At 64.9% G+C, this 53,488-nt stretch carries 43 protein-coding genes and 1 tRNA gene (1 of these 44 running past the window's edge); 27 read left to right on the forward strand and 17 right to left on the reverse strand.

The features are described from left to right. The 3 genes from AR323_RS13095 to AR323_RS13105 form a co-directional block, all read right to left on the reverse strand. Window positions 1-1,016, reverse strand: the 5' portion of a protein-coding gene (locus tag AR323_RS13095) for a PrnB family protein (RefSeq protein WP_057884420.1). The gene continues 148 nt to the left of window position 1, outside the view; the window shows 1,016 of its 1,164 coding nt (coding positions 1-1,016); it begins with the start codon at window positions 1,014-1,016; its stop codon lies beyond the left edge, outside the window. Window positions 1,017-1,149: 133 nt separating this feature from the next. Continuing rightward, window positions 1,150-1,494 (reverse strand): vgr related protein, encoded by a 345-nt coding sequence (locus AR323_RS13100; protein ID WP_321164552.1) that lies wholly within the window; start codon window positions 1,492-1,494, stop codon window positions 1,150-1,152. 182 nt (window positions 1,495-1,676) lie between these two features. Then, the gene (locus AR323_RS13105) at window positions 1,677-2,156 is read right to left on the reverse strand and encodes a copper chaperone PCu(A)C (protein WP_057884422.1); all 480 of its coding nucleotides are present in this window, start codon (window positions 2,154-2,156) and stop codon (window positions 1,677-1,679) included. Between the two features lie 170 nt (window positions 2,157-2,326). Here AR323_RS13105 and dnaK point away from each other — a divergent pair, with 170 nt between their 5' ends. The 3 genes from dnaK (at window position 2,327) to AR323_RS13120 (ending at window position 5,920) form a co-directional block, all read left to right on the forward strand. After that, complete coding sequence (gene dnaK, locus AR323_RS13110; protein WP_057884423.1) at window positions 2,327-4,255, forward strand: molecular chaperone DnaK; 1,929 nt, start codon at window positions 2,327-2,329, stop codon at window positions 4,253-4,255. A gap of 73 nt (window positions 4,256-4,328) precedes the next feature. Further along, entirely contained in the window at window positions 4,329-5,450 is a 1,122-nt protein-coding gene (gene dnaJ, locus AR323_RS13115; RefSeq protein ID WP_057884424.1) for a molecular chaperone DnaJ, read from the forward strand. Next, the gene (locus AR323_RS13120; RefSeq protein WP_057884425.1) at window positions 5,447-5,920 is read left to right on the forward strand and encodes a low molecular weight protein-tyrosine-phosphatase; all 474 of its coding nucleotides are present in this window, start codon (window positions 5,447-5,449) and stop codon (window positions 5,918-5,920) included. The genes dnaJ and AR323_RS13120 overlap by 4 nt, the downstream gene beginning before the upstream one ends. Here the strand turns inward: AR323_RS13120 and AR323_RS13125 are convergent, their stop codons facing one another. After that, window positions 5,921-8,239, reverse strand: coding sequence for a patatin-like protein (locus tag AR323_RS13125; RefSeq protein ID WP_057884426.1), 2,319 nt, complete (start codon window positions 8,237-8,239; stop codon window positions 5,921-5,923). It lies immediately after the preceding gene. A 71-nt stretch (window positions 8,240-8,310) separates the two neighbouring features. Between AR323_RS13125 and radA the strand changes: the two genes are divergently transcribed. The 9 genes from radA (at window position 8,311) to AR323_RS13170 (ending at window position 19,429) form a co-directional block, all read left to right on the forward strand. Next, the gene (radA, locus tag AR323_RS13130) at window positions 8,311-9,678 is read left to right on the forward strand and encodes a DNA repair protein RadA (RefSeq protein WP_057884427.1); all 1,368 of its coding nucleotides are present in this window, start codon (window positions 8,311-8,313) and stop codon (window positions 9,676-9,678) included. A 17-nt stretch (window positions 9,679-9,695) separates the two neighbouring features. Next, window positions 9,696-10,229: a CvpA family protein gene (locus AR323_RS13135; RefSeq protein ID WP_057884428.1), complete on the forward strand. Its 534-nt coding sequence runs from the start codon at window positions 9,696-9,698 to the stop codon at window positions 10,227-10,229. Next, a complete protein-coding gene (locus tag AR323_RS13140; RefSeq protein ID WP_057884429.1) occupies window positions 10,226-10,681 on the forward strand; it encodes an iron-sulfur cluster assembly scaffold protein in 456 nt (151 codons plus the stop codon). Before AR323_RS13135 ends, AR323_RS13140 begins: the two co-directional genes overlap by 4 nt. Before the next feature lie 37 nt (window positions 10,682-10,718). Next, window positions 10,719-12,377, forward strand: coding sequence for an MFS transporter (locus tag AR323_RS13145; protein ID WP_057884430.1), 1,659 nt, complete (start codon window positions 10,719-10,721; stop codon window positions 12,375-12,377). After that, a complete protein-coding gene (alr, locus tag AR323_RS13150) occupies window positions 12,374-13,417 on the forward strand; it encodes an alanine racemase (RefSeq protein ID WP_057884431.1) in 1,044 nt (347 codons plus the stop codon). The genes AR323_RS13145 and alr overlap by 4 nt, the downstream gene beginning before the upstream one ends. An 85-nt stretch (window positions 13,418-13,502) precedes the next feature. Further along, window positions 13,503-14,072 carry a polyhydroxyalkanoate synthesis repressor PhaR gene (gene phaR, locus AR323_RS13155; protein ID WP_057884432.1) on the forward strand — a complete coding sequence of 190 codons (570 nt, stop codon included), beginning with the start codon at window positions 13,503-13,505 and terminating at the stop codon, window positions 14,070-14,072. 64 nt (window positions 14,073-14,136) lie between these two features. Then, entirely contained in the window at window positions 14,137-15,678 is a 1,542-nt protein-coding gene (gene proS / locus AR323_RS13160) for a proline--tRNA ligase (RefSeq protein ID WP_200956716.1), read from the forward strand. A 57-nt stretch (window positions 15,679-15,735) separates the two neighbouring features. Then, entirely contained in the window at window positions 15,736-17,124 is a 1,389-nt protein-coding gene (locus AR323_RS13165; RefSeq protein ID WP_057884433.1) for a M20/M25/M40 family metallo-hydrolase, read from the forward strand. Window positions 17,125-17,170: 46 nt separating this feature from the next. Further along, the gene (locus tag AR323_RS13170; RefSeq protein WP_407701078.1) at window positions 17,171-19,429 is read left to right on the forward strand and encodes a ribonuclease R family protein; all 2,259 of its coding nucleotides are present in this window, start codon (window positions 17,171-17,173) and stop codon (window positions 19,427-19,429) included. A gap of 21 nt (window positions 19,430-19,450) precedes the next feature. Here the strand turns inward: AR323_RS13170 and AR323_RS13175 are convergent, their stop codons facing one another. Beyond that, window positions 19,451-19,903 carry a universal stress protein gene (locus AR323_RS13175; RefSeq protein WP_057884435.1) on the reverse strand — a complete coding sequence of 151 codons (453 nt, stop codon included), beginning with the start codon at window positions 19,901-19,903 and terminating at the stop codon, window positions 19,451-19,453. Window positions 19,904-20,023: 120 nt separating this feature from the next. Between AR323_RS13175 and AR323_RS13180 the strand changes: the two genes are divergently transcribed. From AR323_RS13180 to AR323_RS14880, 5 genes are all read left to right on the forward strand, one after another. Beyond that, a complete protein-coding gene (locus AR323_RS13180) occupies window positions 20,024-21,340 on the forward strand; it encodes a pyruvate dehydrogenase complex dihydrolipoamide acetyltransferase (protein ID WP_057884436.1) in 1,317 nt (438 codons plus the stop codon). 4 nt (window positions 21,341-21,344) lie between these two features. Further along, window positions 21,345-21,605, forward strand: coding sequence for a hypothetical protein (locus AR323_RS13185; protein ID WP_161808761.1), 261 nt, complete (start codon window positions 21,345-21,347; stop codon window positions 21,603-21,605). 29 nt (window positions 21,606-21,634) lie between these two features. Continuing rightward, window positions 21,635-21,991, forward strand: coding sequence for an acyl-CoA thioesterase (locus tag AR323_RS13190; protein ID WP_057884474.1), 357 nt, complete (start codon window positions 21,635-21,637; stop codon window positions 21,989-21,991). 231 nt (window positions 21,992-22,222) lie between these two features. Continuing rightward, the gene (lpdA, locus tag AR323_RS13195; RefSeq protein WP_057884438.1) at window positions 22,223-23,638 is read left to right on the forward strand and encodes a dihydrolipoyl dehydrogenase; all 1,416 of its coding nucleotides are present in this window, start codon (window positions 22,223-22,225) and stop codon (window positions 23,636-23,638) included. A gap of 95 nt (window positions 23,639-23,733) precedes the next feature. Then, window positions 23,734-23,898, forward strand: coding sequence for a hypothetical protein (locus AR323_RS14880; protein WP_161808762.1), 165 nt, complete (start codon window positions 23,734-23,736; stop codon window positions 23,896-23,898). On the opposite strand, the gene AR323_RS13200 is transcribed toward AR323_RS14880, so the two are convergent. Then, window positions 23,895-25,094: a CaiB/BaiF CoA transferase family protein gene (locus tag AR323_RS13200; RefSeq protein WP_057884439.1), complete on the reverse strand. Its 1,200-nt coding sequence runs from the start codon at window positions 25,092-25,094 to the stop codon at window positions 23,895-23,897. The genes AR323_RS14880 and AR323_RS13200 overlap by 4 nt on opposite strands. Window positions 25,095-25,104: 10 nt before the next feature. Beyond that, window positions 25,105-25,905: a crotonase/enoyl-CoA hydratase family protein gene (locus AR323_RS13205; RefSeq protein ID WP_057884440.1), complete on the reverse strand. Its 801-nt coding sequence runs from the start codon at window positions 25,903-25,905 to the stop codon at window positions 25,105-25,107. Between the two features lie 81 nt (window positions 25,906-25,986). Here AR323_RS13205 and AR323_RS13210 point away from each other — a divergent pair, with 81 nt between their 5' ends. Together AR323_RS13210 and AR323_RS13215 are read left to right on the forward strand one after the other, a co-directional pair. After that, window positions 25,987-27,138, forward strand: a complete 1,152-nt coding sequence (locus tag AR323_RS13210; RefSeq protein WP_057884441.1) for an acyl-CoA dehydrogenase family protein — start codon at window positions 25,987-25,989, stop codon at window positions 27,136-27,138. Further along, on the forward strand, window positions 27,135-27,848 hold the full coding sequence (locus tag AR323_RS13215; RefSeq protein ID WP_057884442.1) for an acyl-CoA dehydrogenase family protein: 714 nt from the start codon (window positions 27,135-27,137) through the stop codon (window positions 27,846-27,848). The genes AR323_RS13210 and AR323_RS13215 overlap by 4 nt, the downstream gene beginning before the upstream one ends. A gap of 19 nt (window positions 27,849-27,867) precedes the next feature. Here the strand turns inward: AR323_RS13215 and AR323_RS13220 are convergent, their stop codons facing one another. From AR323_RS13220 to AR323_RS13230, 3 genes are all read right to left on the reverse strand, one after another. Further along, on the reverse strand, window positions 27,868-29,286 hold the full coding sequence (locus AR323_RS13220) for an alpha-amylase family glycosyl hydrolase (protein ID WP_057884443.1): 1,419 nt from the start codon (window positions 29,284-29,286) through the stop codon (window positions 27,868-27,870). A gap of 4 nt (window positions 29,287-29,290) precedes the next feature. Continuing rightward, window positions 29,291-30,799 (reverse strand): MFS transporter, encoded by a 1,509-nt coding sequence (locus tag AR323_RS13225; RefSeq protein WP_057884475.1) that lies wholly within the window; start codon window positions 30,797-30,799, stop codon window positions 29,291-29,293. Window positions 30,800-30,917: 118 nt separating this feature from the next. Next, window positions 30,918-31,955: a LacI family DNA-binding transcriptional regulator gene (locus tag AR323_RS13230; RefSeq protein WP_057884444.1), complete on the reverse strand. Its 1,038-nt coding sequence runs from the start codon at window positions 31,953-31,955 to the stop codon at window positions 30,918-30,920. A gap of 211 nt (window positions 31,956-32,166) precedes the next feature. Between AR323_RS13230 and AR323_RS13235 the strand changes: the two genes are divergently transcribed. The 7 genes from AR323_RS13235 to AR323_RS15185 all read left to right on the forward strand — a co-directional run bounded on the left by AR323_RS13235 (window position 32,167) and on the right by AR323_RS15185 (window position 44,259). Beyond that, window positions 32,167-34,950 carry a TonB-dependent receptor gene (locus AR323_RS13235; RefSeq protein WP_057884445.1) on the forward strand — a complete coding sequence of 928 codons (2,784 nt, stop codon included), beginning with the start codon at window positions 32,167-32,169 and terminating at the stop codon, window positions 34,948-34,950. Window positions 34,951-35,143: 193 nt separating this feature from the next. Continuing rightward, window positions 35,144-36,601, forward strand: coding sequence for a tryptophan halogenase family protein (locus AR323_RS13240; protein WP_057884476.1), 1,458 nt, complete (start codon window positions 35,144-35,146; stop codon window positions 36,599-36,601). Then, the gene (locus AR323_RS13245) at window positions 36,598-38,445 is read left to right on the forward strand and encodes an alpha-amylase family glycosyl hydrolase (RefSeq protein WP_083495438.1); all 1,848 of its coding nucleotides are present in this window, start codon (window positions 36,598-36,600) and stop codon (window positions 38,443-38,445) included. The genes AR323_RS13240 and AR323_RS13245 overlap by 4 nt, the downstream gene beginning before the upstream one ends. Then, on the forward strand, window positions 38,442-40,070 hold the full coding sequence (locus AR323_RS13250; protein WP_235510633.1) for an alpha-amylase family glycosyl hydrolase: 1,629 nt from the start codon (window positions 38,442-38,444) through the stop codon (window positions 40,068-40,070). Before AR323_RS13245 ends, AR323_RS13250 begins: the two co-directional genes overlap by 4 nt. Beyond that, window positions 40,067-42,121: a glycoside hydrolase family 97 protein gene (locus AR323_RS13255; protein WP_057884446.1), complete on the forward strand. Its 2,055-nt coding sequence runs from the start codon at window positions 40,067-40,069 to the stop codon at window positions 42,119-42,121. Before AR323_RS13250 ends, AR323_RS13255 begins: the two co-directional genes overlap by 4 nt. Next, on the forward strand, window positions 42,118-43,614 hold the full coding sequence (locus AR323_RS13260; RefSeq protein ID WP_057884447.1) for a tryptophan halogenase family protein: 1,497 nt from the start codon (window positions 42,118-42,120) through the stop codon (window positions 43,612-43,614). The genes AR323_RS13255 and AR323_RS13260 overlap by 4 nt, the downstream gene beginning before the upstream one ends. Window positions 43,615-43,719: 105 nt before the next feature. Continuing rightward, window positions 43,720-44,259, forward strand: a complete 540-nt coding sequence (locus AR323_RS15185; RefSeq protein ID WP_235510635.1) for a Flp family type IVb pilin — start codon at window positions 43,720-43,722, stop codon at window positions 44,257-44,259. Between the two features lie 63 nt (window positions 44,260-44,322). On the opposite strand, the gene AR323_RS13265 is transcribed toward AR323_RS15185, so the two are convergent. The 6 genes from AR323_RS13265 to AR323_RS13290 form a co-directional block, all read right to left on the reverse strand. Continuing rightward, window positions 44,323-44,398 (reverse strand) — tRNA-Lys (locus AR323_RS13265). A gap of 98 nt (window positions 44,399-44,496) precedes the next feature. Beyond that, window positions 44,497-45,612 (reverse strand): rod shape-determining protein RodA, encoded by a 1,116-nt coding sequence (gene rodA, locus AR323_RS13270; protein ID WP_057884448.1) that lies wholly within the window; start codon window positions 45,610-45,612, stop codon window positions 44,497-44,499. Further along, window positions 45,609-47,723 carry a penicillin-binding protein 2 gene (gene mrdA / locus AR323_RS13275; protein WP_057884449.1) on the reverse strand — a complete coding sequence of 705 codons (2,115 nt, stop codon included), beginning with the start codon at window positions 47,721-47,723 and terminating at the stop codon, window positions 45,609-45,611. The genes rodA and mrdA overlap by 4 nt, the downstream gene beginning before the upstream one ends. Continuing rightward, entirely contained in the window at window positions 47,723-48,280 is a 558-nt protein-coding gene (gene mreD / locus AR323_RS13280) for a rod shape-determining protein MreD (RefSeq protein WP_057884450.1), read from the reverse strand. Before mreD ends, mrdA begins: the two co-directional genes overlap by 1 nt. Beyond that, window positions 48,277-49,167: a rod shape-determining protein MreC gene (mreC, locus tag AR323_RS13285; protein ID WP_057884451.1), complete on the reverse strand. Its 891-nt coding sequence runs from the start codon at window positions 49,165-49,167 to the stop codon at window positions 48,277-48,279. Before mreC ends, mreD begins: the two co-directional genes overlap by 4 nt. Before the next feature lie 13 nt (window positions 49,168-49,180). After that, window positions 49,181-50,224 carry a rod shape-determining protein gene (locus tag AR323_RS13290; RefSeq protein WP_057884452.1) on the reverse strand — a complete coding sequence of 348 codons (1,044 nt, stop codon included), beginning with the start codon at window positions 50,222-50,224 and terminating at the stop codon, window positions 49,181-49,183. A gap of 192 nt (window positions 50,225-50,416) precedes the next feature. Here AR323_RS13290 and mutL point away from each other — a divergent pair, with 192 nt between their 5' ends. After that, window positions 50,417-52,231 carry a DNA mismatch repair endonuclease MutL gene (gene mutL, locus AR323_RS13295; RefSeq protein ID WP_057884453.1) on the forward strand — a complete coding sequence of 605 codons (1,815 nt, stop codon included), beginning with the start codon at window positions 50,417-50,419 and terminating at the stop codon, window positions 52,229-52,231. A 123-nt stretch (window positions 52,232-52,354) separates the two neighbouring features. On the opposite strand, the gene AR323_RS13300 is transcribed toward mutL, so the two are convergent. Beyond that, window positions 52,355-53,308, reverse strand: a complete 954-nt coding sequence (locus tag AR323_RS13300; RefSeq protein WP_057882603.1) for a VOC family protein — start codon at window positions 53,306-53,308, stop codon at window positions 52,355-52,357. Window positions 53,309-53,488 lie beyond the last annotated feature (180 nt).

Below are 53,488 nucleotides of genomic sequence, written 5' to 3' on the forward strand. Positions count from 1 at the left end.
CGGAAGCGGGCGCTCTGGTTGAGGCACGCGTTGAAGGCATCCTTCAGGCTTTGCGAGCCTGATGCGCGCACGAAATCACGCAAGGTCGACTGTGCCGCGAGGTCTTCGATGAAGCGGCGGTGCGGAACCGGGCGATACTGGTGCAGCTCGTCGAGGAACTGGCGCAGCGGATCGTCCGAGTGGCCGACCTGGAACAGCGCGTCCATCGCGGGAACGATGCTCGACTGGCTGCCCGTCTGCCCGCGATAGGCCTGCGGCTTCATCTCGAAGCGATCGACGCCCTCGTAGACCAGGCCTCCGCCATCGAGCGCGGGATTGTTGGCCCATCCGTGGATGTAGGGCCGAACGCGGTGGAAGTAGATGTAGGGATCGCACCGCTCGGGCATCCGCGCGAAGTGGCCGTATATGCGCTCCCACGCCTGATCCATCTCGACCAGCAGGCGCTCGGCCTCGGCGGCATCACCGGCTTTCGCCACGGTCACGAGCCGTGCGGCGTTGTCCAGCAGCACGCCGGCCTCGGCCTCGATCGCGACGTGGATCATCACGAACCAGTTCTCGTCGTCACCGCCCAGGAAATTCTGGACCATGTAGATGTTCTCGAGCGCAATCGGGCCCGACTTGTCGAGCCGCGCCCAGTTGTCGAGCACATAGGCCGAATAGGGGAGCAGCGGGGCCTGGCCGAGCCGGTCCGCGATCGCGACCATCGGGCGCGACAGGTTCGCGGGCAAATGCTGCGGCGGGGTCGGCTCGCCCCAGACGTAGGCTTGCACCAGGAAGCTGTAATGCACCATCGCGGTGCGGACCTCTTCCTCGGCGGCCTCTCGCGCCCAGTCCTCGAGCCCGGGGTCGGCGAGCTGGTCCAGCCAGTGGCGCACGCGCCCGGTGGACATCAGGCCCGAAAGATTGCCGGCCGCTGCTTTCACCTCGTCGAACAGGGCGGGCAGGGCGATCTCGTCAATCTCGTAATGCGAAAGGAAGCCGCGTTCCCGCGACATGCCGTAGTCTTTAAGCTCCATTGGGGTGCACCGTGGGCCGGGCGCGGGTTGGGCCGCCCGGATCGATGGTCAAGGAAGTATCAAGCGAAACCGGATCGCTCAAGGTCGGCGCGGAAATTATCGGGGATGACGTAACGTCCGCGTTCGGATGCGGTCAGGCAGCTCCCGGAAACCGCACGAGGATGTCGTAAGCGGACGCGTCGCCGACCCCGGCGAGCCGGATGCCGTTTCGCAGCAGGAAGGCGTGGCGCACGATCTCGGCCTGCTGTTCGATCCCGTACTTCTCCAGCGCCCATCCGGGGCGCAGGCTGTACTCGTACCGCTCCCACGGCATCCGGTTGAGCACGAGCCACCACTTGCCCTTGGCCTGAACCTGCCAGACGTGGGTCATTTCATGGATGAAATGCGCCTTGCGCCAGATGTCGGCGGTGGCGAAATCTTCGCAGTAATTGTCGCTCGTCGGGTGGAAATGAAGGTGCCCGCGCGGCGCCATCGTCACCGTGCGCGGCTGGAAGGGAAACCACTTGCGGCGCCGGATCGTGACTTGCGAATAATCGATCGCGTCGCCGAAAATGCTGCGGGCGAGCGCGATCTCGCCAGTCGTCAGTGCGCGCTCGCCGCCGATGGGGCAGGCCGGGGGTTGGCCTTGCGCATCTATGTCAATGTGGTCGAGGCCTTCGCTCAGCGCTCATCCCCCGCGGCGCGGATTTCCACCGGGAAGGTGTGGCGCTTCCCGCCGGAAACGATGATCGTGGCCTCGGTCGTGCCGCCGGCTTTTAGCGCGGGGTCGACGTCCATCGCCATCAGGTGCTTGCCGCCCGGCTCGAAGGTGACGGTGTCGCCTTTCTTCAACGGGACGGGCAGCATTTCCATCATCTGGACCTTGAAATCGTACTCGCCGTAATCGTGAAACATCGCGCTCTTGGCGCCCTTCACTTCGGCCCGGTTGAGCGCAACGCCGCGGTCGCCTTCATAGGCGAGATCGAAATAGATCGCCGCCGGATTGCCCGCCACCGGTGCCAAAACCATCCGCGCGTTCGAAATCTTCATGCCCGGGATGCCGGTTTCGGCACCCGGCGCCTCGGTCGGCGTCTCTCCGCAGGCGGCGAGCGAAAGTGTGCCGGTAGCCAGCGCCAAGGCCATGAACGAACGTCGGAACATCGATTTCCCCCTATGGAACAGGCGGCTCAGGTAGCCTCCCCAATCTCTTGTGCCAAGAAATTCCGCTCCTATATCGCCCGCGCAACCCGAGCTGCCGAAAGGCCCTTGCCGCGAATGCGGGAGGTCCGAATGGCGGTGTCCAACAACGTATCAGAACGAATAGGGAAACCATGGCCAAAGTTATCGGTATCGACCTCGGCACCACGAACTCGTGCGTCGCCGTAATGGACGGCGGCAAGCCCAAGGTTATCGAAAATTCCGAGGGCGCTCGCACCACGCCATCGATCGTCGCGTTCACCAAGGATGGCGAGCGACTGATCGGCCAGCCGGCCAAGCGCCAGGCAGTCACCAACGGCGACAACACGATTTTCGCGGTGAAGCGCCTTATCGGCCGCCGCTTCGACGATCCGGTGACCAAGAAGGACACCGAGCTGGTCCCCTACACCATCGTCAAGGGCAAGAACGGCGACGCCTGGGTTCAGGCCGGCGGCGAGGACTATTCGCCCAGCCAGATCAGCGCGTTCATCCTCCAGAAGATGAAGGAAACCGCCGAGAGCTATCTTGGCGAGACCGTCACCCAGGCGGTCCTCACCGTGCCCGCATACTTCAACGACGCGCAGCGCCAGGCGACCAAGGACGCCGGGCAGATCGCAGGTCTCGAAGTGCTCCGCATCATCAACGAGCCGACCGCGGCCGCGCTCGCCTATGGTCTCGAGAAGAACGACGGCAAGACGATCGCGGTCTATGACCTTGGCGGCGGCACCTTCGACGTGTCGATCCTCGAGATCGGCGACGGCGTGTTCGAGGTGAAGTCGACCAACGGCGATACGTTCCTGGGCGGCGAAGACTTCGACGCCGCGATCGTCGAGCACCTCGCGGACAAGTTCAAGTCGAAGGAGAACATGGATCTCCGCACCGACAAGCTCGCCCTGCAGCGGCTCAAGGAAGCGGCCGAGAAGGCCAAGATCGAGCTCTCGAGCGCGCAGACGACCGAGATCAACCTGCCCTTCATCACCGCGCGCATGGAAGGTGGCAGCACCACTCCGCTCCACCTCGTGGAAACGATCAGCCGTTCGGACCTCGAAAAGATGGTCGCCGGCCTGATCGAGCGCACCAAGGAGCCGATGAAGAAGGCGCTGGCCGATGCCGGCCTCAAGGCTTCCGAGATCGACGACGTCGTGCTCGTCGGCGGCATGACCCGCATGCCCCGCGTGCGCGAAGTCGTGAAGGAGTTCTTCGGCAAGGAACCGCACACCGGCGTGAACCCCGACGAGGTGGTTGCGATGGGTGCCGCGATCCAGGCGGGCGTGCTCCAGGGCGACGTCAAGGACGTGCTGCTGCTCGACGTGACCCCGCTTTCGCTGGGCATCGAGACGCTGGGCGGCATCATGACCAAGATGATCGACCGCAACACGACCATCCCGACCAAGAAGAGCCAGACCTACTCGACCGCCGAGGACAACCAGCAGGCGGTGACGATCCGCGTGTTCCAGGGCGAGCGCGAGATGGCGCAGGACAACAAGCTGCTGGGCCAGTTCGATCTCGTCGGAATCCCTTCCGCGCCGCGCGGCGTGCCGCAGATCGAGGTCACGTTCGACATCGACGCGAACGGCATCGTCAACGTGTCCGCCAAGGACAAGGGCACCGGCAAGGAGCAGCAGATTCGCATCCAGGCCTCGGGCGGCCTCAGCGATTCGGACATCGATCAGATGGTCCGTGACGCTGAAAAGTTCGCCGAAGAGGACAAGAAGCGTCGTGCCGGCGCCGAAGCGCGCAACCAGGCCGACAGCCTGGTTCATGCGACCGAGAAGCAGCTTCAGGAGCACGGCGACAAGATCGACGCCGAACTCAAGGGCGAGGTCGAGACGGCACTGGCGGAAGCGAAGACCGCGCTCGAAGGCGATGATACCGACGCGATCACCGCGAAGGCGCAGGCGCTGACGGACGTCGCCATGAAGATGGGCCAGGCCATCTACAGTCAGGAGCAGGCTTCGGCTTCCCCGGCTGGTGAAGACGCCGCCGCTTCGAGCGAGAGCAAGGCCGACGAGGACGTCGTCGACGCCGAGTTCTCCGAAGTCGACGAAGACGCCAAGGGCTGATCAGCCACATGGAAACACAGTCCGCCACCGGTGCACACCGCGCCGGTGGCGGCTGAGTTTGGGGCCGGGGTAAATGTCAGCCACCGAAATCGATTTCTACGAAGTTCTCGGCGTGTCCCGCACAGCGGACGACGCGGCGATCAAGGCCGCCTATCGCAAGCTCGCGATGCAGTTCCATCCCGACCGGAATGGCGGCTGCAAGGAGAACGAGGACAAGTTCAAGGCGGTTTCGGCTGCCTACGAGTGCCTCAAGGACCCGCAGAAGCGTGCGGCCTACGACCGCTATGGCCATGCCGCCTTCAACGGCGGGATGGGTGGGGGCGGCCATCCGGGGGCCGACTTCGGCGACATCGGCGATATCTTCGAAACGATCTTCGGCAGCGCCTTCGGAGGCGGTGGCGCCCGTCAGCAACCTCGACGCGGTGCGGACTTGCGCTACGACATGGAAATCACCCTCGACGAGGCGTTCCACGGCAAGACGCGCGAGATCGAGATCGAGGTCAGCCAGACTTGCGGCACGTGCGAGGGATCGGGCGCCAAGCCCGGAACCTCTGCACGGCGCTGCAATCTGTGTTCGGGCATGGGCAAAGTCCGCGCCAAGCAGGGCTTCTTCGTGGTCGAACGCGCGTGTCCCAACTGTCACGGGCGCGGCGAAGTGATCGAAACCCCGTGCCGCGATTGCGGCGGCGAGGGCCGCATCGACAAGCCGCAGGCACTGGAGGTCGAAATCCCGCCGGGGGTCGATACTGGCACGCGCATCCGACTTTCGGGCAAAGGTGAGGCGGGCCCGCGCGGCGCGCCTCCGGGCGACCTGTACATATTTGTCCACGTGCGACCGCACGGCGTGTTCCAGCGCGAAGGAACGACGCTGCTGACGCGTATCCCGATCAGTTTCACCACCGCGGCGTTGGGCGACAGCATCGACATCCCCGACCTTGGCGGCGACCATCACACGGTCACCATTCCGGCAGGCATTCAGAGCGGCAAGCAGTTGCGCGTGCGCGGGGCGGGTATGCCCGTCCTCCAGGGGCGCGGTCGCGGCGACCTTGTGGTCGAGATCGTGGTCGAGACCCCGACGAAGCTCACCAAGGCGCAGCGCGAGATACTGGAGCAATTCCGTGCCACCGAAACCGGTGACGAGTGCCCGGAGAGCCGCGGTTTCCTCGATCGTCTGAAGGAAGCATTCGGCGGGTGAGCGCCAATCGGCCCGCCGTATTGTTCGTGTGTCTCGGCAACATTTGCCGATCCCCGCTCGCCGAGGCGGCTTTCCGGCTCGAAGCTGAACGCGTTGGCCTCGATGTCGAGATCGATTCCGCCGGAACCGCGAACTGGCACGTCGGCAAGGCACCCGATCCACGTTCGATTGCTGTAGCGCGCGAGGCCGGCATCGACATTGCGCACTTCACTGCGCGACAGGTCGTCCAGGATGACTTCCGCCGGTTCGATCACATCTTCGCGCTCGACAGGAAAAACCTTGCGGACCTCATGGCGATGATGCCCCCGGATTCTACCGCGCAGGTGTCGCTTCTGCTCGAAACGATCCCGGATCGGAAGAGCGACGACGTGGACGATCCCTACTACGGAAGCGCGGATGCGTTCGCCTTCACATGGACCCATGTTTCGCAGGCCGCCCGGTTGCTGGTCGAGAGGCTCGCCCGCAGTTGATCAATCCGCCGGCATGCGCTCCTCGATCTCCGCCCGCACGCGCTCCAGCAGGCCGTGGTTTGCTTTCAACCTTTCCTGCTCCTCATCCAGGATCGCCAGGAAAGCGCGGCGCTTGAAATCGGCTTTTTCCGTTTCCGAGAAATCGTCCACGGTCGATGTCACCAGATCGATCATACGTTCCGCGCCGTGCAGCCGGCCCCAAAGATAGTCGTTTTCGCGGTATGCCCGGCTGAAGAAAGCGCCGAAATTGAAGAACTCGGTCCCTCGCAAGGTCGCGCGGGTGCCGCCTGCACGGATCGATCGCGCGTCTTCCGGGCTGATCCGATCTACCTTCACCGCGTCGAATTCGGTCAGTCCCTCGTTCTGCAACAGCGGCAGGGTGGCGACATCGTAGAACGGAAAGCCGAGGTATCCGAGAAGGACCTTGCGGCGCAGTTCCTTCGGCATCGCTTCAAGCGCCGCAGCGAGCATTTGCTCGGCCTGCCGGTCCACTTCAGCAAGGTCGCGCAACTGCGCCAGCTCGTCTAGGACCCGCCCGGGATCGATCATCACCTGCTCGGCAACTTCGGTGAAACCTTCACCGAGGCTGTCCACGCTCTCGCGAGCGAAATAGAGCGCGAGGATCCGGTAGATCGCCTCCCGCGCGGCTTCGAGGTCGGTGTCTGGGATCGCAGGATCGGCCTCCCAGTCGCGCGACAACCGCCGTGCAATCAAGCGCAATCGGCGTATGCGAAAGGCGAGATCGTGCGCGCGCAGGAATTCGATTGCCGCATCGCTGGCGCCGCCGCCCGTATCGATCAGCGAACCAAGACCCCGCGCGTCGAGCTCCTGTCGCAACCGGTTCGCGATCGCGTCGGGTTCGGGCAGCTTGAGGGCCGGCGCGGCATCGAGAACCAGTTGCGCCAGTGTTTCGATGATCCCGGCGACCTTGGCCTGGGCATAGGGATGGAAGGTGTAGCTCGCGCGCTCGGCCGCCGCGTTCTGCGCCTTGTTGCGCCAGTTCGCGAGCCGCTTGGGCGTCGGCTTGTCGAGGAACAGGGTCATCCCGAACAATCGTTCGACCGTTTCCTCGACCTGCGGGCGCAAGGCGCCGACGATGCGGGTGAGTTTCAGCGCCTCTCGCGATTGCCGTTCGAGCGCATCCAGGTTGTCGCGGATGGGCTGCTCGCGCGGGATGGCCGATATGGAGCCAACGATGGCGCTGAAGAACCCGACCGGCTTGTCGTGCCGCTCACCTCCCGTTCCAAAGCGATCCGGCGTGGGGTCGATATAGACGAACCGGCGATCCACCTCGCGCTGCGCCGGTCGCGATGGCAGCGCGGCACGCGCACCGGCGAAGGGTGCGTTGATGAGAACCGACCCGTCGATCAGCGAGGCGTGCTCCTCGTTACCCTGGCGCACGTGCACCGGCATGATCCGCTCGAGAAAGCGGCGGCGACCCACCCAGTCCCGCCCCCGCTCGGCGGCCAAGGCGTCGATTTCCGCTAACCGCATCGGCGGAAACGCGCCGGGAAAGCTGGCAGTCGCACGGCAGGCGAAAACCAGTTCGAGCGGATCCGCGATGCTCTGCCCGCCTTCCACCGGCACCGACGCGCGGAACGCGATGGGTAGCCGGTGTTCGCTCTCCTCGACGACGGGAGGACTGTTGAGCCGCAGCATCGACAGGTGGCCCCGGAAGTCGGTCGCGGTGACGAGAAGGTCGATCGGATGACCTGCTGGCAGAAGCGGCGCTTCGTGAGCGCCGTGCTGCATGGCCATGAACCCGTTGTGGAGCAGTGCGGAAAAGCCGAGGCCCGAGAAGGGCGGTTCGAACCAGCGACCACGGATCAGATGTGAAACCTTGCGCCGCACTTCGGACCGGGTCTCCGGGGCAACACTTTCGCTTACCGCGTTGCCGGGGCGCCGTAGCAGCCACCAAACGAGGGGCATGGCCCAGAGCTTGGCCGCGCGCGACCAGGGTCGGGCCTTCGGATCGAGCAGGCGGTCGACGTCGGCAGTTTCGAGCCATAGCTCGGTCAATGGCTCGAGGCTGGCCCCCGAATGAATCGCCTGGGCGAGGAACACGGCGTTGATCCCGCCCGCGCTTGCCCCCGTGACGATGTCTGGCAACACCCTCAGGCGCAGGCCGTGATGGTCGCGTATCCGGCCAAGAAGTGCGCGGTATACCGCTCGCACGCCTTCGGGCGAAGGTTCACCCGAAAGGTGGTCCCGGCTGGCTCGCGCCACGTGCCACAATTCCTTCGTGACGCCGTGCATGTAGACCGCAAGGCTCACTCCGCCGTAGCAGACGAGTGCGATCCTGAGTTCCTTCTGACGCATCGGCGTATCTGTGACCCGCAATGCGAGCGAAGGCAATTGCGTTCCACCAATGTTCCGGTTAGCCACGCCGCATGGCCAAGACCAAGCGCCGCTACGTATGCCAGAATTGCGGCTCGGTCAGCACGCGCTGGCAGGGCCAGTGTCCCGATTGCTCGGAGTGGAACACGCTGGTCGAGGATGCGCCGGCGACCGTGTTCTCGATGAAGCACGATCTTTCCAGCGGAGGCAGGGCGATCGCGTTCGAGGCGCTCGATGCGCCGAGCGAGCCGCTTGTGCGCCTCCCTACCGGTTTGGCGGAGTTCGACCGAGCGCTGGGCGGGGGACTGGTGCCGGGATCGGCGATCCTGATGGGCGGCGAACCGGGCATCGGCAAGTCCACCTTGCTGCTGCAAAGCGCCGGCGCGGTCGCGAAGCGCGGCCTGTCGGTCGTATATCTTAGCGGGGAAGAGGCGGCGGGACAGGTGCGGATGCGCGCGGGCCGGCTGGGCCTGGCAGACGCGCCGATCAAGCTGGCGAGCGCGACGAGCGTTCGCGACCTGCTCACGACGCTGGGCACGATGGACCCTCCGTCGCTGCTTATCGTCGATTCGATCCAGACGATGCACTCCGACACGATCGAGGGCGCGCCGGGCACGGTCAGCCAAGTGCGCGGCTGTGCGTTCGAATTGATCCGCTATGCCAAGGAGAACGGCGTCGCGCTCGTTTTGGTCGGCCATGTCACCAAGGACGGCAGCATCGCGGGCCCGCGCGTACTGGAACACATGGTCGACGTGGTCATGAGTTTCGAAGGCGAGCGTAGCCACCAATACCGGATCCTGCGCGCATTGAAGAATCGCTTCGGCGCCGTCGACGAGATCGGCGTGTTCGCGATGGCCGGCGCGGGACTGGAGGAGGTCGGAAATCCTTCGCTGCTGTTCCTGTCGGGCCGCGAGGAACCGCTGGCGGGTAGCGCGGTGTTTCCTGCACTCGAAGGCACCCGCCCGGTTCTGGTTGAGATTCAGGCGCTTATCGTAAGACTGCAATCGGGCGCGACCCCGCGCAGAGCGGTTGTCGGTTGGGACAGCGGACGGCTCGCCATGTTGCTGGCGGTGCTCGAATCGCGCTGCGGCCTGAATTTTTCGTCGGCAGAGGTCTATCTCAACGTTGCCGGAGGCTACCGCCTGTCCGATCCTGCAGCCGACGTGGCCGTGGCAGCCGCGCTGGTATCCGCGCTGGCGGACAAGCCCTTGCCGACGCACGCGGTCTGGTTCGGCGAGGTGTCTCTGGCAGGAGAAATCCGGCCGGTCTCCCACTCCGGACTGCGCCTTCGCGAGGCTGCAAAGCTGGGTTTCGGCATCGGTCACGGTCCGACCGAGGCCGATGCGAATTCATCCGGACTTAACTATCGCGGCCTAAGCCGACTGGCCAATCTCGTTGACCGGGTAATGGCAACGGCATAGGGATCGCCGCGATCGCAATGACGGGTTTTGACTTAATAGTTCTGCTGGTCGTCGGAGTGGCGGCGATAGGCGGCTTCTTGCGCGGTTTCGTGCAGGAAATCCTGTCGCTCCTGGCATGGGCCCTGGCTCTGTGCGCAATCTATACGTTGCATACGCCGCTGTACGAGTGGTTCCTGCCCAAGGTCGGCAATTCCACTGTCGCGGCCACGACCGCCTTCGCCATGCTCCTGCTCATCCCCTATGCGGGCATGAAACTCATCTCGGGCCGGATGGGCGAAAGCACGCGCACCTCGCTGCTCGGCCCGATCGACCGCGTACTCGGCTTCGGATTCGGCGCGATCAAGGGCGCCATCGTGGTGACCTGTGCCTTTGCGCTGCTGGTGCTGGGCTACGATGCGGCGTGGGGAATCGCTGGACGGCCGGACTGGATCAAGCAGGCGCGTACTTATGCGATAGTCAACGCAAGTGCCGACGCCTTGGTCGAACTCATTCGGGATCGCGATGCGGCACGTGAGCGCGAGGCTGGCCGAGTTTCCGCGATCGATCGATGACCGAACGGGCCGCCGATCCCCGTGGCGGTGCAGTTCTCTACACTCCCGAACTTCTCTCGATGGCGGTTTCGTTGGGACGAATCCCTTTCGATCTCGCCATGCCGCTGAGCGGCGAGGCACGGTCGCGCACGTGCGGCAGCACGGTGCGGCTTTCGTGCCGCGTGAACAACGGGGGGCAGATCGAGGATCTGGGCGTCCGGGTCGCGGCCTGTGCCGTGGGGCAGGCGGCAACAGCACTGTTCGCGAAGAGCGCAATCGGCCGAAATTCCGGCGAAATTGCTGTTGCTCGCGATGAAATCCAGTCCTGGCTCGTTTCCGGCGAGACCCCTCCCGATTGGCCCGGGCTAGAGGCGCTCGAATCCGCGCGTGCCTACCCTGCGCGACATGGAGCGATTCTGCTGGCGTGGGATGCTGCGCTGGACGCGCTTTCCAAGGCGGAGGCGCGCGGCTAGAGGCGAACCTGAGGATCGAAGGGGACCTGCCACCGCCATGAGCGAAATCGCCGCATCAGACGCGCCGCTTCACCAGCCGAGCGCGAAGGAAGTCCGTCTCGTCATCGCCGCATCGAGCGCGGGTACGGTTTTCGAATGGTACGATTTCTTCATCTACGGCACGCTCGCCGCGATTATCGGCAAGGCGTTTTTCCCCGCCGATAACGAAACGCTGCAGTTGCTGCTGGTCTGGGCCGGTTTCGCGGTTGGTTTCGGCTTCAGGCCGCTGGGCGCGATCCTGTTCGGATTTCTGGGCGACAAGCTCGGGCGAAAGTACACTTTCCTCGTCACCGTTACCCTCATGGGGGTGGCGACCGCAGGCGTAGGCCTGATCCCGAGCGCCGCGACGATCGGCCTTGCTGCGCCCGCCATCGTGATATTCCTTCGCATCCTGCAGGGCCTTGCCCTCGGCGGCGAATACGGCGGCGCAGCCATTTACGTCGCCGAACACGCCCCGCCCGAGAAGCGCGGCTTCTATACCAGCTTCATCCAGGCAAGCGTGGTCGGCGGTTTCGTGCTGTCGATTGTCGTCGTGCTCGCCTGCCGGGCGTTGATACCGGAAGACGCCTTCAATGAATGGGGCTGGCGGATACCCTTCCTGCTGAGCCTGATCCTACTCGGCATTTCGCTTTGGATGCGCCTGAAGCTTTCGGAAAGCCCGGTGTTCAAGGCGATGAAGGAATCCGGCGAAATGGCCGGCAATCCGTTCGTCGAAAGCTTCACCTATCCCGGCAACAAGAAGCGCATTTTCGTGGCGCTGTTCGGGATCACCGGCATCCTGACGACCATCTGGTACACCGCATTCTTCAGCGGGATGAGCTTCCTGCGCGGCCCGATGAAAATGGACCCGGCGTTGGTAGAGATGGTCATGTTGATCGCGGGCGGGCTGGCTATGGTGTTCTACGTCCTCGTCGGCAAATGGTCCGACCGCGTGGGTCGCAAGCTCCCGATCGTGGTCGGCGCGGTGGCGACTCTGGCGCTGCTGTTCCCGATATTCTGGGGCATCGGGGCGCTCGCCAACCCGGGACTCGCGCAAAGCGCGCGCGAAGCGCCGGTCGTCGTGAACGGCACCGATTGCACTTACGACCCGTTCGCCAGCCAGCAGAAAAGCGAATGCGGTCGTCTTCTGGGGGACCTCACGTCGTTCGGGATATCGTACGAGATAGCGGACGGCGGCTCTTCCGCTACGGGGCTGGCGATCGGTAATCGGTCTCACGACTACGAGGGAATGGCCGATGCGGATCGCAAGGTGGCCGTGCAGACCTGGCTTGAAGCGGCCGGTTACGACTTCAGCATCCAGCGCCCGCCGTTCGCCAATCTCGTCGGTATTGTCGCGCTGCTGCTGGGGTGCGGGATACTGTCCGCGCTGACGTACGGCTCTGTTGCCGCGCTGCTGGCGGAAATGTTCCCACCGCAGATTCGCTACAGCTCGATGTCGATTCCCTATCATATCGGGGCGGGGTACCTGGGCGGGTTCCTGCCGCTGATCGCGGGCTACATCGTCGCGACCACCGGCGATCCTTACTCCGGCCTGTGGTACACGTGGGGTATCGTCGCCTTCGGCCTGGTGGTGGCGTGGTGGGGCATTCACGGCGGACCTCCGCGCGACTTCACCCCGTCCGACGACGCGCCTCCGGTATCCCCCTCGACGCCATGACCGAGCTTCCGCCGCCAAGCCTGCGGCTCGATTTCGATGCCGAGGCGCTGGCGGCGAACTGGCGAACGCTCGACCGCATGTCGGGCTCGGCAGCCGCAGGTGCCGCGGTCAAGGCGGACGGGTATGGCTTGGGCGCAGGCCGCGTCGCGTCGGTTCTCGCCGGAGCGGGTGCGCGCGATTTCTACGTCGCGCACTGGAGCGAGGTGCCCGCAGTGACCGCCGAAGTCGCGTCCTCGCAGGTTGCTGTCTTGCATGGCCCGCTGACCGACGCGGACTGCGCCTTCGCACGAGCTTCCGGAGTCAGGCCAGTGCTCAACAGCCTGGCACAGGTCGCACGCTGGCAGGCGAGCGGTGGCGGCCTGTGCGACCTGATGGTCGATACGGGGATCAACCGGTTGGGCGTACCGCTGAGTTCGCTCGGCGATCCGTCGCTGTCGGGCCTGGAAATCGACACGCTGATGTCGCACCTCGCATCCGCCGACGAAGACTCGACGCTTAACACCCTGCAGGCGGAGCGGTTCGCGCAGGTTTGCGCGTCGCTGCCAGCCAGGCGTCGCAGCCTTGCCAACAGTGCGGGTATCGGACTCGGCGCGTCGTTCGCGTTCGACGTGACGCGCCCCGGCATCTCGCTCTACGGCGGGGTGCCGCGCGCCGAGTTCGCCGGCGCAATCCGGCAAGTCGCATTTCCCAAGGCTGCGGTGCTGCAGGTGCGCGAGGTCGCTGCCGGTGAAGGTGTCGGCTACAACGCGGCATTCGTCGCGCTGCGTTCGATGCGGGTGGGTGTCGTCTCCCTCGGCTACGCTGACGGTTTCCTGCGCGCGCGCGGGCCGGGCAATGCGCTGAAGTACCAAGGCGAACCACTCGTGCTTCTTGGCAAGGTTTCGATGGACATGGTCGTCATCGACCTCTCCTTTGCACCGAAGGTGGGCGAGGGCGACTGGGTCGACGTCCCTTTCGACCTGCCCGTCGAAGCGGCCCGATCCGGACTTTCGCAATACGAGTTGCTGACCACGCTGGGCCGCCGCCTGCGCTCCTCCTGATGCTGCGCACAACGGGTGCAGCAATGTTGCACTGCAAATGCTGCACATGCTAAGTCGTGCTTGCAACCAAGGAAGGGTCGACCAGATGGCCAAGCGCGAAACGAGCGCCGACGGCGTGATCGTGATCAAGAAATACGCGAACCGGCGGCTCTACAACACCGGCACGTCGAGCTACATCACGCTCGACGATCTCGCGAAGATGACCCGCGAAAACGTCGACTTCAAGGTGCTCGACGCCAAGACCGGCGACGACATCACGCACACGATCCTGACCCAGATCATCATGGAAGAGGAATCGAGCGGCGGCGAACAGATGCTGCCGATCGGGTTCCTGCGCCAGCTCATCTCGATGTACGGCAATTCGATGCAGTCGATGGTGCCGAGCTATCTCGATGCGATGATGGACAATTTCCGCGCCAACCAGAACAAGCTGCACGAAGCATTCATGGCGCGCGCGGGCGGCACGCCGCTGGGCAAGATCGCCGAAACCAATATGGCGATGATGCGCGCGGCAACCGATGCGCTCATGCCCAAGCGCGGAGCAGCAAAGCCCGCGACCCCGGCGGCGCCACCACCGGCCAAGACCGACGAGATTGCCGAACTGCGTGCGCAGATGGCGGCGATGCAAAAGAAGCTCGACGAACTGGGCCACTAGGCCTGTTCGCACCCGCGGCGTGTCGCTAGGGCGCGCCGACATTTCCAGCAGAGAGATTTTCCTCGTGTCCCAGATCCGCCACGCCCTTTCGGTCAAGCGCGCCGACGACTTCGCGCAGTGGTACCAGGAGGTGGTGTCCGCTGCCGACATGGCCGAAGAATCGGGCGTGCGCGGCTGCATGGTCATCAAGCCGTGGGGCTATGGCATCTGGGAGCGTATCCAGCGCCTGCTCGACGACCGGATAAAGGCGACCGGTCACGACAACGCCTATTTCCCGCTGCTGATTCCGCTCAAGAACTTCGAGCGCGAGGCCCAGCACGTCGAAGGCTTCGCCAAGGAAATGGCGGTCGTCACGCACCACCGCCTGATCGCGGACGGCAAGGGCGGCCTCATGCCCGATCCCGAGGCGAAGCTGGAAGAGCCTCTCGTCATCCGCCCCACGTCTGAAACGATCATCGGCGATGCAATGGCGCGCTGGGTGCAATCCTGGCGCGACCTGCCGCTCAAGCTCAACCAGTGGGCCAACGTGATGCGCTGGGAAATGCGTACGCGCATGTTCCTGCGGACGAGCGAATTCCTCTGGCAGGAAGGCCATACGGCGCACGAAACCGCCGCCGAGGCGAAGGAGCACACGCTCCGTATGCTCGAGGTCTATCGGGCCTGCGCCGAAGAAGACCTCGCGTTGCCCGTGATCGCGGGCGAAAAGCCCGAGAACGAGCGCTTCCCCGGAGCGGTCGAAACCTGGTCCATCGAGGCGATGATGCAGGACGGCAAGGCGTTGCAAGCCGGCACAAGCCATTACCTCGGCACCAATTTCGCCCAGGCATCCGGCATCCGCTTCCAGGATCGGGAAGGCGGCCAGCAATTGGCACATACGACCAGCTGGGGCGTGTCCACCCGCATGATCGGCGGGGTCATCATGGTCCACGGCGACGACGACGGACTGAAGGTCCCGCCGCGGATCGCGCCGTGGCAGGTCGTCATCGTTCCCATGCTGCGCGAGGATGACGGCGACGCTGCCCTGATCGAGTACTGCGAGAGCCTGCGTGCCAAGCTCGCCGACGCGAATGCGCTGGGAGAACGATTGCGCGTGCTTCTCGATGCCAAGCCGGGCAAGGCTGCCGCCAAGCGCTGGGACTGGGTCCGCAAGGGCGCCCCGATCATCGTCGAGGTCGGCGGACGCGACATGGCCGAGGGCAAGGTCAGTCTGCTGCGTCGCGATGCGTTGTGGGCGAACAACGGCAAGCCTGCGTTCGCCACTCCGACGCTCGACGAGGCAGCGACTGGCATCCCCGCCATGCTCGAAGCGATGCAGGCGAGCTTGCTGGCGGACGCTGCCAAGGTGCGCGACGGGCGCATTTTGCGCGGGATCACCGATTTTGCGGGCATCGAGAGCCATTTCGGCGAAGGCGTGAAGAACCCCGGATGGTTGGAAGTCCAGTGGTCGAAGCCTACCGGCACGGCGCTGGATGCGGTGACCGAAAAGCTCAAGGCACTGAAGCTGACGCTCCGCAACGTCCCCATTGGCGCAGCTCCAGTCGATGGAAGCTGCGTCTTCACCGGCGAGCCGGCCGTCGAGCGCGTGCTGGTGGCCAAGGCATACTAATCGGGTCAGGCACGCCAAGCATCTTGCCAAGCCTGTGGGGCTGTTGGACAAGACCCTATGCGCTCACGTTTTCTTGCCCTCGCGGGCCTGCTCGCCGCCGCTCCCCTCGTGGCCGCCGACGATCCGTCGGGCGGTGTTTCGGAGGCGCGGCTGAAGGCGGACGTGGAGCGGTTGGTCGCCTTTGGCACACGCCACACGCTATCGGAGCAGGACAATCCCACACGCGGAATCGGCGCGGCGGTCGACTGGGGCGCGGCTACCTTCCGCGCGATCTCGGCCGATTGCGGTAACTGCCTCGAGGTCGTGCTGCCCGAGCGCATGATCGAGGGCAATCGCATCCCGGCGCCGGTTCGCCTGCGCAATGCGGTCGCGATCCAGCGCGGCACGGAACGGCCGAACGAAGTCGTCATCATCCAGGGCCATATCGACAGCCGCGTCAGCGACGTGATGGATTTCACGAGCGACGCGCCCGGCGCGAACGACGATGCATCTGGTGCCGCGCTCGCGATCGAGGCGGCGCGCGTGTTGTCGAAGCAGAAGTTCCCTACTACGATCGTCTATGCGCTGCTCTCGGGCGAGGAGCAGGGGCTCTACGGCGGACGCCTGATGGCGGATTATGCGGCCGAACAGGGTTGGACCGTCAAGGCCGTGCTCAACAACGATATCGTCGGCAATTCTTGCGGGTCTGACGGATATTGCGACCCCGATCATGTGCGCGTTTTCTCCGAAGGGCCGCGCGCCGACCTCAGCGATGCCGTGCGCGCCGCCCAGCGCCGCGACGGGGGAGAGAATGACAGTCCTGGCCGCAACCTGTCGCGCTTCGTCGCCGATCTTGCTGGCAAGCGCGAAGGCGGGCTGGCAGTGCGCCAGATATGGCGGACCGACCGGATGGGGCGTGGCGGGGACCAGATCCCCTTCCTCGAGAAAGGCTATCCGGCGATCCGTTTCTCGGTCGCGGTGGAGGACTACGACCACCAGCACCAGGATCTGCGAACCGAAGGCGGCAAGGTCTTTGGCGATACCGTGGACGAGATGGATTTCGCCTACCTCGCCCGCGTGACGCAGCTCAACGTGGCGACCGCCGGGTCCCTGGCGCGCGCGCCTATGTCGCCTGCTCCCAAAGCAGAGGCTGCCGTGCGCAACGACACCCTTATCCGATGGAACGGCGTTCAGGGCGCTCGAACGTATTCGATAGTGGGCCGTCGGACGGACGAACCGTATTGGTCGCGCGATGTGGGTATCGTGAGCTACGAAACGCCATCGCCAGCATTGCCGCAGACGCCGATCGAGCAGCGCGTCCACGAATTCGTCGTGCCTCTACGCGGCGACGACTGGATTTTCGGCGTGCAGGCGTGCGCCGCCGGCGGCGTCTGCAGCCCGGTGGCGAGCGCGGTGCCGGGCGGGGCCTTCGTGCCCCTTCCCAAGCCGGAAGGTGACAAGCCCTAGGCCCGTCCCCATATGCGGCTCCATGCCGAATAGACAAAAGCCCGGAATGCCCAGCCGGGCCCAGATCCTCGAATTCCTCCAGTCCAGCGAGACGATCGCTGGCAAGCGCGAGATCGCCAAGGCCTTCGGTCTGAAAGGGCAGGAGAAGATCGCGCTCAAGGCGCTGCTAAAGGACATGGCCGAGGAAGGCCTCATCGACGGGAAGAAGACCGCGTATCATCGGATGGGTGGCGTGCCCAAGGTCACCGTCCTGCGCATCGCCGAGATCGAGGACGGCGAACCCTACGCGATCCCCGACGCGTGGACGCCCGACGACGGCGCGCCGCCCCCGCGGCTGCGCGTGATCGAGGGCAACAAGGGGAAAGGGAACACGAAAATACCTGCGCTCAAGGTCGGCGATCGCATCCTGGCTCGGACAGAAGAAACGGGTCGCGGGTGGCGCGCACATCCGATGAAGAAGCTCCCCGCCCGCACCGACGGTCTGATGGGCGTCGTCGAACTCGACGCGTCGGGCAAGGGCTGGCTCGCGCCGGTCGACAAGCGGGTTCGCACCTCCGCCCCGATCGCCGATCTCGGCGGCGCGGTGGAAGGCCAGCTCGTGCTGGCGGAGCCGGCGGGCAAGTCGCCGCGCTCGGGCGTCAAGGTGGTCGAGGTGATTGGCGACCCGCTCGCGCCCAAGGCGTTCAGCCTCATCGCCATCGCCAAGCACGGCATCCCCAACGTCTTCACCGAAGAAACCATCGCCGAGGCGACCCGCGCCGCCGCCTTGCCGCTGTCGCCTGACCACCGAGAAGACCTGCGCGCGCTGCCGATCGTCGCGATTGACCCCGCCGACGCGCGCGATCACGACGATGCGATCTGGGCCGAACCCGACGGCGAGGGCGGCTTCCGTGCGCTGGTCGCGATTGCCGACGTCAGTTTCTACGTCCGTCCGGGCAGCGAACTCGACCGCGAGGCGCGCAAGCGCGGCAACTCGGTCTACTTCCCCGATCGCGTCGTGCCGATGTTGCCAGAGGTGCTGAGCGCCGACGTCTGCAGCCTCAAAGAGGGCGAGGATCGAGCCGCGATGGCGTGCCACCTGCGCATTTCCCCGGACGGCAAGGTCACCAAGTGGCGCTTTACCCGCGCGCTCGTCCGCATCGCGCACAACATCGCCTACGAGGACGCGCAGGCCGCGATCGACGGCGGCGACGCGCCCGAACACCTGCGCCACCTGTGGGATGCGTGGAAACTGCTTGCCGCCGCGCGCGCCGAGCGGGACCCGCTCGAGCTGGAGCTGCCCGAACGGCAGGTCCGGCTCGATGACGAGGGCAAGATTTCCGAGATCCGCGTCCGCGAGCGGCTCGACGCGCATCGCGTGGTCGAGGACTTCATGATCGCGGCCAACGTCGCGGCGGCCAAGGCGCTGGAAGCCAAGACCGCCCCGGTCGTGTACCGGGTTCACGAGGCGCCGGGCCGCGAGAAGCTCGTGACCCTGCGCGACTACATGAAGACCTTCGGCCACAGCCTCGCGCTCGGCCAGGTCGTAACCCCGGGCCTGTTCAACCGGATGCTCAAGGATATCGCGGACGAAACCGAAAAGGCGCAGGTCATGGAAGCCGTGCTGCGGAGCCAGACGCAGGCTTATTACGGACCGTCGAACGCCGGGCACTTCGGGTTGGCGCTGGCGTCCTACGCGCACTTCACCTCGCCGATCCGGCGCTATGCCGACCTGCTGGTCCACCGCGCGCTCGTCGATGCCTACAAGCTGGAACAACCCGCGCCGAAGAACGGCCTGCCCGAAGCCAGCGGTCTGTCCGAGCGCGACCGAGCGGACCTGTCGAAGGTGTCCGACGCGATCAGCAAGGCCGAGCGCCGCGCGATGGAGGCCGAGCGCGAGACCATCGAGCGCTATGTCGCGGCATGGCTGTCGGGGCGGGTTGGCGAGGTGTTCCCGACCCGCATTACCGGGGTGCAGAGCTTCGGCTTCTTCGCCACGATCGTCGGACTGGGCGGCGATGGGCTGATCCCGGTTTCGACCCTGGGCCGCGAGTATTTCAAGTACGACGAAGCGGCGCAGCGACTGGTCGGCGAAAGCAGCGGCACGGTCTACGCGCCCGGCGAGAAGCTGGAATTGCGGCTGGCCGAGGCCAACCCGCTGACCGGCGCGCTCAAGTTCGAGTTGCCCGACCAGCAAGGACGCATCGAGCCGCGCGGTAACCGCCCCGCTCCCAAGGAAAAGACAAAGCCCAAACCGAGGCATCCGCAAGGCCAGCGGGGCCGGCCCGCCAATATTCGCCACCAAGGTCGCGGAAAGAGCAAATAGCGCTTCGGAGGTAGGTCCCGACTAACTGAGCCGATCGATGTCCTCGTCGGTCAGTCCGCCGGGTACGATGAACAGCGGGCACGCGAGGTGGCCCGCGTGGCTCGAGAAGTGCGTCACCAGCGGCCCGGGCCCGCCTTCGACTGCGGCGCCGAGCACCAGCGCGGCGACTTCGGGATGTTCGGCAAGATATTCCTTGATCACGCCCTGCGCATCGCCCGTGCGGACAGAGATCACCGGCATCTTGCCGCTTTCGGCGAACAGCGAACCGGCCGCGCTGCTGGCGACCATTTCAGCGCGGTCGCGGGCTTCCTGTTCGATCGTCGCCTGGATCGCGCCAAAGGCGTTGAAGTTCTCGCGCTGGACGAGCGCCAGAATATGCACCGATCCACCGGTCTTCATCGCGCGGCGCGAGGCGAAACGCAGCGCGCGCAGGGCCTCGTCCGTCTCGTCCATGATCACCAGATAGACACGCATCGATCCCACCCCCTGCGAGGCGCACGGTATCGGCGGAAAACGTATTCAGGGCAAGCCGCTTGCCCGGACGCTACGGCTTTGCCAAAGCGTCGCTTCAACTCCCCCGGACGAAGGATCGCCATGCCGACCCCGATCAAGATGCCCGCTCTCTCGCCGACGATGGAGGAGGGCACGCTCGCCCGCTGGCTGGTCAAGGAAGGCGACACAGTCTCCGCCGGCGACGTGATGGCCGAGATCGAGACCGACAAGGCGACGATGGAGTTCGAGGCGGTCGACGAAGGCACCATCGCGAAGATCGAGGTGGCCGAGGGGACCGAGGGCGTGAAGGTGGGCACCGTCATCGCGATGCTCGCGGGCGAGGGCGAGGATGCGAGCGCTGCGGCGAGCGCGCCAGCTCCGGCTCCGACTCCGACTTCGACATCGACGCCAACACCTCCGCCCGCTCAGCCTGAGCCTGTCGAAGGCCAACAGGCGACGATTGCGAAAGGTGCTTCGACAAGCTCAGCACGAGCGGACTTGGGCGGGAAGGGCGACCGCGTAATCGCCTCACCCCTCGCCAAGCGGATCGCCGAACAGAAGGGAATCGACCTTGCCGGCTTAACCGGCAGCGGGCCAAACGGCCGCATCGTCAAGGCCGACGTCGAAAACGCGCAGCCCGGCTCCGTCGCCGCCGGTACTGCGCCCTCCGAAGGACGCGCGGCACCCGCACCGACCGCGGCGACGCCCGCTGCGCTACCCGACTTCGGCATACCGCATACCGACGAGAAGCTCGGCAACGTCCGCAAGGTCATCGCGCGCCGCCTCACCGAGGCGAAACAGACGATCCCGCACATCTACCTCACCGTCGATGTCCAGCTCGACAAGCTGCTCAAGCTGCGCGGCGAACTCAACGCCGCGCTGGAGGCGCAGGGCGTCAAGCTGTCGGTCAACGACCTATTGATCAAGGCGCTCGCCAAGGCGCTGCTGCAGGTGCCCAAGTGCAACGTCAGCTACGGCGGCGACGTGCTGCGGACATTCAGCCGCGCGGACATTTCCGTGGCGGTCGCCGCGCCCAGCGGCCTCATCACCCCGATCATCGTCGATGCCGGATCGAAGTCGGTCAGCGCGATCGCGGCCGAGATGAAGGCGCTCGCCGGCAAGGCGCGCGAGGGCAAGCTGCAGCCGCATGAATACCAGGGCGGCACTGCGTCGCTCAGCAATCTCGGCATGTACGGGATCAAGCAGTTCGACGCGGTGATCAACCCGCCGCAGGCGATGATCCTGGCGGTCGGCGCGGGCGAGAAGCGCCCCTACGTCGTCGACGACAGCCTGCAGATCGCCACCGTGATGAGCGCCACCGGCAGCTTCGACCACCGCGCCATCGACGGCGCCGACGGGGCCGAGCTGATGCAGGTGTTCAAGGCGCTGGTGGAGGCGCCGCTGGGGCTGGTGGCTTGAGCGAATGTTAGAATCTGTGGGCCTTGGCGGCGATGGCGACGAGATCGACGCGGTAGAGAAGGCATTTGCGCGGTTCGGCATCCCGGTGCCCTACGATGACGCTCCGAACTGGGTGACCGTCGGGGATCTTTGGGCAAGCCTTCTTCGCTTGCTTCCGAGAGCTGCCGAGCAGCCGGACGCCTTTTTTCGATTTTGCCGCGACCTTTGCGATAAGCCGGGTACCGATCCGCATTTGATCGATGAAAATTCGAGATTGATACTGTGAGTAACGACCCCCTCATCCGCGTCACCGCGATGCCGGCGGACACCAATCCCTACGGCGGGGTGTTCGGCGGGTGGCTGATGAGCCAGATGGCGCTCGGCGCGGGGGCACTGGCGAGCCGGGTGGGGCGGGGCAGGGCGGTGGTGGTATCGGCGACCGATTTCGCCTTTCCCGGCGCAATGGCTGTGGGGGACGAGCTCAGCGTCTATTGCGAAATCGCCGCCACCGGCACCACCTCGCTCACCATTGCCGCAGAGGGTATCGCCCGCGAGCGCAACGGCGAGGCGACCACCAAGGTCTGCAGCGGTACGTTCAAGTTCGTGCTGCTCGACGACGACAACCGCCCGCGCGCGGTGAATGAGGCCGCTCTTTTGGCGAACGACGGATGAGCGTTTTCCTACTCCTCCCCGGTTGTGCCATGCCACTTCGTAAGTACGCCCGATCCGGACATTCCTATCCGACCGCTTGCGAACGCCTGGCCTTCCATTCGCGCCAAGCGGAAGGTGACAATCGAGACACCCGTTCCGGGGCGTTTCACCGAGGGTGGAACTGCTTCCGGACGTTATCGAAAAACACCCCCGATCGCTGTGACGGGGGGCATATTCAGAGACAGGTTTCCCATGGCTGACACCCAATACGACGTCATCGTGCTCGGAAGCGGGCCGGGCGGCTATGTCGCGGCGATCCGCTGCGCGCAGCTCGGCCTCAAGACCGCGATCGTAGAGCGCGAGCTGCTCGGCGGCATCTGCCTCAACTGGGGCTGCATCCCGACCAAGGCGCTGCTGCGCTCGGCCGAGATCAAGCACTACATGGATCACGCCAAGGACTATGGCCTGAAGGTCGCCGGAGCGATCGAGGCGGACCTCGACGCGGTGGTGAAGCGCAGCCGAGGGGTGGCCAAGCAGCTCAATCAGGGTGTCACGCACCTGATGAAGAAAAACAAGATCGCGGTGCACATGGGTGAGGGCGTGCTGACCGGCCCGACTTCGCTCACGCTGAAGGGCGAGAAGGGAGAGGAAAAGCTCTCCGCCAAGCACGTGATCGTCGCCACCGGCGCGCGGGCGCGCGAATTGCCGTTCGCGAAGGCCGACGGCAAGCGCGTGTGGACCTATCGCCACGCGATGACGCCCACGGAGATGCCGAGCAAGCTGCTGGTCATCGGCAGCGGCGCGATCGGGATCGAGTTCGCCAGCTTCTACAACGACATGGGCAGCGATGTGACCGTCGTCGAGATGCTCGATCGGATCGTCCCGGTTGAGGACGCGGACGTTTCCGCCTTTCTCGAAAAGGCGCTCACCAAGCAGGGCATGACGATCATGACCGGTGCGGGCGTCGAGGACCTGAAGGTCGGCGCGAATGGCGTAAAGGCGAAGATCAAGGCGAAGGACGGCAAGGTCACCGAGACCGAGTTCAGCCACGTGATCGTCGCGGTCGGCATCGTGCCGAACACCGAAAACATCGGGCTCGAAAAGCTGGCTGAAATGGATCGCGGCTTCATTCAGATCGACCCCTACGGCCGCACGAAGTCGAAGGGACTGTGGGCCATCGGCGATTGCACCCCTGGCCCATGGCTGGCGCACAAGGCGAGTCACGAGGGCGTCACCGCCGCCGAGGCGATTGCGGAGGAACTGGGCAACAAGGACGTGCATCCGCACCCCCTCGACCGCAACAACATCCCCGGCTGCACTTATTGCCATCCGCAAATCGCTAGCGTGGGTCTGACCGAGGCGAAGGCGAAGGAAGCCGGCTTCGCGGTGAAGGCGGGGACTTTTCCCTTCATCGGCAACGGCAAGGCCATCGCGCTGGGCGAGGCGGAAGGCTTCGTGAAGACCGTGTTCGACGCGAAGACCGGCGAACTGCTAGGCGCGCACATGATCGGCGCGGAGGTGACCGAACTGATCCAGGGTTATGTGGTCGGCAAGACGCTGGAAACGACCGAAGCCGAGCTGATGAACACGGTGTTCCCGCACCCCACGCTCAGCGAGATGATGCACGAGAGCGTCCTCGCAGCTTACGGTCGCGCGCTGCACATTTGAGGGCGGGCCGTTCGTCGCAAGTCGCTGCAATTCGTCGCAAAATCGGGGAACGGAGCACAGAGCAGGACCGTTGGGGCGGTGAGAGGAGTCGCCCGATGGAATTCGAGATCGAGGAACGTCCGCAGCCCGACGCCATGATCGGCTATCGCTATTCGGATCGCTTCGTCAGCCCGCAGCGCGAGCGCAAACGGGCGATCCCGATCAGGCCGGACCTGATGGACCGCGCGATCTTCATTCCCGACGAAGAAGCAGGCTCCTAGCCCACGATCCCAAGCCCTCGAAGCCGGACGATCTCGTCGTGTTCGAGGTCGAGGATTTCGCCGAGGACTTCTGCTCCATCCTCTCCTGCGCGGGGCGGGGCAGCGCGATACGATGCGGGCGAAGCGGATAGCTTGGCGGGAAACCCGACGAAGCGAACTTCGTTACCATCTTGCCGCTCGAGTTGGCCGACCAGTTCGCGTGCCCGAACTTGCGGATGATCGAGCGCCTCGGGCACCGTGTTGACCCGTCCGCTCGGCACGCCTGCATCGTTGAGCGCAGTCACGAGATCGTCGGACGACCAACCGGCGATAATCGGTTCGATCTCCGCCAGCAGAGCCGCGCGGTTCGCCCCCCGCGCACTCATCGCGGCAAACCGCGGATCTTCGGAGAGTTCGTCCCGGCCCAGAACGCGGCACAGCTTGCGGTACTGCCGGTCGTTGGCCGTCGCGATCAGGATGTCGCCGTCGGCGCAGGCGAAGACCTGGTACGGCACGATGTTGGGATGCTGGTTACCGAGTCGCCTCGGCTCCGGCCCGCCGTTGAGCCAGTTCGCTGCCTGGTTGCTCATCAAGGCGACCTGCGCGTCGAGCAGGGCGAGATCGATCCGTTGCCCTTCGCCGGTCCGGTCGCGGTGGCGCAGCGCGGCGAGGATGGAAATCGCGGCGTAGAGCCCGGTGGTGAGATCGCTGATCGGTACGCCGACCTTGGTGGGCGGCCCGTCGGCATCCCCGGTCACGCTCATCAGACCGCTCATGCCCTGGATGAGGAAATCGTATCCGCCGCGGTCTTTCTCAGGTCCGGTCTGGCCGAACCCGGTGATCGAACACCAGACGATGTCCGGCTTGATCGTCCGCAGGTCGTCGTAATCGAGACCGTACTTCGCGAGGCCGCCAACGCGGAAATTTTCCACCACCACATCGCTTTGGGCAGCTAGCCGGCGAATGAGGTCCGCGCCTTCGGTAGAAGCGATGTCTATCGCGATCGACCGCTTGTTGCGGTTGGCGCAGGAATAGTAGGCGGAGTCCTGCGATCCCGACAGAAAGGGCGGCCCCCACGCGCGGGTATCGTCCCCCGCGCCGGGCTGCTCGACCTTGATTACATCGGCACCCAGATCGCCCAGGACCTGCGTGCTCCACGGGCCCGCCAAAACGCGCGACAGGTCGAGAACGCGGATGCCATCCAGCGCGCCGGTCATTCCGAAACCCTCACCGGTCTCGGAACTCTGGCGCGCGCTTGCCGAGGAAAGCGTCGATCGCCTCCTCGTGGTCTTCGGTATGATGCGAAAGCGCCTGATAGGCTGCGGCCATTTCCAGATGGTTCGGCAGCTTCTGATCCATCCCTTCGCGCATCAAACGCTTCGCCATCCGTGTTGCGTGTCCCGGATTGGCCGCGATGGCCCGTGCGATCTCCTGCGCGCGCGGCAGCACCTCGACTGTAGGCACGACCTCGCTGGCAAGCCCGTAGCGCAAAGCGGTGGCGGCATCGATCGTCTCGCCCGTCAGCGTCATGCGGCTCGCATTTGACAGTCCTACGACCCGGGGGAGCAGCCACGCCCCGCCACCGCCCGGAATGATGCCGAGCTTGACATAGCTTTCGGCGACCAGCGCGTCGTCGGCCATCACCCGGACGTCGCACATCAGCGTGATATCGAGTCCGAGACCGATCGCATGGCCGTTGATCGCGGCGACAACCGGAACCTCGAGTTCCCACAGCGCCTTGCCGATCGTTTGCACCGTCGTGCGGTAATGGGTGCGCTGGTCGAACGGCGAACCCGCGAACAGGCCCGTCTTCTCGCGCATCGACTTGACGTTGCCGCCTGCACAGAACGACTTTCCTGCGCCGGTTAGCACCATTGCGCGCACAGTCCGGTCGCGGGCGAGGCTTTCGGCGAGGGCGACGAACTCGGCGCTCTGTTCGGGATCGGTAATGGCGTTGCGATCGTCCGGGCGATTCATTGTCACGGTCAGGACGGCACCGTCGCGCTCGATTGTCAGGAAGTCGTTCATGCATCTGCCTTAGTCAGCACGCTTTATAGCCGCAATGCGCGGGATTGCAGCGCGCCTCGGTCTGCCCCAAACAGAGTGCGCGTGTTCGATACCCTGTCCCTTGCCACCATCCCGCCCGAAGACGAGGCGCTGCGTCCAAAGGTGCGTACCTTGGCGATGGAAGCGGTCGCCGGCATGCCGCTTGATCGCCGCGCGCGCTCATGGATGGGCTTCGATCCGGCGTTCAGCCGCAAGTTGGGCGAAGCCGGACTGCTCGGCCTGACGCTCCCCACGGAATACGGGGGAGCGGGGCGCGGGCCTTTCGCGCGCTTCGTGGTCGTCGAAGAACTTCTCGCGGCCGGCGCGCCGGTTGGAGCGCACTGGATCGCCGACCGCCAAAGCGCGCCGCTGATTTACAACTACGGCACCGAAGCGCAGCGGCGCGAATACCTGCCGCGCATCTGCCGGGGCGAGGCGCTGTTCTGTATCGGGATGAGCGAACCCGGCGCGGGTTCCGACCTGGCGGCGGTCCGTAGCAGGGCGGAGCGAACGGGCGAGGGCTGGCGCCTCAACGGCCAGAAATTGTGGACCACCGGCGCGCAACACGTCGATTACATGATCGCGCTCGTGCGGACGTCCGGCGGTCCCGAGGGCCGTCATGCGGGGCTGTCGCAATTGATCGTGCCGCTCGACAGACCCGGCGTATCCATCCGTCCGATCGAGGACCTCGCGGGAGACTCGCATTTCAACGAGGTTTTCTTCGACGATGTCGATCTGCCCCCCGATGCGCTGATCGGCGAGGAGGGACAAGGCTGGGCGCAAGTGACCGCCGAACTTGCGTTCGAGCGCAGCGGACCGGAGCGAATCTATTCCAGCCACGTCGTGCTCGACGCTTGGATCGAGCACCTGAGAAAGGTGGGCCGCGCTGACGATCGAACCGCAGCAATCGTTGGCGGCTTGATTGCCCGCCTCGCTACTTTGCGCGCCATGTCGCTTGCCTGCACCGGTCGGTTGGCGGCTGGCGAAAGTCCGGTCGTCGAGGCATCGCTGGTCAAGGATCTTGGCACCTCCTTCGAGCAAGAACTTCCCCTCGCGATCGCAGACGATCTGGCTGCGCACCCGCAAGAGAACCCCGATCCGGAGATCGTTGCTGCGCTTCGATACCTCACGCTCGTCGCGCCCAGTTTTTCGCTGCGAGGGGGAACGCGCGAGATACTTCGCGGAATCATCGCACGGGGCATGGGCCTGCGATGAGCGAATACCTCGCCCCGTTCGAAGCGATGCTCGATACGCTGTTCCCGCCCGGACGCGTTCGAGCCATCGACGCTGGAGCTGACTGGTCCGATGAACGAGCGGAAGTCGAGAAGTCGGGTTTCCTCGAAGCGCTGGCTTCGGAAGACGGTCTGCCAATCGGCGATGTCGTAACGCTTTGGCGTGCGCTGGGTTATCGCGCCGCGCCGCTCGCAATCGGCGAGACCATGATCGACCGTTCCGAACAAGACGCTGACCTCGCAAAGCCGCTATTGTTGGCTGCGGCCATTTCGGGAGCGGCGGACCGCGTGCTTTCGATGACCGTGGATCACGCGAACCAGCGCGTGCAGTTCGGCAAACCGATCGGACGCCAACAGGCAGTTCAGCAGCAACTCGCCGTCATGGCGGAGTATGTCGTCGCGGTGCGCATGTCCCTTGACCTTGCATCCAGTGGCGATTGGCCGACCGCCGAAAAGGCGGCGCTGGCGAAGGTAGTGGCCGCGATCTACGCGCCGCAGATCGCCAATGCGGCGCACGCGGTTCACGGCGCGATCGGGATCAGCGCCGATTACGACCTGCAGCTTTACACCCGGCGCCTCCACACCTGGCGCCTCGAAGGCGGCGGTGAAACCGCATGGGCCCGGAAACTCGGGGGCTCGATTCTCTCTGCATCCGACAGCTCGCTCGATTGGATGCGCCGCTTGCTTTTCTGAGAACGGTCGACATCCTTCGTTAGTCGGCGGAGGCAGCGCCGTTTCTCGCGAGCAGCCGGAAACCCCATGCCGGAAGCGAAACTTCGTCCCCTGCCTTCAGCGTTATCGAAGTTCCGGTCCTGAATTCTCTGTAAGTTCCGGCTGCGTGGGCATCGGTCAGCCGCGCAGTTACCGGCTGCGCAGACAGGTTGAACAGGCCGACGACCTTGTTTCCCTTGTCCTCGCGCACCCATGAGAAGAGCTGCTTGGGCTTGTCCGAAAGAACCGCACTCATCCGCGCGCCCCATGCCCCGTTCGACAGCACGGGATTGCCTCGGCGGAATGCGATGAGGTCCTTGATCAGGCTGCCGACGTCGCAGCCTTGCAGCTTCGACCAGTCGATGGGGTCCTTTTCGAAGAACTCAAGCCGCTTGGCATTGCAGGCCTCTTGACCGTTGTGGACCATAGGCAGCCCCTCACCGGCAAAGGATAGCGCGACGAAAGCCGGCAGAGCATCGCCGAAATTCTCGTACTGGGTTCCTTCCCACGCGTTGCTGTCGTGGTTTTCGATATAGGTCAGCCGCATCGCCCGGCGCGGCCATGCACTCTCGTTCTCCGCGTAGTAGCCGTAAAGCGATGTTGCATCGCCTTTGCCCTGCGCGATGTTCTTTACGGTCGTGTGCCATTCCCAGGCATAGACCGCGTCGAACGCCTTGCGGGTCATCTCGCTCGATTTCCATTCGGCGAGCATGAAGACCGGTTTGATCGCGTCGAGGCGCGCCCGTTCCGTTTCCCAGAAGTCTAGCGGAACATAACCCGCAACGTCGGCACGGAATCCATCGACATCGTAGTCGCGAACCCACATTTCCATCGCCTCGCCCACGTGCTGGCGCACGCCCGGTTTCGACCAGTCGAGATCGATCACGTCCGACCAGTCCCACCAGGGCGTGGGGCGGAAATTGCCCTGCCAATCCTTTTCGTACCAATCGGGGTGCTGCTTCGCGAGCTGGTTGTCCCAAGCCGTGTGGTTGGCGACCCAGTCGAGGATGACCTTGAAGCCTTGCGCGTGGGCGGCCTCGACGAACGCCTTGAATTCGGCCTTGGTGCCGAATTCGGGGTTCACGTCGTAATAGTCCTTTACCGAATAGGGACTTCCCAACGTGCCCTTGCGGTTCTCCGCGCCAATCGGATGGATCGGCATCAGCCACAGCACGTCGACGCCCAGTTCCTTCAGGCGCGGCAGTTCCTTTTGCGCGGCTGCGAAAGTGCCCTCTTTCGTGAACTGGCGGGTATTGATCTGGTAGAGGACGGCATCCTTGGCCCAGGCGGGGCTCTCGACGGTCGAATACTCCGCGGGCTGCCAGGCGTCCTCGGCCGGTTCCTCGACGGTGCCGGTCATGGCCCAGCCGGCAGTGCCGACGGCAAGCGCCGCAGCGGCGGCGAGGAGAATGCGCTTCATCGAATTAGCTCCTGTTGGGAATGGCGGCGGCAACGCGGCCCATGGCGAGCGCGGCGACGAGCCAGCTTGCAGCGGCGAACAGCATCGTCCAGATCGGCTCGCCCGGGAACAGCGCCTTCATGATCGTGCCCATCGCGGTTGCGACCAGCAGTTGCGGCACGACGATGAAGACGTTGAACAGGCCCATGTAGATGCCGAGTTTGGCCTGCGGCAGATTGCTGGCGAGGATGGCGTAGGGCATCGCAAGGATGCTGGCCCAGGCGATGCCGATTCCGACTTCGGCCAGCAGCAGAACCTGCGGATCGCGCACGAAGAAGAACATCGCGAACCCGATCGCGCCCAGCGTCAGACAGATCGAATGCGTCCGGACCTGGCCCACTCGCCGGGCCAGCCATGGGAGGAGGGCGAGTGCTGCGATCGCAGCAACCCCGTTGTAGACGGTGAACAGCACGTTCACCCAGTTGGCCCCTTCGTTGTAGGCCGCGCTGGCGGTGTCGGTGCTGCCGTACACATATTGCGTCACGACCGGCGTGGTGTTGATCCACATGATGAAAAGTGCGCTCCAGCTGAAGAACTGGACCAGCGCGAGACGCTTCATGACTTCGGGCATTCCGGCGAAGTCGCCGACGATCTGGGCCAGCATCCCGTTCGTCCGGCCTTGCTTGGCGAGCGAGATCGCTATTGCGCTCAGCACGCCGTATCCCGCGAGCAGGCCGCCGAGGAGATACACCTCCTTCTCGAGCCCGAATACGCCGACCGCGAGCGCGACCGCGGCACCCACCGCAGCCCATGCGAGGCAAGATAGATAGGTCCGCGCCGCCAGAGCGCGGACGGGATGCACCGCTTCCTCTTGGGGATGGCCGGCGAAGGCGGCTTGCTCTTCCGGACTGTATTCCTTCGTGGTCAGTACGGTCCAGAGCACTGCAGCAAACAGCGCCAGTCCCCCGGCCCAGAAGCTCCATTTGACGGTGTCGGGCAAACGTCCCTCGGGCGCTATGTTCGAGACGCCGAGAGCCTCGAGTAGATACGGAAAGATCGACCCGACCACTGCGCCTGCGCCGATGAAAGCGGTCTGGACCGCGTATCCGGCGGAATGCTGGTCGGTTCGCAGCATGTCGCCGACGAATGCGCGAAACGGCTCCATCGATACGTTGAGGCTCGCGTCCAGCACCCACAGCATCGCCGCGGCGAATACCAGCGGGGCGGCAAGCGTGGGCGCCAGCGGCATCGCGAAGAGTGCAAGTGCGGAGAGGATGGCGCCGGCCAAGAAGTACGGGCGCCGCCGACCCAGACGATTCCACGTCCTGTCGCTCATGTGTCCGATGATCGGCTGAACGAGCAATCCGGTCAGCGGGGCGGCGACCCACAGCGCCGGCAGATCGTCCATGCTGGCCCCAAGCGTCTGGAAGACCCGGCTCATGTTGCCGTTCTGCAGCGCGAATCCGATCTGGATCCCGAAGAAGCCGAAGCTGATGTTCCAAAGGCCCGCAAAGCCTTGGCGCGGCTTTTCCATCGCGCGAAAATCCTTCCCGTTGACGGGGCGGATCGGGCCGCCCTCTTGCGCAACGGGCTGGCGCAAATGGCGAATTGCCGCAACACACATACGAATGTGTTGGGCGAATGCGGTGGCCTCAGCGCGTCGCCGTGCTTTCGCGAATGACCAGCTTGGTCGGGAGACGGGGATCGGGACGCGGAGTCCCGGCAATGTCGGCAAGCAAGGTGTCCACCAGTCGCTCGCCGGCCCCGCGCATGTCCTGCATGATCGTCGTGAGCGGCGGTCGCGTGAAGCTTGCTGCGGGAATATCGTCGAAACCGATTACCGCGACGTCGGCCGGGACCGATCGACCCGCCTGAGAAAGCGCGCGCATCGCGCCGATCGCGATCAGGTCCGATGCGGCAAAGATCGCGTCGAAATGCGCCCCTCCGGCGATCAGAGCTTCAGCGGCGGCATAGCCCGCTTCCTCGCTCGTGAGCGCATTGTGCTGGAGGGCGGGATCGGGAGACAGCCCGGCCGCGCGCATAGCGGCGCAAAGCCCGTCATAGCGGCTCGCGAACTCGGGATAATGGCTGTCCGCATGGCCCAGAAAAGCGATGCGTCTGCGACCTCGCTCGATCAGATGCGCGCCGGCGATGCGTCCGGCTTCGACGTTGTCCGAACCGATCGTTCCGCCACTTGCGTCGGACGAAACAGAACCCCACCGCGCGAAGTGGGTGCCCTGCCGGCGGAGCTGCTCGAGGCGCTGCTGGTATATCGTCCAGTCGCCATAGCCGAGCAGGATCAGCCCGTCGGCGCGGTGAGAATCCTGGTACTGAACGTGCCAGTCGTCCTCGAGCCTCTGGAACGAGATGAGCAGGTCGAGTCCGCGATTCGCCGCCGCGCGGGTAATCGAGCCGAGCATTGCGAGGAAGAACGGATTGATCATGCTCTCGTCGGGAGTCGGGTCCTCGAAGAATAGCAGCGCAATGGTGTTCGAGCGTTGTGAGCGGAGCGAACTGGCGTTCTTGTCGACCGTATAATTGAGTTCGCGAGCGATGGTCTCGATCCGCTCGCGAGTCGCCGGGCTGACCGAGCGATCCCCGCGCAACGCACGGCTGACGGTCGGCTGGGAAACACCCGCCAGATAGGCAATATCGAAGCTTGTCGGCCTCCCGGTGGGTAAGCGGCCCATCTCTACTCCCTGATCGGAGCGAAACTTATGACGCGCGCACGCGAATGGGAAGCCGGTGCGAAAGGTGGGACCGCGGGTGTCGCAAATCGGCCACAGCGGTGATGCTGCACTGCACAAGCATACGTATACCGGCTTCCGGACAGGCCCTTCGCGCCCGTATGGGACCGGCGAGAGCGGCGCTTTGACGGCGCCCCGAGGGGAGAGATCGATCGTGACACTTCGCACCACCATCATCCGCGGCGTCAGCGGAACGGCTCTGGCATTCGCGCTGGTCGGCGGTTTCGCCCCGGCGGCGTTCGCCCAGAGCACGACCGGTGCCAGCACCAATACCGATCCCAACGCGACCACCACTGCCGAAGATACCGCGCCGGCCGACCAGGAAGCCGATCCGAACCAGATCGTCGTCACCGGCTACGGCGCCAGCCTCGCAAACGCGGTGAACACGAAGAAGGGCGCGGAACAGATCGTCGAGGCGGTGAACGCCGAAGATATCGGCAAGCTGCCCGACGCCTCGATCGGCGAATCGATCGCCCGTCTTCCCGGTCTCACCTCGCAGCGCCTCAACGGCCGCGCCAACGTGATCGCCATCCGCGGTTTCGGCCCGGACTTCTCGCAGACGACCCTCAACGGCCGCGAACAGACGACCACCAGCGATAACCGCTCGGTCGAGCTTGACCAGTACCCGGCGGAAATCGTCAACCAGGTCGTCGTCTACAAGTCGCCAAGCGCCTCGCTCGTCGGTCAGGGCCTCGTCGGCACGATCGACATCCGCACGATCCGTCCGCTCGAGACGGGCAAGCGCATCCTGGCGGTCGGCGCGCGCGGCTCTTACGCCGATCTCGGCAAGCTCAACGCCGGATCGAAGGACCTGGGCTACCGCGTTAATGCGACTTACGTCGACCAGTTTGCCGACGACACCCTCGGCGTCTCGCTCGCCGCGTCTTATGTCGACGAGCCCTATCAGTTGCAGGAATTCAACGCCTGGGGTTACGCCGGCGACGGTTCGGCGGCCAGCCCGAGCGTGATCGGCGGGTCGAAGTCCTACGTCACCTCGACCCAGCTCAAGCGCCTCGGCGTCAACGGGACGGTTCAGTACCAGGCCACCCCGAACATGCGGCTGACGCTCGACGGGTTCTATTCGAACTTCAACGACGACCAGTCGAAGCGCGGCATCGAACTGCCGCTCGGCTTCGGTGCATTCGGCACCACCACGTCGATCACGACGGTCGAGGACGGTTTCGCGACGGCGGGCACGTTCGGCAACGTGCGCGGCGTCGTGCGCAACGACATCTTCCAGCGCAAGGCGGACCAGTATTCGGGCGGCTTCAACGTCGATTACGACGGGGACGACGGCTGGCATGCGTTCTTTGACGTCGGCTATTCGCGCACCGATCGCAACGAACTGAGCCTGGAAAGCTACGCCGGCACCGGCTTCAATGGCGACGACACCGGCAACGGCGCGGCCGCCACGATCGGCTTCCAGTCGGGCTCGACCGGAACCGTGTTCAGCCCCTCGCTCGACTACAGCGATCCCAGCCGCATCTTTCTCACCGACCCGCTCGGTTGGGGCGGCGGCGCCGTGCCGCAGGCCGGCTATTCGAACAACCGCATCATCAACGACGAGCTGTGGCAGTTCCGCACCGAGATCGAGAAGGAGCTCAACGGCGGCTTCCTCTCGAGCGTGCAGGTGGGCATGAACTACACCCGCCGCGAGAAGACGCTGACCCCGGACGAGGCTTTCATCCGCCTGCCGGGCACCGCGACGCAGGTGGCGCTTCCGTCGCAGTACCAGCTGCGCTCGACGAACCTGGGCTACCTCGGGCTCGGCCCCATCCTCAGCTACGATGCGCGCGACCTCATCGCGGGCGGCGTGCTGGTGCTGGAGCCGCGGGTGACAACCGGCCCCAATGCCGCGAACGACGTTCTGGGCAAGGGCTACACCGTCAACGAGGACCTGCTGACCGCCTACCTCCAGGCGAACATCGAGGCGCAGCTCGGCGCTGCCGACCTCACCGGCAACATCGGCGTCCAGGCGATCAACACCGAACAGAAGTCCACCGGGTTCGTATTCCCGGCGGCCGGTCCGCTGCTTCGCACGCTCGGCGACGATTACTGGGACGTCCTGCCCAGCCTCAACCTGTCGCTGCGCCTGCCCAGCAACACCGTGCTGCGCTTCGCCGCGGCGCGCGAGATCATGCGTCCCCGCCTCGACGACATGCGCCTGTCGATCGGCTACGGCATCGATGCCTCGGTGCCCGGCGGCCTGATCCGCGGCGGCGGCGGCAACCCGTACCTGCGCCCCTACCGGGCCAACGCGGTCGACTTCAACGTCGAGCAGTACTTCGGCACCGGCGGCGTCGTCGCGCTCCAGTTGTTCTACAAGGACATCAAAAACTACATCTTCAACGGACGCATCCCGTTCGATTATTCGGGCTTCCCGACCCCGACCGGTGCGGCGGCCTACCCGAACCTGCCGGCGATCGGCACGCTCGACGCTCCGGTCAACACCGGCGGCGGCGATCTTTACGGCGGCGAACTGGCGGTTACCCTGCCGTTCTCGACCTTCAGCAGCGCGCTCGAAGGGTTCGGCATCACCGGCGGCGCGGGCTACACCAAGACCAATGTCGAGGATGCAAACGGCAACGAGACGCAGATCCCCGGCTATTCGAAGTGGGTCGTGAACGGCACCGCGTACTTCGAGAAGTACGGCTTCAGCGCCCGCGCCAGCGCGCGCTACCGGTCGACCTTCCTCGGCGACTTCACCGGCTTCGGCGGTTCGCCGACGCGCCGGACCGCGCTCGCCGAGACGATCATCGACGCGCAGATCGGCTACGATTTCCAGCCGGGCAGCGCGCTCGAGGGCCTGTCGCTCTACCTGCAGGGACAGAACCTCACCGACGAACGGTTCGCCTCGGTGGGCGCGAACCGCAACCAAGTGATCGACTACCAGATCTACGGTCGCCGGTTCCTGGCCGGTTTCACGTACAAGTTCTGACGAATGGGGAAAGCGCGGCCGGTGTTCGACCTGAATATCGGCCGCCGCGATCCTGCCAAACCTTGTAACGTCGCCGCGCGCGGGCCAGGCTGGCCCCGGCGGCGCCCGGACGACCGACGAGCGGGGGAGCGCATCCGTGCCGACTGACAGGTTTGAGACCATCGTGATCGTCGGCGGGGGAACCGCCGGCTGGATGGCCGCGGCCGCGCTATCGCGCTTTGCCCCGCACCTCTCGATCACGCTCGTCGAAAGCGACGCGATCGGCACCGTCGGCGTCGGCGAAGCGACCATTCCGCAAATTCATCTCTTCAATTCCGCGCTCGGTATCGACGAGGCGGAATTCGTCCGCGAGACTCGCGCGACCTTCAAGCTGGGCATCGAATTCGCCGGCTGGACGCGCGACGGCGACAGCTACATGCACGCATTTGGCGCGATCGGGCGCGGGGCAGGGCTGATGCCGTTCCACCAGCTTTGGTTGCGGGCGAAGTCCGAAGGGTTGGCCAAACCGCTGCAACGCTATTCGCTCAACGAACTGGCGGCCCGCACGATGCGGATGCGGATGCGGATTGGGCGCAGAGTGCCCGAAACGCCCGAGATGCCGTACGCCTATCACTTCGATGCGGGGCTCTATGCTGGTTACCTGCGGCGCATTGCCGAGGGCAATCGCGTGGTGCGGCACGAAGGCAACATCGAACGAGTCGAGCGTGACGGCGAGAGCGGCGACATCGTCGCGGTTCTGCTCGACGGCGACCGTCGGATTGAGGGCGATTTCTTCATCGATTGCACCGGTTTTCGCGGGCTGCTGATCGAGGGCGCGCTGGAAACTGGTTACGACGACTGGACCCGCTTTCTACCCTGCGACCGGGCGCTGGCGGTTCCGTGCGAAAGCGGTGGCGACTTTACTCCCTATACCCGATCGAGCGCCCGCAAGGGCGGCTGGCAGTGGCGCATCCCGCTGCAGCATCGGATCGGCAACGGCATGGTCTATTCCAGCGCCCACTGGTCCGATGATGAAGCGGCCGATGCGTTGCTCGCCAATCTTGACGGCGTGCCGCTCGGCGATCCCCGACCGCTGCGCTTCACCTCCGGCAAGCGCCGCAAGCACTGGAACCGCAATTGCCTGGCAATCGGCCTGGCCGCCGGTTTCATGGAGCCGCTCGAATCAACGAGTATCCACCTGATCCAGAGCGCGATCAGCCGTTTTCTCGCGGTGTTGCCGAAAGGGGTTCCCGACCCGGCGATGGTCGACTGGTTCAACACGCAGGCCGATTTCGAATGGACCCGCGTGCGCGATTTCATCGTGCTGCATTACCACGCGAACGATCGGCAGGGCGAAACGCTATGGGATTATTGCCGCAATAATGAGCTGCCAGACAGCCTCGCGGTCAAGCTGGACCAATGGCGCGGAGCCGGTCACCTTCACCGCGAGCACGAAGAGCTGTTTACCGAGGTGGGTTGGTTCCAGGTCTTCGCGGGACAGGAAGTGGCGGCTCGCAGCCATAATCCGCTCGCTGAAGCCATGCCTCTCGCCGACTTGAAGAGAAAGCTGGACGAAATCGAAACAAGTCTCGTCGCGGAAGTTCGCCAGATGCCCAGGCATATCGACGTCGTACAGTCGCTCGTCGGCCAGTCTCCGAGTGCTGCGGCATGATGCGGCGGCTTGTTCCCGCGATGGCGGTCCTCGCCGCGCTGCCCGGTTGCGCGGTTGCCCAGGACGAGGTCCAGTCTGCGTCCCCATCACCGGTGGCCGAATTCCGTCTGCGCGCCCCGGCAGAGGAGGTCGTCTACTTCGTCCTGCCCGATCGGTTTGCCAATGGCGACACAACCAACGACCGGGGAGGGCTGACGGGCGATCGGCTTGCGACCGGATTCGATCCCACCGCCAAGGGGTTCTTCCACGGCGGCGACCTCAAGGGGCTGACTGGCAAGCTCGATTACCTCGAAGGCATGGGCGTGACCGCGATCTGGTTCGCGCCGATCTTCAAGAACAAGCCGGTCCAGGGACCCAGTGGAGACGAAAGCGCGGGTTATCACGGCTACTGGGTGACCGACTTCACCCAGCCCGATCCGCACTTCGGAACGCGCGCGGAGTTCAAGGCCTTCGTCGATGCGGCGCATGCACGCGGGATGAAAGTCTACATGGACATCATCACGAACCACACCGCCGATGTCATCCGGTATGCGGATGGAGACGCGACCAACTACGAGTATCGCAGCAAGGGCGACTATCCCTATTCGACGCGCGGCAGGGCCGATGGACCCGCGATCAATCCGGGTTTCGCCGGCGACGAGGATTCGAGCGAGGCCAATTTCGCGAAGCTGGTCGACCCGGCGTACGCCTATGTTCCGGTGGTCCCCGCAGGAGAGAAGGACGTCAAGGTTCCGGCCTGGCTGAACGATCCGATCTACTACCACAACCGCGGCAACAGCTCGTTCACGGGTGAGGACAGCCGGTTCGGCGACTTCTCCGGCCTCGATGATCTGTTCACCGAACATCCCCGGGTTCGGCAGGGAATGATGAATATCTACGGTGCCTGGATCGATGATTTCGGCATCGACGGCTTTAGAATCGACACTGCACGGCACGTAGACCCCGGTTTCTGGCAGGAGTTCGTGCCCGCCATGCTGGATCGGGCCAAAGCGCGGGGCATCCCGAACTTCACTATGTTCGGCGAAGTCTACAAGGACGTGCCGCAGAACGGATACATCGCGGAATACACCCGGCGCGACAAACTGCCGGCGGTGCTCGACTTCGCGTTCCAGGCGGCGATGCGCGAGCTGCTGGGGCGCGACAAGGGCACGGTCGTGCTGGCGCACATGTTCGACGGCGACGTGCTGTACGAAGGCGGCGAGGAGGCCGCGCTCAACCTGCCGACATTCCTCGGCAACCACGACATGGGGCGCTTTGCCTGGTTGCTGAAGGCCGACAAGCCCGAGATCGGGCAGGACGAGCTGCTGGCCCGCGTCAAGCTGGGCCACGCCATGATGATGACGCTGCGCGGCGCGCCGGTCGTCTATTACGGGGATGAGCAGGGCTTCGTCGGGGACGGCGGCGATCAGCTTGCCCGCGAGGACCTGTTCCCGTCGAAGACCGCGGTTTACAACGACAACGACCTGATCGGCACGGACGCGACGACGGCGCAGGCGAACTTCGACCAGACGCATCCGATATACCGGCTGGTCGCCGAATTCGCTGCACTTCGCAAAGGCCATGCAGCACTGCGCAAGGGGCGCCAGGTCGTTCGGCACTATGAGCAGGAGGCCGGGGTGTTCGCGGCCAGCCGCTTCGATCCGGCGAACGGCGCAGAATACCTGCTGGTGTTCAATACCGCCGCAGCGGAAAAGCGTGTCAACGTGACGCTGGGCTACGACGCTCGCGCCTTCGAGACGCTGGCGGGCACGTGTCCCGCCAAGGTGACCGCACCCGGCAGTGCGGCATTCACGGTGCCCTCCTTCGGCTGGGCGGTCTGCCGTGTCTCGGAGACCGCGCGGTGAGCCTGGCCGAATCCCGGCCGCAGACTGCACGCGCGTCGGCCGACGACCAGCCATGGTGGAAGGGCGCGACGATCTATCAGATCTATCCGCGCAGCTTCATGGATTCCAACGGTGACGGGATCGGTGACCTGCGCGGAATCGCAATGCGCCTCGACCATGTCGCGTCGCTGGGCGTGGATGCGATCTGGGTCAGCCCCTTCTTCGCCTCGCCGATGAAGGATTTCGGCTACGACGTGGCGGACTACTGCGATGTCGATCCCATATTCGGGAACCTCGCCGATTTCGACGCGCTCGTCGCCCGTGCGCATGGGCTGGGGCTGCGGGTCCTGATCGACCAGGTCTATTCGCACACGTCCGACGAACATCCGTGGTTTGCCGAAAGCCGCCAGGACAAGCACAATGCCAGATCGGACTGGTATGTCTGGGCCGATGCCAAGCCGGATGGATCGCCGCCGTCCAACTGGCAGTCGGTCTTCGGAGGGCCGGCATGGACATGGGACGCGCGGCGCGGCCAGTATTACCTGCACAATTTCCTGTCGAGCCAGCCGCAGCTCAACCTGCATAACAGGCAGGTCCAGGATGCGGTGCTGGGTGTGATGCGGTTCTGGCTGGAGCGCGGGGTCGACGGGTTCCGTATCGACGCGCTCAATTTCGCGATGCACGATCCGCAATTGCGCGACAATCCGCCCGCGCCGGCGACCGACCGCCCGCGCACGCGACCGTTCGACTTCCAGATCAAGAAGTACAACCAGTCGCACCCCGACATTCCGCGTTTCATCGAACGGATACGCGCGCTGACGGATTCGTTCGGCGCGACGTTCACCGTCGCCGAAGTCGGCGGAGATGAGGCCGAAGCGGAGATGAAGTCGTTCACCCACGGCGATACCCACCTTCATTCCGCTTACGGGTTCAACTTCCTCTACGCCGACCGGTTGACCCCGCAGCTCGTCTGCGGTGCGCTGGCGCAGTGGCCCGACGAGCCGGGTACCGGCTGGCCGAGCTGGGCGTTCGAAAACCACGACGCGCCCCGTGCCGCGAGCCGCTGGTGGAACGAGGAGGACCGCTCCGCCGGCGCGCGGATGAAAACGACCCTGCTCGTCGCGCTCAGGGGCAACGTGATCCTCTACCAGGGCGAGGAACTCGGCCTCGAGCAGGTCGAAATCCCCTTCGAGCAGCTTCACGATCCCGAGGCGATCGCGAACTGGCCGCTGACCCTCAGCCGCGACGGCGCCCGGACGCCGATGCCCTGGATCATGGAAGCGCACGATCACGGTTTCGGAAGCCATAGCGCGTGGCTGCCCATCGGCGAGGCCAACGCCTTGCGGGCGGTCGACGCGCAGGAGGCCGATTCGCAATCGCTGCTGCACCACACCCGCGCCATGCTCGCACTGCGCAACAGCCGCCCGGCGCTTCGCTATGGCGCGGTAACGGCCTGCAAGGCGGACGGGGACCTTCTAATTCTGGATCGCGAAGCCTCGGTTGACCGGGTTCGGGTCGTGGCAAATTTCGGCAGGGAGACGATCGAATTGAACGAGCAACAGGGCGCAGGCGAGGTGCTTGCCGCGATCAACGGTGCAACGTCGGGAATGCTTCCGCCATTCGGCGCATTGGTGCTCGCACGATGAGCGGACGGACATTCCTCGTGACCGCGCTGGCGATCTGCGGCTCGCTGGCGCTGCCGACCGTGGCCCTTCATGCCGAGACGGTGGCATCGCCCGATGGGCGGATCGTCGTCACGCTCGATGCCGATGGCGAGGGCGTACCGTTCTACGAGGTTACGCGCGCCGGCAAGCCGTTGATCGCCCGCTCGCAGATCGCCTTCAACTTCACCGACGAAGATCCCTTGCGGCGCGGACTCAAGATCGAGAGCATCGCGCGCGGAGCGGCGGACACGCGGTGGGAGCAGCCCTGGGGCGAGCGTCGCTTCGTGCGCGACCGTCACAACGAACTGGCGGTCACCTTCGTCGAAACCCGCCCCGATCCGCGCCGCTTGACCGTTCGCTTCCGCGTGTTCGACGACGGGGTTGGCTTCCGCTCCGAGTTTCCCGGCCGCGCCACAAAGCCCGAGACTCGGATCGCCGAAGAACTGACCGAATTCGTCATCGTGCCCAAGGGCACGACGTGGTGGATCCAGGCAGGCGACTGGAACCGCTACGAGCAGATCTACCAGCAAACGCCGATCGATGCCGTGTCGATGGCGCACACCCCGATGACCGTGCGGCTGGACGACGGCACGCACATGGCGTTCCACGAGGCCGCCCTCGTCGACTATTCGGGCATGTGGCTCCAGCGGCTGACCGGGCAGCGCTTTCGTACGCATCTCTCGCCCTCGAGCCGGGGCGCGAAGGTCGTTCGAACCGGAGCCTTCAACACCCCCTGGCGCTCGATCCGCATCGCGGATGGCGCAGCAGGGCTCGTCCAGAGCGATCTCGAGCTCAACCTCAACGAGCCGAACAAGCTGGGCGATGTGAGCTGGTTCAAGCCGGCCAAATACATCGGCATCTGGTGGGGCATGATCAGCGGCAAGTGGAGCTGGGCGCAAGGTCCCCAGCACGGCGCGACCACCGCCCGCACCAGGGAGTACATCGACTTTGCCGCCAGGCACGGGTTTCGCGGCGTTCTGGTCGAGGGCTGGAACGTCGGGTGGGACGGCAACTGGTTCGGCAACGGCCGGGACTACAGCTTCACGCAGTCCTACCCCGATTTCGACCTGAAGGCCGTTACCGACTACGCTCGCAAGAAGAACGTGCGCCTGATCGGGCATCACGAGACCGGCGGAAACATCGACGTCTACGAACGGCAGCTCAACGATGCGATGAAGCTTTACGGCGATCTGGGCGTCGATGTCGTGAAGACCGGCTACGTCGCCGACGCGGGCGGAATCATTTCGTGCAACGCGGATATCGCGCTGCCGTGCGACACCCAGGTCATGGAATGGCACGATGGGCAGCGGCAGGTTCAGCATCACCTGCGCGTGGTCGAGGAAGCGGCGAAGAACCGTGTCGCGGTCAATCCGCACGAGCCGGTGAAGGACACCGGGCTTCGGCGCACCTATCCCAACTGGGTCGCCCGCGAAGGGGCGCGGGGGCAGGAATACAACGCCTGGGCTCCGTTCAACAACGGACCGGAGCACGAACCGACGCTCGTCTACACGCGCATGCTGTCCGGACCGATGGATTACACACCCGGCGTGCTGAGCGTGACCGGCGGCAACGGCGTGCCGATGGCATCGACCGTCGCCAAGCAGCTCGGCCTATATCTCGCAATCTATTCGCCGATCCAGATGGCGGCCGACTTCATCGAAAGTCTGGCCGCGCACCCTCGCGAACTGGAATTCATCAAGGCGGTGCCTGCGGACTGGGCCGAAAGCCGCCTGATCGCAGGTGAAGTGGGCGATTACGCGATCTTCGCCCGCAAGGATCGTGTAAGCGAAGACTGGTACGTGGGCGGGATCAACGACGCGACGGCGCGAGAGGTTACAGTCACGTTCGACTTCCTCGACGAGGGCAAGAGCTATGCCGCGACGATCTGGAAGGATGGCGAGGGCGCTACTTACGAGACCGAGGCCCGTCATCGCATCGCCTATGACAGGCGCACAGTGAAGAAGGGCGACAGCCTGACCCTGTGGCTCGCACCCGGCGGCGGTGCGGCGGTGCGCCTCCAGCCCGGGAAATGAGCGACAAGGCCGTTCCGCCCCGCGTCGTCGTCCTGGGCGGCGGCAGCGCGGGGTGGATCACGGCGTGCCTCATCCACAAGGAGTGGGGCCATCGCGGCGGCTCCGTCACGCTGGTCGAAAGTCCCGAGATCGGCATTATCGGCGTGGGCGAAGGGTCGACGCCGCAATTGAAGGCGTTGCTCGATCACCTCGGGATCGACGAGGCCGCGTTCATGACGGCCTGCGACGCGACCTACAAACTCGGTATCCGGTTCACGGGGTGGAGCGAGCGCCCCGGCTTCGAAAGCTACTTCCATCCGTTTCCCGGCCCGGTCGACCTGCACACCGAACCCGACTTCGTGGCCAACTGCGCGCTTGCCCGCCGCGGGTTCGAGGTCCCTGCGTTGCCCGACGACTGGTTCCTTGCGGCGCGTTTGGCCGACGGAAGGAAAAGCCCCATTCCGGGACCCGATTTTCCGTTCGGGCCGAGTTATGGCTATCACTTCGATGCCTACAAGCTCGGCGCATTCCTGCGCGATTGGGCGGTGCCGCGCGGGGTCGTCCACAAGGCGGCGAAGGTGGCCGAGGTCGCGCTCGATGGTGCTGGCGACGTCGCTGCACTGATGTGCGAAGGCGACGAGCGGATCGAGGGCGACGTTTTCGTCGACTGTTCGGGGTTCGCCGCGGTCATCGCCCAACGCGCGCTCGGCGGCCGGTTCATCCCGTTCGAGGAGAACCTGTTCAACGACCGGGCGGTGGTGATGCCGACGCCGCATTCCGCTCCGTACCGTCCGCAGACTGACGCGGTCGCCATGTCGGCGGGGTGGCGCTGGTCGATCCCGCTCACGACCCGCGTCGGGAACGGCTATGTCTATTCGAGCAAGCATATCTCGGACGAAGCGGCCGAAGCGGAATTGCGCGCGGCGTGCGGAAGCTCGGCGGACGCGCGGTTCCTGAAGATGCGCGTGGGCCGGATGGAGCACTCGTGGCACCGCAACTGCCTTGCCGCCGGGCTGTCGCAAGGGTTCATCGAGCCGCTGGAAGCCACCGCGCTCCACATCGTCATCTCGACCGCGCTGGAGTTCGTGCGTGCGTTCGAGCGAGGGGGATCTACCGGCGAACATCGCGATCGGTTCAACGCCGGTGCGGCAGCGCGATACGACGGCATCAGGGACTATATCGTAGCGCATTACCGTATGAGCCAGCGGACCGACACGCCATATTGGACAGCGAACCGCACCAACCCCAACCTGTCGGACGAGCTGAAGGGCATGATCAACGCCTGGTTCACCCAGGCCGACATCGCGGTCGCGAACGCAGAAAGCTATACGGAACCGCCCTATTCGCCGATGAGCTGGCACGCGCTGTTCGCCGGCTACGGGACATTTCCCGACCCCGATAAGATGCGCGCTCTGCCGAACGGCGCGATCGGTGCGGACGCAGAAGCGATCGCGCGGATGCTGGATGCCTGTGTTCGCAACTTTCCAGCGCTTCCCACCCCGGATCCGCATTGAAGGTTAAGGGAGTTGCCGAAGATCGTTAGCCGGGTTAGTATTCCCGGGCGTACAGCAAACTGGCGCGGTCGCATCCTGAAACTTCCATAGAGAGTTCACCGGACGATGCGACGTTTCCTGACAGACGAGAGCGGTGCATCCGCTGCCGAGTATGCGCTCATCATCGCCCTGGTCGGTGTTGGTCTCGGCGGTGCAGCCTTCGCCCTTGGCAACAACATCACCGCCGCAATCGGCAACACCGCGAATGAAGTCTCCCTCACCAATGCGGGAGGTTCCAGTGGATCAGGTGGAGCCGGAACTGGCGGATCGTCCGGCGACTCGAGCTCAGGTGGCGGCACTGGCGGCGGATCGACCGGCAACGATGCGGGATCGGGCGGATCGGGGACCGGCGGGGACTCCTCGGGTGGCGGCACATCGGGTGGTGGTGATACCTCCGGCGGCGGCACATCGGGTGGCGGCGACACCTCAGGAGGCGGTACGTCGGGGGGTGGAACGTCCGGTGGCGATACATCGGGCGGCAGCGGGAACAACGGGAACGGCCAAGGCGGAAGCGGAGGCTCGGGCAGTGGCGGTGGTGGGGGCGGCGGCGGAACCCAGGTGCCGAAATGCACCGGCAAGAACCCGCCAAAGGGCTGCATCCCCTAAGACAAACCATCCGCGGCAGTGATTGCTAGACCACCGGATTTGTAGCCGAATATATAGGGATGATGGTGGACGCACTAGGGCTCGAACCTAGGACCCGCTGATTAAGAGTCAGCTGCTCTACCAACTGAGCTATGCGTCCGTACCGTCAGCTTGGGGCGCCGTTCGCGGTGCCCCGAATCGTCGGGAGAGGCGCATATAGCGCCCCTTTCGCGGATGCCAAGTGCCAATGCGAGCGCGTCAGCCCAGGCCGCGCCGGCCCGCCTTGCTGTTCCAGCGATTGATCATCATCAGCGTGCCCAGGCAGATCATGTTGGTCATCATCGAGCTTCCGCCGTGGCTCATGAAGGGCAGCGGGATACCCACGACCGGCGCCAGGCCCATGACCATCATCAGATTGATCGCGACGTAGAAGAAGATCGTCGCCACCATGCCGCCGGAGAGGAGCCGGGAAAAGCGGTCCTGCGAAGCGAGCGCGACGGACCAGCCCCAGCGCAGGATCAGGAAGAACACTCCGAGCACGAAGATCCCGCCCAGCAGGCCCCATTCCTCGGCCATCGTCGCGAAGACGAAATCGGTGTGCGGTTCCGGCAGGTAATTGAGATGGCTCTGCGAACCTTCGCCGAAACCCTTGCCGGTAACGCCGCCCGAACCGATCGCGATCTTCGATTGCGTGATGTGGTAACCGCTGCCCAGCGGATCGCTTTCAGGGTCGAGAAAGGTGAAAACGCGGCGTTGCTGGTAATCGTGCAGTCCGAAGAAGAACGCGAGCGGGGCAATGACCGCGGCAGCGACTGCTCCGCCGGCAAACCACTTTAGCGGAAGACCTGCGAGGAACATGACCACCGCGCCGCCGAACCCGATCGCCAGCGCCGTGCCCAGATCGGGCTGGGCGAGCACGAGGGCCATCGGCACGCCGATGATCACGCCCGCCGGAAAGAGCGAGCGCCATGTCGGGATCATGCCGGAGGGGAGGTCGCCGTAAAACCGTGCGAGGGCCAGAACCACCGCCGGTTTCATCAGTTCTGACGGCTGAAGGACGATGATCCCCAGGTCGATCCAGCGCTGTGCACCGCCACCGACAAAACCCAGTGCTTCGACGATGATGAGCAGGACGACGATGACGGCATAACCCGGGTAGGCCACCATCCGCACTATATCTTTGGCGAACAGCGCCATCACGCTCGCCATCGTCAGGAAGACGGCGAAGCGGATCAGGTGTGACATCGCAAAGGTCGTGAAGTTCCCTGCTGCGGCAGAATCGAGCACAGCGGCCCCGAGCAGCACCAAGGCGATCAGCGGCGCGAGCATGGCCCACGGCTGGCGTGCGATCGGCGCGGGGATGATCGAGCTCATTGCGCGGCCGTCCCCGTGGTCGACCGAACCGGGGTGGGCGAGGGAGACGGTGTCGGCGAAGCGGACGCGTTAGTCCCGATCGGTTCCGGCGGCGGGGCGACTGCGCCCGTCTCCAGCGGCTGGGGTTTCGATTGCAGGGCGCGCGATTCGGCGTCGACACGGGCAAACACGTCCTCGACCCGGCGGGGCGCGCGACCGATGTTCTCGCCTGCCGCAGCCACGAACGAGGCATAGCGTGACTCCAGCCGCTGCTGTGCGGTGCCGCCCCACTGTTTCTCGAGAGCGTTGAGCGCTTCCATGCCCTTGGCAGGGTCGAACAGGAACGTCGTGACGTCGCGGGCGATCGGATAGGCCGCGCCTGATCCGCCGCCGTGCTCGATCACCACCGCTCCGGCGTAACGCGGATTGTCGAACGGCGCGAAGAAGATGAACAGCCCGTGGTCGCGATGCTTCCAGATGCCGCCCTTGCCGGACGAGATGTTGAGCCCCACGACCTGAGCCGTCCCGGTCTTGCCGGCCATCAGCACGTCGTCGATCGGCAGCTTGGCGCGGCCTGCGGTACCTGGCCCGTTGACCACGTCGCTCATCGCCTTCTGGATGACCTCGACGTGATTGCCATGGAAATCCATCGATGGCGGCTGGGGCAGGCTCGGGTCGAGGATCATGCGCGGCAGCAACTTGCGGCCGGTGGCCAAGCGCCCGGCCATGACCGCAAGCTGCAGCGGGTTCGCCAGCATGTACCCTTGGCCGATCGTCGCGTTGACGGTGTCGTAAGGTTGCCACGGCTGCCCGTATTTCTTCATTTTCCAAGCGGGATCCGGCACCGTGCCGTAAAACTGGCTCAGGACGGGCAGGGGGTATTCCTCACCCATGCCGCAACGCTTCGCCATGGGCGCGATCACGTCCATCCCGAGCTGCTGGGCGAAGTGATAGAAATAGACGTCGCACGACTGGTAAATGGCCTTGGCCATGTCCACGGTGCCGTGGCCGCGCCGCTGCCAGCAATGGAACACGCGGTTGCCCACGCGCAGGCCGCCGGGGCAGCCGACGGTTGCGGTCGGGCTTAGCCCCGCCTCGAGAAACGCCATCGCGACCATCGGCTTCACCGTCGAACCGGGGGGATAAAGTCCCTTCAGCACCTTGTTGCGCAGCGGCACGCGCTCGTCCTGGCTGAGCATCGAGTATTCGACGCGGCCGATACCGTCGGAAAAGCTGTTCGGATCGAAGCTGGGCATCGATGCCATGCACAACAAATCGCCGGTGCGGCAATCCATCACCACGACCGAACCCGATTCCGTTCCGATCCGGCGCGCGGCATAGTCCTGCAGCGGTCCGTCTATGGTCAGCTGCAGCGGCTTGCCTTGAACGTCCTCTCGCGTGGCGAGGTCGCGCACCATCCGGCCCGATGCGGTGACTTCCACCCGCCGGGCGCCCGGAATGCCGCGCAGGCGCTGCTCGAACTGCTTTTCGACCCCGTCCTTGCCGATCTTGTATCCCGGCGTGATCAGGATGGGATTGCGATCCTTTTCGTATTCCTCCGCGTTGGCGGGGCCGACGAAGCCGATCAGATGGCCGACTGAAGGTCCTGTCGGATAAAAGCGCGAGAAGCCGCGCTGCGGGACGACGCCCGGCAGGTCCGGTAGTCGCACGCTGACGGCGGCGAATTGATCGTAATTGAGCCCGCTCGCAACCTCGATCGGCTGGAAGCCGCGCGCCGACTCTATCTTGTCGTGCAGGTCGCGGACTTTCTCGGGAGTGAGGCCAAGTATCGGCGCGAGCGTGGCGATCTCCCGCTTGGGATCGGGCATCCGGTCCGGAATGATGTCGACGCGAAAGTCCGCCTTGTTGGAGGCGAGGGGGGCACCGTTACGATCGAGGATCCATCCGCGGCGCGGCGGTATAAGCGACAGGTTGACCCGGTTGCTCTCGGCCTCGGTGCGATACTTTTCGTTCTCGAAAATCGACAGATACGCCATTCGCCCGGCGAGCAGCAGCCCGATACCGCCCTGGACCGCGCCGATGACGAAACTGCGCCGCTCGAAGCTGGCGCCCAATGTTGCCGGACTGACGATCGGCCGAGCGCGACGCGCACGGCGGCGGCGGAGGCCCATCAGTCGAGGCCTCTGACGCGAGCGAGCCGGAACCGGTCCAGCCCCGAGACGAATCGGGACAGAATTGGAATGAGCGCCAGGGTGAGAACGACCTGCGGAACGAGGACCGCGAACATCGTCAGTCCCAGCTTTCCTCCGGAGAAGAGCGCCGCGATCATCAGGTACCCGGTCGCCAGCAGGCCCGACACTGCCCAGTCCTGAAAGAACCCGCGCCATGGGAACCGGGTTTCTAGGATTTCGATCGCGATCATGGTGGCGGACCATAGCATTATGGCGCTGCCGAATGGCTGGCCGCTGAACATGTCGTCGACCAGGCCGAGCGGGAAACCCGCCCAGACGGGGAAGAGGCCTGGGCGGACGAGCCGCCAGGACAGCAGCATGAGGAAGCCGAGCGGCGGCACAAGGGGCACGGCGCTTGCGACTGGCAACAGGGCGACAAGCGATCCGAGTACGATCGAAAGCCACGGGACGAGATAGGCCCGTACCGGCGAGTGCGTGCGATTGATCTTCGAACCGTAGCGGTCGCTGCGCGCCTTGTTCGAAAGCTCCGCGATCATTCGCCGACCACTTCGTCGACAGGGGTCTGTGCCGCTTCGACGGCGCGCGGCTGCCAGATCGGTTCGACCGAGACGAAGTCCGTCGCCGCCGGGTCGCTGATGACGGCCGCGATGGCGCCATCGTTCGTGACCTCCTGGACAATGGCGACAGCGATCCCCGGACGGTAGTACCCGCCGGCACCGCTGGTAACGAAGACGTCGCCCTTCTTCAGGGGATTGATGCCAAGGTTGATCAGGCGGATGCGAAGCTTCCCGTCGCCCCGACCTTCGGCGAAGGCGACCACTTCGTCCTTCGACCGACGTACGGGGATCACGCTTTCGGTATCGGCCAGAAGGAGCACGCGCGAGCTGTCGTTGCCTACTTCCAGAACGCGCCCCACGATGCCGCGCGGACTGCGCACCGGCATTCCCACGCCCACGCCCTGGTCGCGGCCCGCGCCCAGGTAGGCGAAACGCCGCGTGCTCGAAGCCGTCGAACCGATCAGCCTCGCCACCGCGACGGGCTTCGTTTCCGATTCGCTGAACCCCATGAGCGACTTCAGTCGCGCGTTCTCGGTCTTGACGGCCTCGGCCTCTTTCAGGCGAATGCGGGCGAGTTCGACTTCTTTGCGCAGCGCGGCGTTTTGCGCTCCCGCGGCCAGATATCCCGAAATCGAATCGAACAGCCCCTGGCTTTCGGTCCGCGCGACGGCGCTCGCGCCGCCAACCGGAGCCACTGCGTCGGTGGCGGTGCTCCGCAGGCCCGCAAAGGTATCCGGTCGCCACAGGGATACGCCGAGCAGCACTGCGCCCAGCGCAGCGCCGACCGCAGCGAGCACGTAGCCCGTGAACTGTCCGTATTGCGCCCTGCGCGAATGCCCGGAGCGCCGTGAGGAATTCGGCGCCATCTCAATAAACCCTTCAGGCGGTCATCAAAACGCCGCGATAGATCGGATCTTCCATGGCGCGGCCGGTGCCGATCGCCACACACGAAAGCGGATCTTCCGCGATGGAAACGGGAAGGCCGGTTTCCTCGCGCAGATGCTCGTCGAGACCCTGGATCAGCGCGCCGCCACCGGTGAGCACGATACCCTGATCGACGATGTCGGCGGCCAGTTCCGGGGCGGTGTTCTCGAGCGCGATGCGCACGCCCTCGACGATGGCGCCGATCGGTTCGCTCAGTGCTTCGGCGATGTGGCCCTGGTTGATCTGGATTTCCTTGGGCACGCCGTTCACGAGGTCACGACCCTTGATCGTGATGATCTTGCCGATGCCGTCCTCGGGCGCGCGGGCGATGCCGTAATCCTTCTTGATCCGCTCCGCAGTCGCTTCGCCGATCAGCAGGTTGTGGTGTCGGCGAACGTAGCTGACGATCGCTTCGTCCATCTTGTCGCCGCCGGTGCGGACCGAGGTGGTGTAGGCGAGACCGCGCAGCGAGAGCACCGCGACTTCGGTCGTGCCGCCGCCTATGTCGACGACCATGCTGCCGACCGGTTCGGTCACGGGCATGTCGGCTCCGATAGCCGCCGCCATCGGCTCGAGGATGAGATAGACCTGGCTGGCACCCGCGTTCGAAGCCGCATCGCGGATCGCGCGACGCTCGACCGATGTGGAGCCCGAGGGAACGCAGATCACGATTTCAGGATAGCGCAGCAGGCTCTTCTTGCCGTGCACCTTGCGGATGAAGTGCTTGATCATCTCCTCGGCGATCTCGATGTCGGCAATCACGCCGTCGCGCAGCGGGCGGATCGCCTCGATGCTGTCGGGCGTCTTGCCCATCATCATCTTGGCATCGTCGCCCACGGCCTTGACCCGCTTGATGCCGTTAAGCGTTTCGATCGCGACGACCGAGGGTTCGTTGAGGACGATGCCCTGACCCTCGACGTAGACCAGCGTGTTGGCTGTGCCGAGGTCGATCGCCATGTTCTGCGAGCCGAATTTCAGGAGGTTCGAGAAAAAGCCCATTGGGTTTGCGCGTTCCGTTGATGTTTCAGGCCGTTGCCTCGGAAACCTGAGGCGATCGCGACCCGGATGTGACGGGGGATGCGCGTCCCTTATCGAAACGTGCTCGAAAACGCCAAAAATATTCTCGCGCCTTCCCCGGCAATCTCATCGGATCGCCTCGAAATTACGACGCTTGGGCGCTAGTCGCATCGGATGGCCGAAATTCGTCGCCTGCCGGAAGCTCTCGTCAACCGCATTGCCGCGGGCGAAGTGGTCGAACGTCCGGCGGCCGCGCTCAAGGAACTGGTCGAAAACGCGATCGACGCGGGCGCCACGCGGATCGCCATCACGCTTGCCGAGGGCGGTCTCGACCGGATTGAGGTGACCGACGACGGCTGCGGCATGACGCCGGACGACATGGCCCTCGCGCTGGAACGGCACGCGACATCGAAGTTGCCCGGCGAATCGATCGAGCTCGTCGACACACTCGGATTCCGAGGCGAGGCGCTGCCGAGCATCGCCAGCGTCGCGACGTTCACGCTGGAAAGCCGTGTGCGCGGCGCGTCGCAGGGTTGGCGCCGGGTGGTCGATCACGGCGTGCTGGTCGAGGAAGGACCCGCAGCGCTGCCGCCGGGCACGCGGGTGCGGGTGGAGCATCTGTTCGCGAAGGTGCCCGCGCGCCGCAAGTTCCTGCGCTCGGCTCGCAGCGAGTATGCCGCGTGCCTCGACGTAGTGCGCCGTCTGGCGATGGCGCGTCCCGAGATCGGCTACACGCTCGATCATGCGGGACGCACGATCCTGTCGCTACAACCGAGGCAGGACCTGGCCGATCGCGTCGCGCAAGTCGTCGCACGCGAGCTGAAGGACAACGGGGTGGCTATCGATATCGAGCGTCCGACGCCCGGCGGGTCGATGCGGCTGGGCGGCGTGGCCGGATTGCCGACCTACAACCGCGGGGTCGCGGACCACCAGTATCTTTTCGTCAACGGCAGGCCGGTCAAGGACCGGCTTCTGGTTGGCGCGGTGCGCGGCGCCTATTCCGACATGCTCGCGCGCGACCGGCACGCCGTGCTTGCCCTGTTCCTCGAGCTGCCCCCCGAAGAGGTGGACGTCAACGTCCATCCGGCCAAGACCGAGGTGCGTTTCCGCGACGCGGCGGCAGTGCGCGGTTTCATCGTCTCGGGGCTGCGGCAGGCGCTCGGCACCGGCGACCGGCGCAGCGCGCAGGCGCCCGATGCCGGCGCGATGGGCCGCTGGACCCGCGAACCGACCGGTGAACGGCCTGCGCCCGCGCTCGCGTCGATTTTCGCGGGACGGGACTGGTCGAAGCCTTCGGCGTCGGTCCGCGAAGCCTCGCAAGTCTGGCGCGCGCACGAGGCGGACGTTCTTGCCGCCCCGCAGGGCAGGGCGGAGGAAGCCGAGGCGCTGCCCGAAAGTGCCGAGGACTATCCCCTCGGCGTCGCACGCGGACAGGTGGCGCAGACCTATATTGTGGCAGAGGCGGCGGATGGGCTCGTCATCGTCGATCAGCACGCCGCGCACGAGCGGCTGGTACTGGAACGATTGCGCGCCGCCGGGGCGGGCGATGCGACCGCCCGGCCGCAGGCGCTGCTGATCCCCGATGTCGTCGAGATGGACGAAGTCGATTGCGACCGGCTGGAAGGCGCGGCCGACAAGCTCGCCGAACTCGGCCTTGCAATCGAACGCTTCGGTCCTGCGGCGATGCTGGTGCGCAGCCTGCCGCACGCGCTTGCGAAGGCGGACCCGGCCAAGCTGCTCCGCGATATCGCCGACGACATTGCTCGCCACGGCGAAGCGCTCCTGCTGGGCGAGAAACTCGACCTCGTGCTCGCGACGATGGCCTGCCACGGCTCGGTTCGCGCGGGGCGGACGCTTTCGGTGACGGAAATGAACGCGCTGCTGCGCGAGATGGAACGGACCCCGCGCTCGGGCCAGTGCAACCACGGACGGCCCACGTGGGTGAAGCTCTCGATGGCAGACGTCGAGAAGCTTTTCGGAAGGAAGTGAGAGGCTGGCGTGATTTCCGCGCCGTCCGAATGTCTACAAGGTTTTCCTGAAAGCGGACTGTCAGCAAACGACCCCATTGCGGACATTAGCCAGACTCCGCCAGCGACGGGCGGGATGCTGTTCTTATCGAGGCGGTGCCAGCTGGTGAAACTCCACTAAAAAGCCGAAGTCCGCGGTCGTCGGAGCCGCAAAGGAATCGCCTAGCAGTCCCTGATAACGTTTCATCTCTCGGCCATAGCCCCATTCGGAAATTCGGCGAGCTTGGCCGACGTCGGTTACGGCAATGCTGATTCCGTAAATGTGAGGCCCTCTTTCCTTGAGGGCGTCAGCGGCAGGACCTGGGCCTAATGGTTCGAGAGCGAGAATTGTCTCGCCGCCTGAATCGAAACGTAAGCCGCGCAGGCCCTGCTCTGGCAGGCTGACCTCTCCGGTCCGCTTGAAGCCCATGCGAGAAAGCCGGTCGCTTGTGACCTTGGCATTGGCGTCGAGAAGCCAAACTGCCGAGATTCGTTGCGCCGTGTTCGGGTGTCGTCTGAAAACAATCTGGTCAGCTTGATCGACTGGTGCCGATGCTCCCGGCGCATATTTTATGAAAAACAGATCAGCTCCGGCCAACGGCGGTGATTTGAACCCTACCGTCCTCCACATGCTCTCGCGTGGCGGCTGCGGTCCATCGCCATCAGGATCGTAAGTCATCGGCGAGCTTGGGGCGAGGTCCCAGCCCTCTCTCTCAAGTTGGCGCTCCACTCCGTCGACATCGTTCGCTTCCAACGCAAACATGTTTGACATCGCGCCGCGCTCGGTCGCTGCATAATGCTTCCGCACCTCGTCGGTCAGTTGGACTTCGGGACGCGTGAAATACAGCAACTCTAAGTAGGACCTATCGGCAAACGGGATAATCCGGTTGGCGACACCGTCGCCGAAATCACCGCCCGGCCGCACCTGAAAGCCCAGCTTCACTGCCATGACCGACGTGATCTGGTCGATGTTGCGAGACCAGATGAGAACATGGTCGAGTCCGCCCACGGAACCATGGTGTGCGGAGGATGCAGCACTCGTGACCGGAAGGTATAGCATGGCTGTGGCAATCGCCAAGCTAAGTGACTGGATTCTCATGCCGCGATCTCCCCAACTGACTCCGGAGCTTGTTGCACCGGTAATTCCCCGTGGTGCAACCGCAGCTCTTTCCTAGAGCAGGAAGCGCCCGATCAGATGCTACGCGCTCTTTCTGTGCCGCTCAATGTCAGCTTTCCACCC

This window comes from Tsuneonella troitsensis (assembly GCF_001441535.1).
GTDB classification, from domain to species: domain Bacteria; phylum Pseudomonadota; class Alphaproteobacteria; order Sphingomonadales; family Sphingomonadaceae; genus Tsuneonella; species Tsuneonella troitsensis.

Bases quoted from the DNA above. Each gene is read 5' to 3' on its own strand.
- AR323_RS13105 (WP_057884422.1), bottom strand. From the start codon at position 2,156: ATGTTCCGACGTTCGTTCATGGCCTTGGCGCTGGCTACCGGCACACTT.
- dnaK (WP_057884423.1), top strand. From the start codon at position 2,327: ATGGCCAAAGTTATCGGTATCGACCTCGGCACCACGAACTCGTGCGTC.
- dnaJ (WP_057884424.1), top strand. From the start codon at position 4,329: ATGTCAGCCACCGAAATCGATTTCTACGAAGTTCTCGGCGTGTCCCGC.
- AR323_RS13125 (WP_057884426.1), bottom strand. From the start codon at position 8,239: ATGCGTCAGAAGGAACTCAGGATCGCACTCGTCTGCTACGGCGGAGTG.
- radA (WP_057884427.1), top strand. From the start codon at position 8,311: ATGGCCAAGACCAAGCGCCGCTACGTATGCCAGAATTGCGGCTCGGTC.
- AR323_RS13135 (WP_057884428.1), top strand. From the start codon at position 9,696: ATGACGGGTTTTGACTTAATAGTTCTGCTGGTCGTCGGAGTGGCGGCG.
- AR323_RS13140 (WP_057884429.1), top strand. From the start codon at position 10,226: ATGACCGAACGGGCCGCCGATCCCCGTGGCGGTGCAGTTCTCTACACT.
- AR323_RS13145 (WP_057884430.1), top strand. From the start codon at position 10,719: ATGAGCGAAATCGCCGCATCAGACGCGCCGCTTCACCAGCCGAGCGCG.
- alr (WP_057884431.1), top strand. From the start codon at position 12,374: ATGACCGAGCTTCCGCCGCCAAGCCTGCGGCTCGATTTCGATGCCGAG.
- phaR (WP_057884432.1), top strand. From the start codon at position 13,503: ATGGCCAAGCGCGAAACGAGCGCCGACGGCGTGATCGTGATCAAGAAA.
- AR323_RS13165 (WP_057884433.1), top strand. From the start codon at position 15,736: ATGCGCTCACGTTTTCTTGCCCTCGCGGGCCTGCTCGCCGCCGCTCCC.
- AR323_RS13170 (WP_407701078.1), top strand. From the start codon at position 17,171: ATGCCCAGCCGGGCCCAGATCCTCGAATTCCTCCAGTCCAGCGAGACG.
- AR323_RS13175 (WP_057884435.1), bottom strand. From the start codon at position 19,903: ATGCGTGTCTATCTGGTGATCATGGACGAGACGGACGAGGCCCTGCGC.
- AR323_RS13180 (WP_057884436.1), top strand. From the start codon at position 20,024: ATGCCGACCCCGATCAAGATGCCCGCTCTCTCGCCGACGATGGAGGAG.
- AR323_RS13185 (WP_161808761.1), top strand. From the start codon at position 21,345: ATGTTAGAATCTGTGGGCCTTGGCGGCGATGGCGACGAGATCGACGCG.
- AR323_RS13190 (WP_057884474.1), top strand. From the start codon at position 21,635: ATGCCGGCGGACACCAATCCCTACGGCGGGGTGTTCGGCGGGTGGCTG.
- lpdA (WP_057884438.1), top strand. From the start codon at position 22,223: ATGGCTGACACCCAATACGACGTCATCGTGCTCGGAAGCGGGCCGGGC.
- AR323_RS14880 (WP_161808762.1), top strand. From the start codon at position 23,734: ATGGAATTCGAGATCGAGGAACGTCCGCAGCCCGACGCCATGATCGGC.
- AR323_RS13200 (WP_057884439.1), bottom strand. From the start codon at position 25,094: ATGACCGGCGCGCTGGATGGCATCCGCGTTCTCGACCTGTCGCGCGTT.
- AR323_RS13205 (WP_057884440.1), bottom strand. From the start codon at position 25,905: ATGAACGACTTCCTGACAATCGAGCGCGACGGTGCCGTCCTGACCGTG.
- AR323_RS13215 (WP_057884442.1), top strand. From the start codon at position 27,135: ATGAGCGAATACCTCGCCCCGTTCGAAGCGATGCTCGATACGCTGTTC.
- AR323_RS13220 (WP_057884443.1), bottom strand. From the start codon at position 29,286: ATGAAGCGCATTCTCCTCGCCGCCGCTGCGGCGCTTGCCGTCGGCACT.
- AR323_RS13225 (WP_057884475.1), bottom strand. From the start codon at position 30,799: ATGGAAAAGCCGCGCCAAGGCTTTGCGGGCCTTTGGAACATCAGCTTC.
- AR323_RS13230 (WP_057884444.1), bottom strand. From the start codon at position 31,955: ATGGGCCGCTTACCCACCGGGAGGCCGACAAGCTTCGATATTGCCTAT.
- AR323_RS13240 (WP_057884476.1), top strand. From the start codon at position 35,144: ATGGCCGCGGCCGCGCTATCGCGCTTTGCCCCGCACCTCTCGATCACG.
- AR323_RS13245 (WP_083495438.1), top strand. From the start codon at position 36,598: ATGATGCGGCGGCTTGTTCCCGCGATGGCGGTCCTCGCCGCGCTGCCC.
- AR323_RS13255 (WP_057884446.1), top strand. From the start codon at position 40,067: ATGAGCGGACGGACATTCCTCGTGACCGCGCTGGCGATCTGCGGCTCG.
- AR323_RS13260 (WP_057884447.1), top strand. From the start codon at position 42,118: ATGAGCGACAAGGCCGTTCCGCCCCGCGTCGTCGTCCTGGGCGGCGGC.
- AR323_RS15185 (WP_235510635.1), top strand. From the start codon at position 43,720: ATGCGACGTTTCCTGACAGACGAGAGCGGTGCATCCGCTGCCGAGTAT.
- rodA (WP_057884448.1), bottom strand. From the start codon at position 45,612: ATGAGCTCGATCATCCCCGCGCCGATCGCACGCCAGCCGTGGGCCATG.
- mrdA (WP_057884449.1), bottom strand. From the start codon at position 47,723: ATGGGCCTCCGCCGCCGCCGTGCGCGTCGCGCTCGGCCGATCGTCAGT.
- mreD (WP_057884450.1), bottom strand. From the start codon at position 48,280: ATGATCGCGGAGCTTTCGAACAAGGCGCGCAGCGACCGCTACGGTTCG.
- mreC (WP_057884451.1), bottom strand. From the start codon at position 49,167: ATGGCGCCGAATTCCTCACGGCGCTCCGGGCATTCGCGCAGGGCGCAA.
- AR323_RS13290 (WP_057884452.1), bottom strand. From the start codon at position 50,224: ATGGGCTTTTTCTCGAACCTCCTGAAATTCGGCTCGCAGAACATGGCG.
- mutL (WP_057884453.1), top strand. From the start codon at position 50,417: ATGGCCGAAATTCGTCGCCTGCCGGAAGCTCTCGTCAACCGCATTGCC.
- AR323_RS13300 (WP_057882603.1), bottom strand. From the start codon at position 53,308: ATGCTATACCTTCCGGTCACGAGTGCTGCATCCTCCGCACACCATGGT.